This window comes from Cryptosporangium japonicum (assembly GCF_039524755.1).
Lineage (GTDB): Bacteria > Actinomycetota > Actinomycetes > Mycobacteriales > Cryptosporangiaceae > Cryptosporangium > Cryptosporangium japonicum.
This window is the reverse complement of sequence record NZ_BAAAGX010000023.1, coordinates 316,536-373,841: the sequence shown is the minus strand read 5'-3', so window position 1 is coordinate 373,841 and position 57,306 is coordinate 316,536. Positions and strand designations below refer to the sequence as shown.

49 protein-coding genes, 1 tRNA gene and 1 riboswitch (1 of these 51 cut by a window edge) are annotated in these 57,306 nt (G+C 70.6%); of the genes, 28 read left to right on the top strand and 22 right to left on the bottom strand.

What is annotated here, in order from left to right:
• On the bottom strand, nt 1-1,260 hold the 5' portion of the coding sequence (locus ABD437_RS29615; protein WP_425558278.1) for a GuaB1 family IMP dehydrogenase-related protein. The gene continues 120 nt to the left of window position 1, outside the view; only the first 1,260 of its 1,380 coding nucleotides appear in the window; it begins with the start codon at nt 1,258-1,260; the stop codon falls past the left edge of the window.
• A gap of 177 nt (nt 1,261-1,437) precedes the next feature.
• Here ABD437_RS29615 and ABD437_RS29610 point away from each other — a divergent pair, with 177 nt between their 5' ends.
• The 4 genes from ABD437_RS29610 to ABD437_RS29595 are packed head-to-tail and all read left to right on the top strand — an operon-like array spanning nt 1,438 to nt 5,358.
• Nucleotides 1,438-2,460 (top strand): GNAT family N-acetyltransferase, encoded by a 1,023-nt coding sequence (locus ABD437_RS29610; protein WP_344652214.1) that lies wholly within the window; start codon nt 1,438-1,440, stop codon nt 2,458-2,460.
• Nucleotides 2,457-3,713 carry a serine--tRNA ligase gene (serS, locus tag ABD437_RS29605; RefSeq protein WP_344652213.1) on the top strand — a complete coding sequence of 419 codons (1,257 nt, stop codon included), beginning with the start codon at nt 2,457-2,459 and terminating at the stop codon, nt 3,711-3,713. The genes ABD437_RS29610 and serS overlap by 4 nt, the downstream gene beginning before the upstream one ends.
• The gene (locus ABD437_RS29600; RefSeq protein ID WP_344652212.1) at nt 3,710-4,522 is read left to right on the top strand and encodes an HAD family hydrolase; all 813 of its coding nucleotides are present in this window, start codon (nt 3,710-3,712) and stop codon (nt 4,520-4,522) included. The genes serS and ABD437_RS29600 overlap by 4 nt, the downstream gene beginning before the upstream one ends.
• A gap of 32 nt (nt 4,523-4,554) precedes the next feature.
• Nucleotides 4,555-5,358, top strand: coding sequence for an HAD family hydrolase (locus ABD437_RS29595; protein ID WP_344652211.1), 804 nt, complete (start codon nt 4,555-4,557; stop codon nt 5,356-5,358).
• On the opposite strand, the gene ABD437_RS29590 is transcribed toward ABD437_RS29595, so the two are convergent.
• The 3 genes from ABD437_RS29590 to ABD437_RS29580 all read right to left on the bottom strand — a co-directional run bounded on the left by ABD437_RS29590 (nt 5,338) and on the right by ABD437_RS29580 (nt 9,891).
• Nucleotides 5,338-6,273 (bottom strand): AEC family transporter, encoded by a 936-nt coding sequence (locus ABD437_RS29590; RefSeq protein WP_344652210.1) that lies wholly within the window; start codon nt 6,271-6,273, stop codon nt 5,338-5,340. The genes ABD437_RS29595 and ABD437_RS29590 overlap by 21 nt on opposite strands.
• Nucleotides 6,274-6,275: 2 nt before the next feature.
• Entirely contained in the window at nt 6,276-9,311 is a 3,036-nt protein-coding gene (locus ABD437_RS29585; protein ID WP_344652209.1) for a protein kinase domain-containing protein, read from the bottom strand.
• A gap of 100 nt (nt 9,312-9,411) precedes the next feature.
• A complete protein-coding gene (locus tag ABD437_RS29580) occupies nt 9,412-9,891 on the bottom strand; it encodes a PPOX class F420-dependent oxidoreductase (RefSeq protein WP_344652208.1) in 480 nt (159 codons plus the stop codon).
• A gap of 71 nt (nt 9,892-9,962) precedes the next feature.
• Here ABD437_RS29580 and ABD437_RS29575 point away from each other — a divergent pair, with 71 nt between their 5' ends.
• Entirely contained in the window at nt 9,963-10,781 is an 819-nt protein-coding gene (locus tag ABD437_RS29575) for an HAD family hydrolase (RefSeq protein ID WP_344652207.1), read from the top strand.
• A 1-nt stretch (nt 10,782) separates the two neighbouring features.
• Here the strand turns inward: ABD437_RS29575 and ABD437_RS29570 are convergent, their stop codons facing one another.
• Complete coding sequence (locus ABD437_RS29570; RefSeq protein ID WP_344652206.1) at nt 10,783-11,346, bottom strand: bacterial proteasome activator family protein; 564 nt, start codon at nt 11,344-11,346, stop codon at nt 10,783-10,785.
• 59 nt (nt 11,347-11,405) lie between these two features.
• On the opposite strand from ABD437_RS29570, the gene ABD437_RS29565 reads away from it, so the two are divergent.
• Nucleotides 11,406-12,323 carry a GNAT family N-acetyltransferase gene (locus ABD437_RS29565; protein ID WP_344652205.1) on the top strand — a complete coding sequence of 306 codons (918 nt, stop codon included), beginning with the start codon at nt 11,406-11,408 and terminating at the stop codon, nt 12,321-12,323.
• Here the strand turns inward: ABD437_RS29565 and ABD437_RS29560 are convergent.
• Entirely contained in the window at nt 12,320-13,288 is a 969-nt protein-coding gene (locus ABD437_RS29560; RefSeq protein ID WP_344652204.1) for an NAD(P)H-quinone oxidoreductase, read from the bottom strand. The two genes, ABD437_RS29565 and ABD437_RS29560, sit on opposite strands and share 4 nt — an antisense overlap.
• A gap of 722 nt (nt 13,289-14,010) precedes the next feature.
• On the opposite strand from ABD437_RS29560, the gene ABD437_RS29555 reads away from it, so the two are divergent.
• Nucleotides 14,011-15,645, top strand: coding sequence for a DEAD/DEAH box helicase (locus ABD437_RS29555; RefSeq protein WP_344652203.1), 1,635 nt, complete (start codon nt 14,011-14,013; stop codon nt 15,643-15,645).
• Nucleotides 15,646-15,716: 71 nt separating this feature from the next.
• Nucleotides 15,717-16,835 (top strand): hypothetical protein, encoded by a 1,119-nt coding sequence (locus tag ABD437_RS29550; protein ID WP_344652202.1) that lies wholly within the window; start codon nt 15,717-15,719, stop codon nt 16,833-16,835.
• A 1-nt stretch (nt 16,836) separates the two neighbouring features.
• On the opposite strand, the gene ABD437_RS29545 is transcribed toward ABD437_RS29550, so the two are convergent.
• Together ABD437_RS29545 and ABD437_RS29540 are read right to left on the bottom strand one after the other, a co-directional pair.
• Nucleotides 16,837-17,628, bottom strand: coding sequence for a TIGR03943 family putative permease subunit (locus ABD437_RS29545; RefSeq protein WP_344652201.1), 792 nt, complete (start codon nt 17,626-17,628; stop codon nt 16,837-16,839).
• Nucleotides 17,628-18,644: a permease gene (locus ABD437_RS29540; protein ID WP_344652200.1), complete on the bottom strand. Its 1,017-nt coding sequence runs from the start codon at nt 18,642-18,644 to the stop codon at nt 17,628-17,630. The genes ABD437_RS29545 and ABD437_RS29540 overlap by 1 nt, the downstream gene beginning before the upstream one ends.
• Nucleotides 18,645-18,719: 75 nt before the next feature.
• Here ABD437_RS29540 and ABD437_RS29535 point away from each other — a divergent pair, with 75 nt between their 5' ends.
• Nucleotides 18,720-19,244 (top strand): VOC family protein, encoded by a 525-nt coding sequence (locus ABD437_RS29535; RefSeq protein WP_344652199.1) that lies wholly within the window; start codon nt 18,720-18,722, stop codon nt 19,242-19,244.
• On the opposite strand, the gene ABD437_RS29530 is transcribed toward ABD437_RS29535, so the two are convergent.
• Together ABD437_RS29530 and ABD437_RS29525 are read right to left on the bottom strand one after the other, a co-directional pair.
• Entirely contained in the window at nt 19,241-19,570 is a 330-nt protein-coding gene (locus ABD437_RS29530) for a hypothetical protein (protein ID WP_344652198.1), read from the bottom strand. The genes ABD437_RS29535 and ABD437_RS29530 overlap by 4 nt on opposite strands.
• A gap of 550 nt (nt 19,571-20,120) precedes the next feature.
• On the bottom strand, nt 20,121-21,284 hold the full coding sequence (locus ABD437_RS29525) for a TIR domain-containing protein (protein WP_344652197.1): 1,164 nt from the start codon (nt 21,282-21,284) through the stop codon (nt 20,121-20,123).
• 214 nt (nt 21,285-21,498) lie between these two features.
• Here ABD437_RS29525 and ABD437_RS29520 point away from each other — a divergent pair, with 214 nt between their 5' ends.
• Nucleotides 21,499-22,002, top strand: a complete 504-nt coding sequence (locus ABD437_RS29520; protein WP_344652196.1) for an HIT family protein — start codon at nt 21,499-21,501, stop codon at nt 22,000-22,002.
• Nucleotides 22,003-22,357: 355 nt separating this feature from the next.
• Here the strand turns inward: ABD437_RS29520 and ABD437_RS29515 are convergent.
• A tRNA-Ser gene (locus ABD437_RS29515) sits at nt 22,358-22,446 on the bottom strand.
• 509 nt (nt 22,447-22,955) lie between these two features.
• Here ABD437_RS29515 and ABD437_RS29510 point away from each other — a divergent pair.
• Nucleotides 22,956-23,960 (top strand): alpha/beta fold hydrolase, encoded by a 1,005-nt coding sequence (locus tag ABD437_RS29510; protein ID WP_344652195.1) that lies wholly within the window; start codon nt 22,956-22,958, stop codon nt 23,958-23,960.
• Here the strand turns inward: ABD437_RS29510 and ABD437_RS29505 are convergent.
• Nucleotides 23,957-26,104, bottom strand: a complete 2,148-nt coding sequence (locus tag ABD437_RS29505) for a serine/threonine-protein kinase (RefSeq protein WP_344652194.1) — start codon at nt 26,102-26,104, stop codon at nt 23,957-23,959. The two genes, ABD437_RS29510 and ABD437_RS29505, sit on opposite strands and share 4 nt — an antisense overlap.
• 132 nt (nt 26,105-26,236) lie before the next feature.
• Nucleotides 26,237-27,892, bottom strand: coding sequence for a serine/threonine-protein kinase (locus ABD437_RS29500; protein WP_344652193.1), 1,656 nt, complete (start codon nt 27,890-27,892; stop codon nt 26,237-26,239).
• Nucleotides 27,893-28,047: 155 nt separating this feature from the next.
• Between ABD437_RS29500 and ABD437_RS29495 the strand changes: the two genes are divergently transcribed.
• Nucleotides 28,048-28,893, top strand: a complete 846-nt coding sequence (locus tag ABD437_RS29495) for an SGNH/GDSL hydrolase family protein (RefSeq protein WP_344652192.1) — start codon at nt 28,048-28,050, stop codon at nt 28,891-28,893.
• Here ABD437_RS29495 and ABD437_RS29490 read toward each other — a convergent pair.
• On the bottom strand, nt 28,815-29,366 hold the full coding sequence (locus tag ABD437_RS29490) for a hypothetical protein (RefSeq protein WP_344652191.1): 552 nt from the start codon (nt 29,364-29,366) through the stop codon (nt 28,815-28,817). The genes ABD437_RS29495 and ABD437_RS29490 overlap by 79 nt on opposite strands.
• 549 nt (nt 29,367-29,915) lie before the next feature.
• On the opposite strand from ABD437_RS29490, the gene ABD437_RS29485 reads away from it, so the two are divergent.
• The 7 genes from ABD437_RS29485 to ABD437_RS29455 all read left to right on the top strand — a co-directional run bounded on the left by ABD437_RS29485 (nt 29,916) and on the right by ABD437_RS29455 (nt 36,928).
• Nucleotides 29,916-30,239: a hypothetical protein gene (locus tag ABD437_RS29485; protein ID WP_344652190.1), complete on the top strand. Its 324-nt coding sequence runs from the start codon at nt 29,916-29,918 to the stop codon at nt 30,237-30,239.
• Nucleotide 30,240: 1 nt separating this feature from the next.
• Nucleotides 30,241-30,873, top strand: a complete 633-nt coding sequence (locus ABD437_RS29480; RefSeq protein WP_344652189.1) for a hypothetical protein — start codon at nt 30,241-30,243, stop codon at nt 30,871-30,873.
• A 108-nt stretch (nt 30,874-30,981) separates the two neighbouring features.
• Nucleotides 30,982-31,614, top strand: coding sequence for an MBL fold metallo-hydrolase (locus ABD437_RS29475; protein WP_344652188.1), 633 nt, complete (start codon nt 30,982-30,984; stop codon nt 31,612-31,614).
• Nucleotides 31,614-32,654: a Gfo/Idh/MocA family protein gene (locus ABD437_RS29470; protein WP_344652187.1), complete on the top strand. Its 1,041-nt coding sequence runs from the start codon at nt 31,614-31,616 to the stop codon at nt 32,652-32,654. The genes ABD437_RS29475 and ABD437_RS29470 overlap by 1 nt, the downstream gene beginning before the upstream one ends.
• A gap of 235 nt (nt 32,655-32,889) precedes the next feature.
• On the top strand, nt 32,890-34,056 hold the full coding sequence (locus ABD437_RS29465; protein ID WP_344652186.1) for an acyl-CoA dehydrogenase family protein: 1,167 nt from the start codon (nt 32,890-32,892) through the stop codon (nt 34,054-34,056).
• A 138-nt stretch (nt 34,057-34,194) separates the two neighbouring features.
• Nucleotides 34,195-36,048 carry a putative bifunctional diguanylate cyclase/phosphodiesterase gene (locus ABD437_RS29460; protein ID WP_344652185.1) on the top strand — a complete coding sequence of 618 codons (1,854 nt, stop codon included), beginning with the start codon at nt 34,195-34,197 and terminating at the stop codon, nt 36,046-36,048.
• Between the two features lie 91 nt (nt 36,049-36,139).
• Entirely contained in the window at nt 36,140-36,928 is a 789-nt protein-coding gene (locus ABD437_RS29455) for a MerR family transcriptional regulator (RefSeq protein ID WP_344652184.1), read from the top strand.
• A 174-nt stretch (nt 36,929-37,102) separates the two neighbouring features.
• Here the strand turns inward: ABD437_RS29455 and ABD437_RS29450 are convergent, their stop codons facing one another.
• Together ABD437_RS29450 and ABD437_RS29445 are read right to left on the bottom strand one after the other, a co-directional pair.
• Nucleotides 37,103-37,288: a hypothetical protein gene (locus ABD437_RS29450; protein ID WP_344652183.1), complete on the bottom strand. Its 186-nt coding sequence runs from the start codon at nt 37,286-37,288 to the stop codon at nt 37,103-37,105.
• 23 nt (nt 37,289-37,311) lie between these two features.
• Nucleotides 37,312-38,196 (bottom strand): LysR family transcriptional regulator, encoded by an 885-nt coding sequence (locus ABD437_RS29445; RefSeq protein ID WP_344652182.1) that lies wholly within the window; start codon nt 38,194-38,196, stop codon nt 37,312-37,314.
• Between the two features lie 62 nt (nt 38,197-38,258).
• On the opposite strand from ABD437_RS29445, the gene ABD437_RS29440 reads away from it, so the two are divergent.
• The gene (locus tag ABD437_RS29440; RefSeq protein ID WP_344652181.1) at nt 38,259-39,107 is read left to right on the top strand and encodes an LLM class F420-dependent oxidoreductase; all 849 of its coding nucleotides are present in this window, start codon (nt 38,259-38,261) and stop codon (nt 39,105-39,107) included.
• On the opposite strand, the gene ABD437_RS29435 is transcribed toward ABD437_RS29440, so the two are convergent.
• Both ABD437_RS29435 and ABD437_RS29430 read right to left on the bottom strand, forming a co-directional pair.
• Nucleotides 39,090-40,349, bottom strand: a complete 1,260-nt coding sequence (locus ABD437_RS29435) for a sensor histidine kinase (RefSeq protein WP_344652180.1) — start codon at nt 40,347-40,349, stop codon at nt 39,090-39,092. The two genes, ABD437_RS29440 and ABD437_RS29435, sit on opposite strands and share 18 nt — an antisense overlap.
• Nucleotides 40,350-40,416: 67 nt before the next feature.
• On the bottom strand, nt 40,417-40,986 hold the full coding sequence (locus ABD437_RS29430) for a hypothetical protein (RefSeq protein WP_344652179.1): 570 nt from the start codon (nt 40,984-40,986) through the stop codon (nt 40,417-40,419).
• 109 nt (nt 40,987-41,095) lie between these two features.
• On the opposite strand from ABD437_RS29430, the gene ABD437_RS29425 reads away from it, so the two are divergent.
• From ABD437_RS29425 to ABD437_RS29415, 3 genes are all read left to right on the top strand, one after another.
• Nucleotides 41,096-41,632 carry a YbhB/YbcL family Raf kinase inhibitor-like protein gene (locus ABD437_RS29425; protein ID WP_344652178.1) on the top strand — a complete coding sequence of 179 codons (537 nt, stop codon included), beginning with the start codon at nt 41,096-41,098 and terminating at the stop codon, nt 41,630-41,632.
• Nucleotides 41,633-41,879: 247 nt separating this feature from the next.
• Complete coding sequence (locus ABD437_RS29420; RefSeq protein WP_344652177.1) at nt 41,880-42,662, top strand: DeoR/GlpR family DNA-binding transcription regulator; 783 nt, start codon at nt 41,880-41,882, stop codon at nt 42,660-42,662.
• A gap of 45 nt (nt 42,663-42,707) precedes the next feature.
• On the top strand, nt 42,708-45,566 hold the full coding sequence (locus ABD437_RS29415) for a S8 family serine peptidase (RefSeq protein ID WP_344652176.1): 2,859 nt from the start codon (nt 42,708-42,710) through the stop codon (nt 45,564-45,566).
• On the opposite strand, the gene ABD437_RS29410 is transcribed toward ABD437_RS29415, so the two are convergent.
• Both ABD437_RS29410 and ABD437_RS29405 read right to left on the bottom strand, forming a co-directional pair.
• Nucleotides 45,541-47,184 (bottom strand): GTPase, encoded by a 1,644-nt coding sequence (locus ABD437_RS29410; protein WP_344652175.1) that lies wholly within the window; start codon nt 47,182-47,184, stop codon nt 45,541-45,543. The genes ABD437_RS29415 and ABD437_RS29410 overlap by 26 nt on opposite strands.
• Entirely contained in the window at nt 47,181-48,887 is a 1,707-nt protein-coding gene (locus ABD437_RS29405; RefSeq protein ID WP_344652174.1) for an ABC transporter, read from the bottom strand. The genes ABD437_RS29410 and ABD437_RS29405 overlap by 4 nt, the downstream gene beginning before the upstream one ends.
• Nucleotides 48,888-48,954: 67 nt before the next feature.
• Nucleotides 48,955-49,068: riboswitch (TPP riboswitch) on the top strand.
• A 47-nt stretch (nt 49,069-49,115) separates the two neighbouring features.
• Here ABD437_RS29405 and ABD437_RS29400 point away from each other — a divergent pair.
• From ABD437_RS29400 to ABD437_RS29385, 4 genes are read left to right on the top strand one after another with little or no spacing between them, the layout of a single operon-like run.
• The gene (locus ABD437_RS29400; RefSeq protein WP_344652173.1) at nt 49,116-50,171 is read left to right on the top strand and encodes a thiamine ABC transporter substrate-binding protein; all 1,056 of its coding nucleotides are present in this window, start codon (nt 49,116-49,118) and stop codon (nt 50,169-50,171) included.
• Nucleotides 50,147-51,766 carry an ABC transporter permease gene (locus ABD437_RS29395; protein WP_344652172.1) on the top strand — a complete coding sequence of 540 codons (1,620 nt, stop codon included), beginning with the start codon at nt 50,147-50,149 and terminating at the stop codon, nt 51,764-51,766. Before ABD437_RS29400 ends, ABD437_RS29395 begins: the two co-directional genes overlap by 25 nt.
• Nucleotides 51,763-52,767: an ABC transporter ATP-binding protein gene (locus tag ABD437_RS29390; RefSeq protein WP_344652171.1), complete on the top strand. Its 1,005-nt coding sequence runs from the start codon at nt 51,763-51,765 to the stop codon at nt 52,765-52,767. The genes ABD437_RS29395 and ABD437_RS29390 overlap by 4 nt, the downstream gene beginning before the upstream one ends.
• Before the next feature lie 56 nt (nt 52,768-52,823).
• A complete protein-coding gene (locus ABD437_RS29385) occupies nt 52,824-53,186 on the top strand; it encodes a hypothetical protein (protein WP_344652170.1) in 363 nt (120 codons plus the stop codon).
• Between the two features lie 109 nt (nt 53,187-53,295).
• On the opposite strand, the gene ABD437_RS29380 is transcribed toward ABD437_RS29385, so the two are convergent.
• Together ABD437_RS29380 and ABD437_RS29375 are read right to left on the bottom strand one after the other, a co-directional pair.
• A complete protein-coding gene (locus ABD437_RS29380) occupies nt 53,296-54,897 on the bottom strand; it encodes an enoyl-CoA hydratase-related protein (RefSeq protein WP_344652169.1) in 1,602 nt (533 codons plus the stop codon).
• Nucleotides 54,898-55,146: 249 nt separating this feature from the next.
• Nucleotides 55,147-55,404 (bottom strand): UBP-type zinc finger domain-containing protein, encoded by a 258-nt coding sequence (locus ABD437_RS29375; protein ID WP_344652168.1) that lies wholly within the window; start codon nt 55,402-55,404, stop codon nt 55,147-55,149.
• 55 nt (nt 55,405-55,459) lie between these two features.
• Between ABD437_RS29375 and ABD437_RS29370 the strand changes: the two genes are divergently transcribed.
• Nucleotides 55,460-57,295 (top strand): Na+/H+ antiporter, encoded by a 1,836-nt coding sequence (locus ABD437_RS29370; protein ID WP_344652167.1) that lies wholly within the window; start codon nt 55,460-55,462, stop codon nt 57,293-57,295.
• Nucleotides 57,296-57,306 lie beyond the last annotated feature (11 nt).

Here is a 57,306-nt window from a genome sequence, read left to right as displayed (position 1 = left end):
CAGCCCGGCGACGATCTGGTCGATCACGTCCTCCACGCCCGGGCGTTCGCGGTCGATGTACATCTTCCCGGAGCTGATGCCCTCCTCGAACAGGGCTTTGCGGGCCCGGTCGAACGCGGACTCGGAGCGGGTGCGGTGCCGGACCGCCCGCGAGGACGCCATGCCGAACGACACCTTGTAGAGCCGTCCGTCGCCGTCCTGCTGCAGGTCGGCTGCGCTCTCGTAGGTGCCGGCGAGCCACGAGCCGACCATGACGTTGGCGGCGCCGGCGGCCAGCGCGAGCGCGATGTCACGCGGGTGGCGGACCCCGCCGTCGGCCCAGACGTGCTTGCCGAGCGCGCGGGCCTCGGCCGAGCACTCCAGCACCGCGCTGAACTGGGGCCGCCCGACGCCGGTCATCATCCGGGTGGTGCACATCGCGCCCGGGCCGACGCCGACCTTGATGATGTCGGCCCCGGCGTCGACGAGGTCACGGACGCCTTCGCGGGTGACGACGTTTCCGGCCACCACCGGCACGTGCGGATCGACCGAGCGCACGGCGCGGATCGCGGCGATCATCCGCTCCTGGTGGCCGTGGGCGGTGTCGACGACCAGGACGTCGGTGCCGGCCTCGAGGAGGGCCCGCGCCTTGCCGGCGACGTCGCCGTTGATGCCGATCGCGGTGCCGATGCGCAGCTTGCCGTTGGCGTCGAGCGCCGGGGTGTAGAGCGTGCTGCGCAGCGAGCCGGTGCGGGTCAGGACACCGAGCAGCGCACCGTCGGCGTCCACGACGGGCGCGATCCGGCGCCGCGAGTCGTGCAGCGTCCCGTAGGCCTTGTCCATCGGGGTGCCCTCGGTGATCGTCAGCAGTTCGCTGCTCATCACCTCTTCGACCTGGGTGAACCGGTCGACGCCCGAGCAGTCGGCCGGGGTGACCACACCGACCGGCCGGTTCCCGTCGAGCACGACCGCGGCCTCGTGCGCACGCTTGTGGATCAGCGCCAACGCGTCCCCGACCGTGTCGTGCCGGGTGAGCGTCACCGGGGTCTCGTACACGACGTGACGCTGCTTGACCCACTCGATCACGCTCGCGACGACGTCGAGCGGGATGTCCTGCGGGATGATCGTCAGCCCGCCGCGCCGCGCCGTCGTCTCGGCCATCCGGCGTCCGGCGATCGCGGTCATGTTGGCCACGACCAGCGGAATCGTCGTCCCGGCACCGTCGACGGTAGCGAGGTCCACGTCGAGGCGGGATTTGACGTCGGAGCGCGCAGGCACCATGAAGACGTCGTTGTAGGTCAGGTCAGCTGTCGGCGTGGTGGGCCCGCCGGAGGCCTGAAGAAACTGCACGTTATTTCATGGTACGCGGGTCGCTCCCGCAGGACCTGTGATCCAACGCACGGGCCCGGGTCACCCCTCTGGAACGATCCCGAAATGCTCGGCACGCACGATTGGCCCATGACGCTCTGGCAGATCCGCACCGTTGTCGACGACGAGCCCGGCCGGCTCGCCGCGCTCGCCGGCAGCCTCGGCGAGCTGTCGGTGAACATCCTCTCCGTCCAGGTACACCCGGTGGTCGCGGGTGCGGTCGACGACTTCGTGGCCGACGCTCCGGCCTCCCTCACCGCGGAGGACCTGACCGCGGCGGTGGCGGCCGGCGGCGGTCGACGGGCCGTGGTCCGCCCGGCCGACGTGCACGGTCTGGCCGACCCACCGACCAGGGCGCTGCAGTTGGCGGCCCGGCTCGTGCGTGACCCGGAGAGCCTGCCGCTGGCGCTGTCCGACCTGCTGGACGGCGGCGCGGTCGAATGGTCACCGGCCGGCGTGCCGGTCCCCGACGACGGTGAGCTGCGGCTGCGCGACCCCCGCGGTGGCTCGCTCCGCGTCGTCCGGATGGATTCCCGGCTGACGCCCTCCGAGGCCGCACGGGCGCACGCGCTCGCCGACCTGGCGACGCTGCTGGCCGGCGCCCCGGAAGGGGTCGTCACCTGGCGGCGGGCGTCGGTGACGGACGTCGACGCGATCGCGGCGATGCACGACCGCTGCTCGGACGAGACGCGCTTCCGCCGCTACCACTCCGGCCTGACGCGGGTCCCGCGCAAGCAACTGGCCCGGCTGGTGAACCCGCGGCTCGGCGTCGCGCTGGTCGGCGAGGTCGACGGCACGATCGTCGCGTTGGGCAACCTCATGTGGTGCGGCGCCGACGACGCCACCCCCGCCGAACTGGGCCTGCTCGTCGAGGACGCCTGGCAGTCGCGCGGGCTCGGTACCGCGGTGACCCGCCGCCTGCTCGCCGCCGCGGTGGACGCGGAGTGCGATCGGATCCACGCGCTGGTCCGTCCGGACAACGTCCCGATGCTGCGGTTGCTGGCCGGCCTCGGCCTCCCGACCCACCGGCACTGGGAAGACGGCACCCTCACCGTGACCGTCGATCTGGCGGCAGAAATCGAGGAGGGCGTCGCTAGTAGTCTGGGGCAGTGATCGATCTTCGCTTCCTCAGGGACAATCCGGACGCCGTTCGCGCCAGCCAGCGTGCTCGCGGGGAGTCCGAGTCCCTGGTGGACGAGTTGCTCGCCGCCGACGAACGGCGTCGGGCCGCGGTGGCCAAGGCCGACGCGCTGCGCGGCGAACAGAAGACGGTCTCGAACAAGGTCAAGGCAGCGTCGAAGGACGAGCGCCCGGCCCTGGTCACGGCGGCCCGCGAGCTCGCGGCCACGGTCAAGGCGGCCGAGGCCGAGCAGACCGAGGCCGACGCCGCGCTGCGTGAGGCGCACCTCGCGGTGCCGAACATCGTCGAGGAGGGCGCGCCGGCCGGCGGCGAGGACGACTACGTCGTGATCCGCGAGGTCGGCACGATCCCGCAGCTGGAGAACCCGCTGGACCACCTCGCGATCGGCGAGAAGCTCGGCGCCATCGACATGGAGCGGGGCAGCAAGGTCGGCGGCTCGCGTTTCTTCTTCCTCACCGGTGTCGGCGCGCTGCTCGAGCTCGCGCTGCTCAACATGGCGGTCGCGCAGGCCGTCGAGTACGGCTTCACGCCGATGATCACCCCGACGCTCGTCAAGCCCGAGATCATGGGCGGCACCGGCTTCCTCGGTGCGCACGCCGACGAGATCTACCGGCTGGAGGCCGACGACCTGTACCTGGTCGGCACCAGCGAGGTGGCACTGGCCGGGTACCACTCCGACGAGATCATCGACCTGTCGAACGGGGCGAAGCGCTACGCGGGCTGGTCGACCTGTTACCGCCGGGAAGCCGGTTCGTACGGGAAGGACACCCGGGGGATCATCCGCGTCCACCAGTTCGACAAGGTCGAGATGTTCTCGTACACCACGCTCGACCAGGCGCACGAGGAACACCTGCGCCTGCTCGCGTGGGAGGAGGAGATGTTGGCCAAGGTGGAGATCCCCTATCGCGTGATCGACGTCGCCGCCGGTGACCTCGGCTCGTCGGCCGCGCGGAAGTTCGACTGCGAGGCGTGGCTGCCCAGCCAGAACCGGTACCTCGAGCTCACGTCGACGTCGAACTGCACCGACTTCCAGTCGCGTCGGCTCAACATCCGCCACCGCGGCGCGAACGGGAAGCCCGAGCCGGTGGCGACGCTCAACGGCACGCTGGCCACCACCCGTTGGATCGTCTCGATCCTGGAGAACCACCAGCAGGCCGACGGGTCGGTGACGGTGCCGGATGCGCTGCGTCCCTTCCTGGGTGGGCGGGACGTGCTCGCGCCGTGAAACAACCAGATCCCGGTTGGCGTCCCAAGCTCGTCGCGCTCGATCTGGACGGCACGGTCGTGAACTACGGCCCGGCCCGCACCCAGCCGAGCCTCGCGGTGGCCGCCGCGGTCGGTCGGGTCATCGACGCCGGGGTTCCGGTTGTCGTCGCGACCGGCCGGGCGGTGCTCGATGCCCTCGATACGGCGGTGGCGCTCGGCATCCACGGCGTCGAGCTCGTCTGCACGAACGGCGCGGTGGTCTACGACGCCGAAACCGGCGAGACCACCCACCGCGTGACCGTCGACGCGTCAGCGGCCGCTTCCGCGCTGGCCGAACGCATCCCGGGCGCCGTGTTCGCGGCCGAGCGCGACGCCAGGGGTTTCCTCACCACCGACGGCTTCCACCGGGAGTTCACGGTCGGCACCCAGGAGGTCGTCGACCTGGCCACGCTGGTCGCCGAGCCGGTGGTCCGCCTGGTCTGCGTACGGCCCGGCTGGGACGTCACGCAGATGGCGGCCGTCGCGCGGGAGGTGCTCGACCCGGCGCAGTACAGCTGGGACCTGGGCTTCAGCGCGTGGCTCGACGTCCAGGCGGCCGGGGTCTCGAAAGCGACCGGCACCGCGATGGTCTGCGCCGACCTCGGCGTCGACGCGGCCGACGTCCTGGCCATCGGTGACGGCACCAACGACATCGAGCTGTTCAAGTGGGCCGGCTGGGCGGTGGCCATGGGCCAGGCGATGGACGTCGTCAAGGACGTGGCCGACGAGATCACCGACCCGGTGGACCTGGACGGGTGCGCCACCGCACTCAGCCGGTGGTTTCCCTAAGCGTTGAGGTTCGTGCGGCCGATGGGGCATCAGTGCTTCCCGCTCTGGTAGCGACCGACCTGGACGGCACGCTGATCCGCTCCGACGGAACGGTGTCCGAGTACACCCACGGCGTGCTGCGCCGCGTGCGTGACGCCGGCGTCGAGGTCGTCGGCGTGACCGGCCGTGGTCCGCGGCTGCGGACGCTGTCCGCCGCCGCCGTCGACGTGTCCCGCTACCTGGTGTGCGCGCAGGGCGGGTTCGTGCTCGACCTGGAGACCGGCGGCGTGCTGAAGGCGACACGGATCGCCGGCGCGGTGGCGGCGCAGGCGGTCGCGATGATCGAGGAGCGCGTCGGCCCGGTGCTGGTCACGGTGGAGGCCGGTGAGGCCGACCACGCGCCGCTGCACGGCGACCCGACGTTCGAGTGGCCGTTCCCCGACCCGTGGGAGCCCGCGGAGCGCGCGGCCATGTTCGCCGGTGAGCTGCTCAAGGTGTTCGTCGCCAAACCCGGGCTCGACGTCGAGGAGTTCTTCGCGGTGGCGCGGGCCGTGGTGCCCGCGGCGGTCGGCGAGGTGACGTACGCCGGGCTGGGGTTCCTGGAGATCTGCCCGACCGGCGTCACCAAGGCGGCCGGTCTCGCGGTGGTCTGCGACACGCTCGGGGTGGCCGCGTCGGATGTGCTGGCGTTCGGTGACATGCCCAACGACGTCCCGATGCTCGGCTGGGCCGGCCGGGGCGTGGCGGTGGCGAACGCGCACCCGGAGCTCAAGGCGGTGGCCGAAGAGGTGACCCGCTCGAACGACGAGGACGGCGTGGCGCACTACCTCGAGGACCTACTTCCCCGCGACGGCTAGCCAGATCGGGGTCGTGAGCACCGAGAGCGTGGTCGAGACGACGATCGCCGACGCCACCGGACCCTGCATCGTGCCGAACTTCTCCGCCATCAGGTACACGTTCGCGCCGGTCGCGATCGACGCCATCAGCACCACGGCCAGCGTCTCGATCGTCGACAGGCCGAGCGCGAGCGCGAGCAGCCACACGGCCAGCGGATGCAGGACGAGTTTGACCACGGTGATGCCGAGGCTGATCTTCCAGCCGTGACGCAGCCCGTACCGCTGCAGCCCGATCCCGAGCACGACGAGCGCCAGCGGGGTCGCCGCGTGCCCGAGCGACTCGATCGGCTCGGCCAGCAGCCGCGGAACCCGCAGCCCGATCAGCCGCACGCAGGTACCGACGATGATAGCCAGCACGAGTGGCGTCACCGTGACCGACACGGCGGTCCGGAGCAGGGCCCGCGCGGTCAGCTCACCCCCGCGGGCCTGCTCGATCGACGCCGTGGCGAGCGTCCACAGCACGGCGGCGTTGAAGATCAACACCATCGCGACGACGGGGAGCGCGGCCGGCCCCAGGAACGCCTGGGCGAGCGGGATACCGAGCAACACGTTGTTCGAGAAGATGCCGCCGATCGCGAACAGCGAGCCGTCGATCCCGTCGAGGTTCGTGGCGAACCGGGCGACCAGGCGCGCGACCGCGAAAATCACGAAACAGCCGCCGAAGTACGCCCCGACGACTTTCCAGCTCGGCGTCGAGCGCGACGGCGTGCTGGTGATCGAGAACAGCAGGGCCGGCAGTGAGACGTTGAAGACGAACGTGCTCAGCGCGCCGCCGGCCTCGCGCGCCCAGGGAGCGAACGCGGCGAGGGCGTAGCCCAGAACGATCAGCAGGAAGATCGGCAGCGACTGCGCGATCTGGGTTCCGAGCGACGACACCTCTAGAAGTTAGACATCACGTCGCCCAGAACCGACTCGATGCGACGAGGGTCATTCGACTCGTAGTAGCGGCCGCCGGTGGTCTTGGCGATCTCGTTGAGCACACGCTTGCCGTCCGGGGTGAGCTCGTCGCCGAACGCCACCGGGTACACCCGGACGGTGGGCTTCGCCTTCGTCTTCAGCCCCGCCAGCAGCGCCTGCGGGCTGATGCTGCCCGGATCCTGGTTGTCGCCGTCGGTGAGCAGCACGACCGCGTTGATGCCGTCGGCGTCGCTCTGGGAACGCACCAGCTCCACGGCGTCACGCGCGGTGTCGTACAGGCCGGTGTCGTTCTTCGGGGTCAGGCTCTGCAGTGCGCGTGTGAGCGCGCCCTCGTTCTTCGAGCTGATCGGAACGAGCTGCCGATGGTCGACCGAGCCGGCGAGGCGGGTCGAGAACTCCCAGAGACCGACGCGGTCGTTCGTGCCGAAGTAGTCGAGCGAGGCCTCGGCGGCCTGCGTGGCGAGCTGCAGGCGCGTCGACTTCGTGCCCGCCACCGGCTCCTTCATCGAGCCCGACGTGTCCAGCACGATCAGGACGTTGGCCGGCCGGTTCAGGTTGCGCCAGGCGTCCAGCAGGGCCGCGACCGCCGCCGGCTGCGGCGAGGGGAACATCGTGGCGGGGCGCTCGGCGATGAAGCCGTCGGACTTCGCGACGACCTCCGGGTCGAGCTCGTCGTCGCTGTCCCGGAACCCGGCCGCGCGGAACGCGGCCTGCTGCTCGTCCTCCAGCAGGAACGTCAGGAAGTCGTCGGCGGCGGCCCGCTTGGCCGGCGTCACCCACGGTGCGTCGATCACCGAGTCGACGGTGACGTAGGGGTGGTCGGAGACCAGCGTGCCGTCGCTCGGCTGCATCGCGACGAGCTTCTCCGCGGGGGCAGGCAGGTGGCTGCTGCCCGCGCTCATCGGTTCGCCCTGGTTGTAGGCCCAGACCGTCTGCTCCTCCACGGCGAGCGCCGACACCGACGACGTGCCGGACTGCTCGGCCTGCTGCCGGAGCGTGTCCAGGAACGTCAGCGTCGTGTCGCCGTAGCGGTCGGTCGAGCGTTCCAGCGTGCGCAGGAACAGCCGGACGCTGTCACGCTCGAGGTCCTCCTCGACGTCACCGGTGCGGCCGGGTGCGGCGAGGTAGGCGGCGAGCGTCGCGTGCAGGCCGGACGTGGAGACGAGCGGGTTCGTGCGGGCGAACAGGAACGGGCTCGTGGACTTGCTGACCCGCTTCCACTCGGCGTCGTTACCGGCGTAGCCGGCGATCTCGCGCCAGCTGGGGGTCTTGGCCGGCCAGCCCATCGCCTTCGCGGTGGCCTCGGGCGCCGCGATCACCAGCGGGGACCGGGCCAGGCTCGGTGCCTTCGCCGTCGCGCCGATCGCGCCGGCCTTCTGGCCCAGCAGGCCGACCCACACGCTGGAGGCCGGCGTCCAGACGTCCGGACGGTCGCCGTAGTCGGCGGTGGGCCAGCCCTTGGCCAGTGCCTCCACGGCCTCACCGGACTTGGCGATGACGATGCGCACGCGGACGCAGGTGCCGTCGACGTCGTCGGGGTCGCTGTTGTAGCGCTCGGCGAGCGCGGTGACGACGGTGGCCTTCTCCGGCGACGAGGCCACGACGAGCGGCAGTTCGCCGCTGCAGCCGGCGACGGCGTGGAACAGGCTGCGGCCGGCGACTGCGCCGCCCGCGAGTAGGACGAGGACCACTCCGGCGGCGACCGGAAGCACCCAGCGGCGGCGCTTGCGTGGCTCCTCCGGAGGGCTGGACGGCACCGGCGGGTTCACCGGCGGCACGCCGGCCCAGGGTGCGCCGGTCGCGGCGGCGGACCGGCGGGAGCCGCTGTACGGGCCCGGGATCGGGACGGGGCTGCCGGGCGCCGACGGTACGCGCGCGGTCGGCCCGGTCCGCTGGCCCGAGGTGGGCGGCGACGGCGGCGGCCCGGCCGACCGCCAGCCGCCCCCGGGCGGCCCGGAGACCGGCGGTCCGGATACCGGCGGTCCTGATACCGGCGGTCCTGATACGGGCGGGCCGGAAACGGGCGGGCCGGAGACCGGTGGGCTGCTTACGGGGGGCCAGGCGGCCGGGGCGTCGGTGGTGGGGTCGAAGGACGGTGGGCCGGAGATGGGCGTGATGGTGGTGGGCGGAGCTGAACCGCTGTTCGCCGCGGTGGCGACCGCGTCGGAGAGGACGCGGGCCAGCTCGGCCGCGGTGGGGCGGTGCGGCGGATCCGGGTCGAGGCACCGGTCGACCGTGGCCGACAGAGCGTGCGGGAGCGACGGCAGATCGTACGCGAGCGACCGGTACCGCCCGGACTGGATCGCGGTGATCAGCGCGCCGAGCGTCTCCTGCTCGAACGGGCGGTGCCCGGCCAGGCTCTCGTAGAGCATCACGCCGAACGACCACACGTCCGCGGCCGGACCGGCGGCCTGCCCCTCCAGGCACTCCGGCGCGGTGTACGCGAGCGTGCCGACGATGTCCCCGGGGCGGGTCAGGCCGGTCGACTCCGTCGACTTGGCGATGCCGAAGTCGGCGAGCTTCGCCTCGCCCTCGGCGGTGAGCAGCACGTTCGCCGGTTTGATGTCCCGATGGGTGACGCCGACCGCGTGCGCGGCCGCGAGTGCCCTGGCCACTCCGGCCAGCGCGCCCGCCACCTTCTCCGGCCGGGGCAGCGGCCCGCCGAGCGCGTCCTTCCAGCTCCCACCGGTGAGCAGCTCCATCACCAGGAACGGGGTCCCGGGCGCGACGTCGATCGAGTCGCGCTTGCTGATGCGACCGACGTCGTACACCGCCACGATGTTCGCGTGGTTCAGCCGAGCGGTGGTGCGTGCTTCGCGCTGGAAGCGCTCCGGGGTCGTGAGCGTGTCGCCGGCGTCGATCAGAACCTTGACCGCGACCGGCCGATCGAGGTGGATGTCGTGGGCTGCCCACACCGCACCGGTCGCACCGCGCCCTAATACCTCACGGAGGACATATCGGTCCCCGAGGCGAGGTCCGGCGTCCTGCGATGTCACCCGACCCCTCCTCCCGCTTCTTGGCGACAGGATAGGACCCCGAGGGGAGCCCCCTGCGGACGTGTGAGCGGGGGCTCTGTCGGACTTCGGTCAAATGCCGCTAACTGGCTCCACCGAACTGCTCGGCGAGACGGGGCGGGAACCCACCGGTGGCGATCGGACCCCAGCGCTCGATCGTGATGCGCAGCAGGCTCTTGCCCTGCCGCTCCATCGCGGCGCGGTAGCCGTCCCAGTCGGGGTGTTCCCCGGAAATGCACCGGTAGTAGTCCACCAGCGGCTCGAGCGCCTCGGGCAGGTCGAGCACCTCGATCGAGCCGTCCACCTGGACGTACGGCCCGTCCCAGTCGGACGACATCACGCAGATGCTCGCGCGGGTGTCCCGACGTGCGTTGAACGCCTTCGCCCGATCGGGGTACGTGGAGATGACGATCCGGCCCTCGGCGTCCACCCCACACGTCACGGGCGAGAGCTGGGGCCGGCCGTCCTTGCGGGTGGTAGCGAGCAGCCCGTGGTGACGTGGTCTCAGGAACTCCAGCAACGCGTCCCGGTCAACCGCGTCAGCGGTCGCGTAGTTAGGCACGCGGTCAGCCTAACCATCAATTCGTCGGGCAAACGCGATCGTGAGTGCGGATCTCGTGTAACGCTTGGTGCGTGTTCGTGCCCAAGCTGGTCGCTACCGATCTCGACGGAACCCTGCTGCGATCGGACCTGACCGTCTCGGAACGCACGCTCGCGACGTTCAGCCGGCTGGAGCGATCCGGCATCACGCTGGTGTTCGTCACCGGCCGTCCGTGGCGCTGGATGGACCCGGTGCTCGCGCAGACCGGCCGCCGGGGCCGGGTCGTCTGCGCCAACGGTGCGGTGGTGCTCGACGGGGCGTCCGGCGAGGTGCTGCGTAACTGGACCATCCCCACCGAGACGCTCCGCGCGGTGACGACCTCGGTGCGCGAGACGTTCCCGGACGCGATCTTCGCGGTGGAACGCGGCCCCCGGATGCTGCACGAGGCCGACTACCCGGTGCGTCACGACCTGCGGCGCACCGACGAGGACCAGGTCAGCTACGTGGACCTGATCGCGGAGCCGGTCGAGAAGCTGCTGATCCGCGCACCGAGCGTGGAGGCGGCCGAACTCTGGACGCGGTGCACGCGCGTGTTCGACGGCACGGTCACCGCGACCCACTCCGGGTTCCGCGGCCTGATCGAGGTGTCCGCGTCGGGCGTGACGAAGGCCACCGGGCTGGCCTGGGTGGCCCGGCACTACGGCGTCGACCCGGACGGGGTGCTGGCGTTCGGTGACATGCCCAACGACATCCCGATGCTCAGCTGGGCCGGGCGGGGCGTCGTCGTCGCCGGTGCGCACCCGGAGGCGGCCGCGGTGGCCCACACGGTCACCACCGGCAACGACGCGGACGGGGTAGCCACCTACATCGACGCCCTGCTGGACGAGGCCGAGGCGACTACCCCGCGATAGGTCAGAGGTACTGGCCGGTGCCGTGAGCGCCGGGCGTGCCGTCGCCGGGCACGATGCCGCCGAGGCCGGGGGGCAGCGCCGGGCGTCCACGCATCTGCTCCAGCTGCATGCGCGCGGCCATCTGCTGGGCGACGAGCGCGGCCTGGATACCGTGGAACAGGCCCTCGAGCCACCCCACCAGCTGCGCCTGGGCGATCCGCAGCTCCGGCTCGGAGGGCACCGCCTCGTCGGTGAACGGCAGCGAGAGCCGCTCCAGCTCGTCGCGCAGCTCCGGGGCGATGCCGTCTTCCAGCTCGGTGATGGACCGGGCGTGGATCTCCTTGAGCCTGGCCCGGCTGGCCTCGTCGAGCGGCGCCGCCCGCACCTCCTCGAGCAGCTGCTTGATCATGCTGCCGATGCGCATGACCTTGCCGGGCTGCTCGATCAGGCGCGAGGGATCGTTGTCGCCGTCTTCCTTACCGACTTCGATCGGCATCGCACCGACCGGCGAACCGTCCGGACCCATCACCATGACGGTTTGACCGGGTGTGTCGGGAAGCTCGTTAGGGGACTGGTTGTCGGTCATACGACCATCCTCCCGCAATCTGGTTGTGCCCGCCGATGCGGTGGCAGAGGGTGCAGGGTATGCCCGTTGAACACACATCCGAACTCACGGTTCGGGCCGCGACCCTCGCCGATGCTCCCGCCGTCCGTTCGCTGATCAACGAGGTGGACCTCGTCGACACCGGGGACGCCGGCTACTCCGTCGAGGAGGTCGAGGGCGATCTGCGGCGGGCGGCCGACCTCGCCCGCGACTCGTGGCTGGCGTACGACGGCGACCGGTTGGTGGCCTACGCGGTGCTGTGGCCGGCGTCGACGGGAGTCCGCTTCGACGTCGACCACTACGTGCTGCGTGACGCGCTGCCGGCCGGCATCCACCTGCTCGACCTGCTCACCGAACGCGCCGCCGAGATCACCGCCGGAGCCGACCTGCACCTGGCGCTGACGCCGGACTCCGTGCTGGCCGTGCACGCGCTGCCCGCCCGCGGCTGGCGGAACGTCCGCAGGCACCACGTGCTCACCCGGACGTTGTCGGTGGAGCCGCCGCCAGCGCTCCCGGAGGGCGTCGGCATCCGGGCCGTGACGTCACCGGCGGACGAGGAGATCGCGTACCGGCTCGTGCAGGAGACGTTCGCCGGTCACTTCGGCTTCGAACCGACCCCGTACGACGAGTGGCGCAAGCGCATGGACGCCGACCACCGGGACTGGTCGCTGACCTGGATCGCGTCCAGGGACGGCGTCGACGTCGGCGTGCTGGTCGGCCACAACGACCGGGAAGCGACGGGCTGGGTGCAGAACCTGGGCACCGTGGCCGCGGCGCGCGGCTCGGGTATCGCCACGCTGCTGCTGCGCACCGCGTTCACCGCGTTCTCGCTGCGTGGACGCCGAGCGATCGGGCTCGGCGTCGACACCGAGAACGTGCACAACGCGCTGCGCTTCTACACCGGCCTCGGCTTCGAGCTGCAGTTCGCGGCCGACACCTGGCGTCTCGTGGTCGCCTAACGGACCAGCAGCACCTTGCCGGTCGCCTCGCCGGCCTCGAGGATGCGGTGCGCCTCGGCGGCGTCCTGGAGCGCGATCGCGCGGTCGACGATCGGCCGGATCTTGCCGAAGCCGAGCAGCGGCCAGACGTGCGTCTTCACGTCCTCGACGATCTCGGCCTTCTCGCTGACCGGACGGGCACGCAGCGACGTGGCCGTGACCGAGGCCCGCTTCTGCAGCAGCGCACCGAGGTTGAGCTCGCCCTTCGCCCCGCCCTGCATCCCGATCACGACGAGGCGGCCGCCGGTGGCCAGCGCGTCGACGTTTCGGGGCAGGTACTTGGCGCCCATGTTGTCGAGAATCACATCGACCCCGCCGACGGCCTCCTTCACCACCTCGACGAAGTCCTCGGTGCGGTAGTCGATCGCCCGCTCGGCGCCGAGGGCCAGGCAGATGGTGTGCTTCGCGGCGCTGGCGGTGGTGAAGACCCGGGCGCCGTAGGCCGCCGCGAGCTGGATCGCGGCCGTGCCGATGCCGCCGGCGCCGCCGTGCACCAGGAACGAGTCGCCGGGGGCGAGGCGGCCGACCGCGAAGACGTTCGACCAGACCGTGCAGTAGACCTCGGGCAGGCTCGCGGCCTCGGCCAGCGTCACGCCGTCGGGCACCGGGAGCACCTGGCCGGCCGGCACCACGACCTGCTCGGCGTACCCGCCGCCGGCCAGCAGCGCGCAGACCTCGTCGCCGACGTTCCAGCCCTCCACGCCGGGGCCGACCGCGGCGATCCGGCCCGAGCACTCCAGCCCCGGATACTCCGACGCGCCCTTCGGCGGCGGGTACATTCCCTGGCGTTGCAGCAGGTCAGCGCGGTTCACTGCGGATGCGGCCACGTCGATCAGGACCTCGCCGTCGCCCGGTTCGAGGTCGGGCACCTCGGCCCAGCGCAGTACTTCGGGTCCACCCGGCTCCGTGATCGTGATCGCGTGCATGGCGTCACTCTAGAGACACGGGCCGGGGCCCCGCGCGGTTGCGCGAGGCCCCGGTTGTCGTAGGGGAAAAACTGGCACTAGCGATTAATGCTGACGGATCACCCTCCGAAAAAGGTTCCAGCCCGCCATCCGGACAGTTGCTACCGGACGGCCGCGGTGGAGCATCTGGTTGTGCGTGTTGGCCAGCGCCTGCACCTCGCGACGGTTGGTTCGCGTGACGCCGGGCCGTGCGCACTCTGGGCAGTGCAGCCGGTACATCGCGGTTCCTCTCATGCGACGGCCCGCCGTGGCGAGCTGGCTGTCCCCCGGTGCTGTGCCGGGACCACCTGTTCCCATGACTCAAGACGGTAAGCACCTCGCACCACTCAGACCAGCCGACCCGCTGTGAGAAACATGTGGCCTATCGGTGGTTGTGGTGAGCCGCTGAGGCTCTGTCGTGATCCGGTCGTGAACTCGGGAACAGCGGGACCAGGTATTCTGGTTATGTCCAAGCCTCCTCGGAGCCCCACGAGCAGCTGATGGGTCCCGAGAACTTGGTAGATGTCCTATCGAGGTTTCGTCGTAAACCCGTGTCCCGGCGGTTCCAGCGTCCGGTGGTCAGTGGGTTCGACGTACCGATGAGTCCATCGGAGACCCCCGTTACCCCGACCGGGGTGGATGACCCTGGCTGCTGTGTCGTCTGCCCGGAAAGCCGTTCTGTGCCTTCGCTTGCTGTATCTGAAATGCCCGACTTCGCGTCCGAAGACGCGATCCTTGAAAAGCTCGAAGCCGACGTCGCCGAGACGCCTGCTGCTGTTCCTTTCGCCGAGCTCGGCCTGCCCTCCGCGGTGGTGACCGCGCTCGAGCGGCAGGGCATGACCGACGCGTTCCCGATCCAGTCCGCCACGATCCCCGAGGTCCTGGCCGGCCGGGACGTTCTCGGCCGCGGTTCCACCGGCTCCGGCAAGACGCTGGCGTTCGGTCTGCCGCTGATCGCCAAGCTCGCCGGTGCCCGGGTCCGTCCCGGTCGTCCGCTCGGCCTGGTGCTGGTCCCCACCCGGGAGCTCGCGCTCCAGGTGACCGACGCGCTGGCTCCGCTCGGTCGCACGGTCGGCGTGCGGGTTCGCCCGATCGTCGGTGGTGCGGCGATGTCGCGCCAGCTCGAAGACCTGCGCCGTGGCGTGCACGTCGTGGTGGCCACCCCCGGCCGCCTCGAGGACCACATCCGGCGCGGCAGCGCGGTGCTCGACGACGTCGAGATCACCGCGATCGACGAAGCCGACCAGATGGCCGACATGGGCTTCCTTCCCGTCGTCCGTGGCCTGCTGGACCAGGTCCGGCCGGACGGGCAGCGCCTGCTGTTCTCGGCGACGCTGGACAACGACGTCGACACGATCGTCCGGGAGTACCTGAAGGACCCGGTGACGCACTCGCTGGCGCCGTCCACGGCGTCGGTCGACACGATGGAGCACCACATGCTCCACGTCATCCACGCCGACAAGGTGCGGGTGGCCACCGAGCTGGTGAAGTCCACCGGCAAGACGATCATGTTCGTGAAGACCCAGGCCGGCGCCGACCGGCTCGCCGAGCAGCTCACCGAGCGCGGCATCTTCGCCGAGCCGCTGCACGGCGGCCGGACGCAGGGGCAGCGCAACCGGGTGCTGGCGAACTTCAAGAACGGGCGCTCGCCGGTTCTGGTCGCCACCGACGTCGCGGCGCGCGGTGTGCACGTCGACGGCGTGGGCCTGGTCGTGCACTACGACCCGCCGACCGACCCGAAGTCGTACCTGCACCGGGCCGGACGTACGGCCCGCGCCGGTGCCTCCGGTGTGGTGGCGACGCTCGTCGCGCCGTACAGCCGGCGGTCCGCGCACCGGCTGGCCAAGCTCGCCGGCATCAACCCGATCCGGTCGACGATCGCGCCGGAGGCGCCGCTGCCGAGCGTCCTGACCGACGCTCTGCCGCCGGCTCCGCCGCCGCCGACCGCCGAGGAGCTCGCGGCCGCCGAGACCCGTCGTCGACGGGACCGGGAGTTCGACGCCGACCGTGACCGCGGTCGCGGAGGCTTCCGGCGTGGCCCGCGCAGCGGTTCGGGTGAGCGTGGCTACCGGGGCGGCCCGCGCCGCTCGGACGGTCCGCGCTGGTCCGACCGCACCGACCGCGGTGAGCGGGGTGACCGGCCGCAGCGCAGCGACCGCTTCGGCTCCGACCGGGGCGACCGGTTCAGCTCCGACCGGGGTGACCGCGGTGGTTACGACCGTGGTGACCGGCCGCAGCGCTCCGACCGCGGTGCGTCGGAGAACTACCGGGCCGGCCGCCCGCGTTGGACGCCCGAGCAGCGCTCGGCTCGCCACCGCGAGGACCGCAACCCGCGCTGACGCGCACTGAACGACCACACCGGCCGGATGCCCTCGGGTATCCGGCCGGTGCCGTCACGTAACAATGCGGCATGGCTTCTCAGCGCCGACTGCTGCGCACAGATCGAATGCTCGACCGGGTCGTCGCCGGTCTGCTCGCGCTCGGAACAGCCGGTGGCCTGTTCGCCGCCTACCACTTCCTCGCCGAGGCCGTGCAGCACCACGAGGCGCTGCGGATCGGCCGCAGCTCGGTCGAGAACCTCGACCCCGGCAGCGCGCTGCCGACCGTCTACGTGCTCGGCGGGTTCGTGCTGGGCTTCGCGGTGCTGTTCGGCGTCGTCGCGGTGCTGATCCTGCGCGCCTCGCCGCTCGGTTTCCCGGCGTTGCGCGGCGGTGTGACCGTGCTGCTGCCCGCGGTGTTGCTGGCGTTCCTGGCGACGTACACCCGCTACCAGGAGTGGCGTGAAGCCATGCCGCCCGGCACCCAGGACGGCCGCTACCGGGTCGTGATTGTCGGGGAGGTCATCGGGGGAGCGATCGGCGTCTTCGGCGTCGTACTGGCCGTTCTGGTGCCGTTGGGCGCGGTCGTGGTGCGGTGGTTCCGCCCCGGGGCGGCGAACGGGCCGAGTTCGGCGCCCGGATCGTCGGCCGGCACGCTCAACGTGGCGCGGATCCTGGCCCTTTCGGGCACGGCCGTCGCGCTCCTCGTCCCCGTGGCCTGGGTCCGGCCGCTCAGCCGCGAGGCTGAACTGCCGACCGAGTGGTCGGTGATCGCGACGCTCAGCGGTTTCCTGGCCGTGCTCGCGCTCGTCGCCGCCGGGCTGTTGCTGCTGGCCCGGCCGGGACGCCTGATCTTCCGCTGGCTGGCGCTCGGTGCGACGGCGCTGGTGGCCGCGACCGAATGGGCGGCGATCGTCTGGCAGTCGTTCTACGCCGAGGTCGCGTACGGCGCCGAGCGGGTCGAGGGCGTCGCGGTCGCCTGGACGGCGGCGATCGTCTCCGGCGTGGTCAGCAGCAGCCTGCTGACCGCCGCGGTGATCGCTCTGGTGATCCCGCGACCCCCGGCGGAGATCGAGCCGACGGAGGGGGTGACCGTCACGCGGCGCGGCGACGGCCCGCCCCCGGAGCGCATCGGTGAGGCGACCCCGGAGCCGGCCTGGCAGGCGTTTCCCGCAGCACCCAAGCGCAAGAAGAAAAAGAAGCGGCGCTAGGTCACTCGTAGGGCTGGGCCGGCGTCGGGATGCCGTTGACGGTCGTCGCTTTGAGCAGTGCGACCTTCTCGAACGGGTCCTTGGCCGTGCTCGGCACCCACGTGCCGGTCACCTTCACCCACTCGTCGCGCACCGCGGGCACCGGCGAGTCGACGATCTCCACCTGGTAGGGCCGGGCGTCCGCCGCGCAGCAGTTGACCTTCATCCGGGTCAGGTACCAGTTGCCGCCGCTGTGCGGGGTCATGAACCCGCTGAGCTCGACGGTGCGGCCGGTCAGCGTGCGGCCGTCGTCCCAGACCGCTCGCTGGGCGTAGTCGTGCACCTCGAGCGGCACCGGGTTCGCGCCGTTCAGCGCGGTGAACTTCACGGACTTCGGCGGCTTCGGCACGGTCGCCGCGCCCCGTTCGGCCGCGAACGACCCGAGCGCGGGCGGCGGCACCAGCACGAGGACGAAGATCGGCAGGATCCACAGCCAGCCCACCCCGTGGCCGTCCCCGACGTGGTCGTGACCGTTTTCCTCGGCCTCCGGCACGTCGTCGTCAGCGTGGGCTCCGGGGCCGTGGGTCCGGACGCGCGCGTCGGCCGCACGTTCGCGGGAGCGGTCCAGCGCGGCGCGGCCGCGCCAGTCGCGGAGGAACCCCAGCACGCCGAACGCGATCAGCACCACGCCGGTGGCGATCAGCGGGAACTTCAGCAGTTTCTGGACGTAGTTGAGGTACTCGCCGGAGATGACGAGCTTGAGCAGCACCGCCCCGAGCAGGACGAAGACGACCGCCTGGATCTCGCGCCTCATCAGGCCACTCCGATCAACAAGCCGGTGACCACCGCGGCGCCCACCGCGACGACGAACGTGAGCGGGGCGAAGCGGGTCGCGAACGCCCGGCCGAACGTGCCGGTCTGCAGCGCGATCAGCTTGAGGTCGACGACCGGCCCGACGACCATGAACGCCAGCTGCGCGGAGACCGGGAAACCGGTGAGGCTGGCCGCGACGAACGCGTCGGCCTCCGAACAGATCGAGAGCACGACGGCGAGGGCCGCCAGGACCAGGATCGACAGCACCGGGATGCCGGCGACCGTGCTGATCCAGTCGGGCGGGATGACGACGTTCATCGTCGCCGCCGCGGCCGCGCCGATCACCAGGAAACCGCCGGCCTCGAAGAAGTCGTGCGCGACCGCCAGGCGGAACCGCTCGAACGCCGGCGTGGTGTCGTCGGCCGCGGGCAGCAGCCGGCGGGCGGCGAAGCGGGTCAGCCACTCCGGCCGCCCGAAACGCGCCCAGATCCAGCCGACGAGCACCGCGGTGGCCAGCGACGCGACGAAGCGGCCGACCACCATCCCCGGCTGGCCGGGGAACGCGACCGCGGTGGACACCAGCACGATCGGGTTGATCGCCGGAGCCGAGAGCAGGAACGCGAGCGCGGCCGCCGGCACCACACCGCGTTCCATCAGACGACCGGCCACCGGCACCGAGGCGCACTCGCACCCCGGCAGCAGCGCGCCGGCCGCGCCGGCCACCGGCACCGCGAGAGCGGCCCGGCGCGGCAGGATCGCGGAGAAGAACCGAGCCGGGACGAACGCGGTGATCGCGCCGGAGAGCACGACACCGAGCATCAGGAACGGCAGAGCCTGAACCACGATCGCGCAGAAAACCGTGGTCCAGGTGGCGACGCCACCCCGGCCGCCGATCAGCAACGCCAGCACCTGCCGGCCGATCAGTACCGCCACGATCGCCGCGATGAGCAGGCCGATCGTGCCGCTGTGCGAATCCGTGGCGTCGGCCCTGGTTCGGGTCGGGGTGGACGACGACATGAGCCGAAATTATCCGAGCGGAGCCAGGAGCGACAGTTCGTTGAACGCTAAACAAAACGAGCGTATCGTCGGTGCATGCCGATTCAGCGTCTGAACCACGCGGTGCTCTACGTGCGCGACGTCGCCCGCAGCGTGGCTTTCTACCGCGAGGCCCTCGGCTTCGAGGTCATCGAAGGCGGGGACGCGTTCCCCGGGGCGGCGTTCCTGCGCGCCGGTGGCTCGACGAACGACCACGACCTGGGGCTGTTCCAGATCGGCGCCGAAGCGGGCCCGTCGCAGGCCGGCCGGGCCACGGTGGGGCTGTACCACCTGGCGTGGGAGGTCGACACGCTGGCCGAGCTGCAGCGCGTGGAGGCCAAGCTGACGGAACTGGGCGCGCTGGTGGGGGCCAGCGACCACTCGACGACGAAGGCGCTGTACGCCAAGGACCCGGACGGGATCGAGTTCGAGGTGTCCTGGTTGGTGCCGGCGGCGCTGCTCACCGACGAGATCCGCGGCCGACGCAACGAGATCCGCCGCTTGGATCTGGCCGCGGAGGTGGAACGCTTCGGCGCGGACACGCACGGTGGCGTAGGGGTGTCGGTCCCGGCCCGGAGCTAGTCGGAGCGGTAGCGGCGCGCGAGGGCGCGATGGTGGTCGGCCGCGCGGCGGAGGTCGGCGGGGTCGAGGACCTGGTGTGCCGCGGCTTCCACGAGTTGCTCGGCGGTGCGGAGGTGCTTGGCGGCGGCGTAGTCGCGGCACGGTAGGCACGTGACGTGCTCGGGCTGCTGGGCGGTCATGGCGAACGCCACTCGCCGGCCGCATCCGGCTTTGACGATTCCCGGCCGGTCGGCGACGAGCCCGAAGGTCGAGGACAAAAAGTTGCGGGTCGCGGTCTCGGTGCCGAGCTCGGCCGTCACATGGATGTGCGGATCACTCGCGTCCATATCCACATTCTTCCGCGCGGCTTCAGCCCCGTAGCAGTTTTCGAGGCTCCTTGGCCGGAGATCGGGTCGCGGCGGCCACCAGACCGCCGATCTCCTGGGTCGCTTCATAGGCTCCCCTTCGGGCCGGCACGTGCTCGACCGACAGCGCGGCGAGCGCCCGGCAAGTCAGCGGCGAGAAGCCACCGGGAGGAGCGGATGGCGTGGACTCCGAACCCACGATGAGGCTTCCGCCCCATAGCCGTTTTCAAGGCTCCCCCTCCGCTCGGTGGTCAACACGCTCCGCCGCTGGTCAAAGCCCAGATCAGCCGCCGCATACCGGTGCCTGTTGACCGCGTGCCCGATACGTGCCCGATCGTCGGCGAAGGCTGCGCGGGCTTGTAAAGGTCGCTATCCTCGCTATCAAGCGTCTCGGCGCGACACCGAGGCGCGACCTCAAGTGGGCTCGCCGTCGGCATTTCCACAATTGGCTATGTGAATATAAGCGAGAAATACTCTCAGCTAATGCGAGCGGGAGCGGTCACAACCATTGACTATTTTTACAAAATTCGCATCAAATGACAAAGCTTTCATTAACTCGATCGTCTATGAGTATAATCGGGTCACCACCAAAGACGCCCTCCCACCAGCGTGCCACGATTTGGTCTGCGGTTCTTGCATTTCTCCAGCCCTGCCTCATGAATTCTGACGACTGGCCGAGCGTTCGACTCAGATGGGAGATTTCCCACAGGTGGTCAAGAATTGGGTGCGCAGACGTATTCGGTTCATTTATATGAACCAAGTTCTCCTGCACCCTTTGAATGGACTCGACGGCCTCGTAAACGGCGTCTCTCACTGATCCCAGTAATTCCATACTTTGGGGGTGGGCCTTAATCTGGCGTCCGATCGTGGCCATATGGGGATCGATTTCTGTGCTCCGAGTGAGATACTTCTGAGTTTGAGAAAGGTAGCGCTTGCTCAAAGGAAGAATCTCCGTGCCCAGCCGCATATGGGTTGCAAGCGTCGCACTCGACGCGGCATGCGACCGCCTCAGGCGCTGCAACCTCTTCACGTAGTCGTTTAGAGTTGCCGTTATCTGCACAATCGTCACCTTGTCAGCTAGGACCGCCTCCAACCAATCTTTTAATAAGGGGTCAATCTTTTCCAAAACCTCAGCTATTCCCTCGTCGCCAATTGGAGGCCATCTACCTTCTCGATCCACCTGCTCTTCTGCGACTTCAGCCCCGATTTCCTGAAGCCTCATAGCGAGTCCACTGATTGCCCGTCGGTATGGTGCGGCGTCAGCATCCGCTAAGCGCAGTTCTCGCCAATCCACATACTGAAATCGCGCCACCATTGCGATGGCCTCATCAGGATTCTCGCTCGAGAAATTCGGAACACCTACGTACAATATTGGCATGATTAAGCGGCCCAAGCTCAGGCTCTTAGCTTGTCCGGCAAATTCAAAGAGTTCCCGCCGGCACTCGTCTCTACTGAAGTAGCGACGAGTCACGACCGGAATGAAGAAAGTCGTATCCCTGAGCGCACCATCTATTCGACGGCGCCACTCGTCACCCCAAGAAATCGAATCTCTGTCAAAAAATAGATTTAGGGGTCCACCGGATATCAATTCGTACTGATCCCTTAGGAGGTGCGAGAGGCGGACAATTCCCCCATTATCCAGCTTGTCGTCATCGTGCGCGTAGCTAAAGAATGCCGCAGCTCCCGTGACCGCCATGCCGCAAAGTATAGCCAATGCGTTAGGCCATACATCCATCTTGAAACCGACGTGGATCTCGAACTGGGCCGAGTAGTATTTGCCGAGTTGCGCCTTAAGAGATCAAGCGGCCCGCCTGCGGCGGCTCGATCGCGCGCCGACGCGGACGTCTGGTGACGCCGTCGGCGAGCTGGCCACCGAACCGGCGCGCATCGGTTATCGAGAAACTGCCCGGATGACCGAGCCGCCCCGAGTCCCGTTCAACCGCGATGCCTACCAGCAGCTCATCCGTCGGGCCTGCTTCATCTGTGAACTTCTCGCCGACAACCCCGACTACCGCCACCACGTCATCCACCGCGACGATCACGCCATCGCGTTCTTGAACAAGACCCCCTCCCACTGGGGGCACGTCCTGGTCGCACCGGTCACCCACCGCGAACACGCCGTCGACGACTTCGCCCTGGACGACTACCTCGCCCTCCAGCGGGTCATCCATGCCGCTGGCCAAGCCCTCACCGCCACCGTGACCATCGAACGCCTCTACGTCCTCAGCCTCGGAAGCCAGCAGGGCAACCGACACGTCCACTGGCACCTCGCACCACTACCGCGCGGTGTTCCCTACGACGATCAGCAGCTCACAGCTCTCTCCTTCGACCGCGGTTACCTCGACGTCCCAGACCACGACATGGCCGCCCTCGCGGACGCACTCCGCCGCCGCGTCGCGCAGATCCTCGGTTGACGACAGCCTCCGGCGGGAGCGCTCAGGCCCCGGGGATGGGGCATCCCGCCCGCCTACCGTCGCCCCAGGACGAGTCGAGCAGGCCACCGCCGGGGTCGCCAGCCTCCAGACGTCAAGCATCCGATGTCGAAGCATGTGGCGACCCTGACGCCGCCCCGCTCCCCGGAGGGTGGGTCGACGGCAGACGGGATGAGGGCACGAACGGGCACGCGACACCGGTTGACGGCAACGGCCATCGACGACACCCCACACGACCACGGCAAACACCCGAGATCCTGACGGCAACGCGTGCCCGTTGCGTGCCGGCCGACAATCCGAGTCAGTGCAGCTCAGCGCACCAACGCCGCTGCTAGAGCGGAGGGCGTGGGATTCGAACCCACGATGAGGCTTCCGCCCCATAGCAGTTTTCAAGACTGCCGCCATCGGCCACTAGGCGAGCCCTCCTCGGCCACCGCGTGCGGTGGTCCGCAGCAAGTCTGTCATGCGCCGGCGCGGGGCCGACGGCAGCTCCACCAACTCGCCTGCTGCTCCACACTGGACTCTGAACCGATACGGTGGCCCGAACGTGAGATGAGATGAAGATTCGTGTTTGAAGTTCGTCCGTAAACGGTGATTGATCTAGCACCGGCGCAGTTACCGGCGGAGATCGTTACCGTACTGGGAGCGAGGTGTTCGACGATGGCCCCTTCGAATCTCACCGTTTACTACTCCGATGGGTCGGATGCTTCCTTCGATGACGTGACCTATCGCGTCGCCGACGACTACCTCTACGTCGAGCCATCCAGCGGTGACGCCCCTCCGCCGATCGAGCTCTTCTCGGTCTACAGCTGGGTCGCGCGCACCCAGGCCGCCTGAGCCAATCCCTGGGGCAACGGTCCCCACCGGCGTCACGTCGGTGGGGACCGTTGCTGTTTGGGTCACCCGCAAACCTACTGGCAAGTAGGATCCGCGCCATGCGAGCCAAGCGAACGGCGATTCTCATCGGTGCGGCGGCGGCCGCGGGTGCCGCGTTTTATCTCCGACGTCAGTCGAGCGCGCTCGCCGACCCACGGCTCGGTGCCATGGCCCCGGTGGAGCCGCGCGTCGACCGCACCGTGCGCTCGGCCGACGGCACGGGCATCCACGTCACCGAGTACGGGCCGGCCGACGCCCCCACGGTCGTGCTCGCCCACGGCTGGACCTGCGCGATCGGCTTCTACACGAACCAGATCCGGGCGCTCTCCCGTGATCTGCACGTCGTCGCCTACAACCTGCGTGGCCACGGCGGCAGCCAGGTGCCGGGCAAGGGCCAGTTCACCACCGACGCGCTGGCCGACGACCTCGCGGCGGTGTTGAACGCCACCGTGCCGGACGGTCGGCGAGCGGTCGTCGTCGGGCACAGCATGGGCGCGATGAGTCTGGTCGCGTTAGCCGGCAAGCACCGGGCGCTGCTGCACCGGAAAGTCGCGGCGGCGATGCTGGCGAACACCGGCGTCACCGACCTGGTCACCAGCTCGCTGCTGCTGCCCGGTCCGGACGGTCTGCGTCGGTTCACCGCACCGATCAGCCGGGCCCTGCTCGGGGCGTCGCTGCCGCTCGGCACCCGGCCGACCGCCGCGACGATGCCGCTGATCCGCTACATCGCGCTGGCACCGCGAGCGCCGAAGGACCAGGTCGCGTTCTGCGCGTACATCATCCTGGAGACGCCGCGTACGGTGCGGGGCGGCTTCGGCGCGACGCTCGGCAACCTCGACCTGCGCACCGCGGTACCGCACCTCGACGTTCCGGCGACGGTCGTCACCGGCGAATTCGATCTTCTGACGCCGCCCAAGCTGGGCCGCCGGCTCGCCGAGGACCTGCCGCAGGCCCGGCTGGTGGAGATCGACGGCGTCGGTCACATGTCGCCGGTCGAGGCGCCGGAAATCCTCGAACGCGAGATCCGATCCCTCGTCGACACCTACCTGACTACAACCGCCTAGCGGGTGAACGCGTTCGGTGTCGCCGTGTTCGTGCCGCCGGGGTCGGCCTGGGCGCACTTGATCTCGATGGTCTCCGGGCCGGCACTCACCGCGTTCGGGGCCTTTATCGACAGCGAGTAGGAGTGCGCTCCGGCCGCCGGCTTCGCCATCGTGTCCAGCGGTGACACCGAGAAGCCGGTGTCCTTCTCGCCGACGGTCCGGGTCTGGGAGGCGACCGTCGTGCCGCCCCGGCTCACCGCCCACTCGACGGCGAGCGCCCCGGTGGTCTTGACGTTGACCGTGATGGCGATGGCCAGCGGGTTCGCGCAGTCGACCGGGTTCGTGGGCTGCTGCACGGACAGGGAAGCGCTGAGCACCTTCGGCTCCGGCGGCTCCTCCGACGTGATGCCCGGGCCGGGACTCGACGTGGTCGGAGTCGGCTGGGGACGCGTTCCGGTCGGCACCGGTTTCGCGCCCGGATCGTCGGACATCTCGGCGCCGGGCGACGGCGGGGTGGTCGGCGTGGTGTCGTTGCCGGTCGTCGGTACTTCTTCGATGTTGGTGCCGGCGCGGTTGGCCCGGGAGGAGCGATCCTGGGTGGTGGCGATGAGGTTCGCGATGATCCCGGCGCCCAGGCCCAGGACGATGATCGTGACCACGGCCAGGAGACGCTTCCAGCGCTGCCCGGCCGGCGGCGAGGTGGGCACGGCCGACGGCCGGAACGTCGGCGGCCCCCCATGTCCGGAGTTCCCGTGCCCGGAGTTCCCGTGTCCGGAGTTCCCGTGCCCCGAGTTCCCGTGCCCGGAGTTCCCGTGCCCGGAGTCGTGCCCCGAACTCGGCCCACCACCAGGGCCCCAGCCCAGCTCACGAGCCCCGGTAACCGGCACCCCCGAGGTCGGCACCCCGGCCCACGGCGCCCCCGACGACGGCGCTCCCGACGACGGCGCCCCGGAGATCGGCGCCCCGGACACCGGCGCTCCGGAAATCGGCCGCCCGTAAACCACACCTCCGGACACCGGCGCGCCCGAGATCGGCCGCCCGTAGACCGCCCCGCCCGACGACGGCGCCCCGGACACCGGCGCCCCCGAAATCGGCCGCCCGTAAACCACACCCCCGGACACCGGAGCCCCCGACGAAGGAGCCCCCGACGAAGGCGCGTTCGACGACTGCCGGGACAGCGGCCGTGACTGCTCCCGCACCGCGAACACCGCGGTGCTGTTGTCGGACGGCAGATCACCCTGCGGTAATCCCGGCACCGCGGCCGCGCCACGCCCCACCCGATCGTCGGTGTCGACCCGCCCGGGCGGCGGCGGAACGAACTCACCGGACCGCGTTTCCGACTCCTCCGGCGTCTCCGCGATCGAGAGCAGCAGCGCGCGGGCCTCGGGCCGGTCCAGCCGCTCCTCGGGCTTCTTCTCCAGCAGCCCGTCGATGACCCGCGTCAGGCGCGGCCCGGCGAACTTCGGCCGCGGATGCGGTTGCGTCGCGCTCGCGAACAACCCGACGATCGTCTCTTTCGCGACGAACGGCCCGATCCCCTCGACGGCGAAGAACAGCGTCGCGCCGAGCGCGAACAAGTCACCGCCCGGCGTCGTCGCGCCGGTCATCAGCCGCTCCGGCGCGATGTACCCGGGCGATCCCAGTAAGGCGCCGGTCTTCGTCAGCGTCTCGGTGCCGAACACCGACGCGATCGAGAAGTCGGTGAGCTGCGCGGTGCCATCGGTCTGGATCAGCACGTTGTGGGGCTTCACGTCACGGTGAATGACGTCGGCCGCGTGTGCCGCTCCGAGCGCGTCGAGCAGTTGGACGCCGATCCGGGCGACCACCCGGTCCGGCAGGGGCCCGTCGGCCGACACCGTCTGGTCGAGCGACCGGCCCTCGACGAACCGCATGATGATGAACGGCTGCTCGCCCTCGAGGATGACGTCGTGCACCGGAACGATGTTCGGGTGGTCGAGCCGCCCGGCGCTCTGGGCTTCGAGCATGGCGCGTTTCGTCAGAGCATCGCGTTCGTCGTCCGACATCGCCGACGGGAAGCGGACTTCCTTGACCGCGACGACGCGGCCGAGACGCAGATCGAAGGCACGCCAAACCACGCCCATGCCGCCGGACCCGACAGCCTTGTCCAGGCGGTATCGGCCGTCGACTGTCCTCTGCTCAGACATTCCTCCGCCATCTGTCGTCCGGCACGACGGTAGCCCCACTGTGCACATCGAACCGACGCTCGGATCGGATACCGGACACGCCGCACGCAGACCCTAGTTCACGGACCTGAAGAACCGCTGACTACCGGTTGGTCATCCCACGCAAAGAACGCTGATTTGAGCGGGCACCGGCGCGAACCGAGTGGGCAACTCCACTGCCACCTGCACCGCGTACGTGCGGCTGCCCTGGGAGAAGTCGAGCGCCACCTGGTCGCTGAACTCGGCCGGGACGTCCGGGTCGGGGACCGAGCCCGCACCACCGGCGATCTCACTATCGCCCGGCGCCTGCGAAATCGTGTAGCGAATATCGGTCGGCCCGTCGTTGACCGTGACCGTGAGATTGACGGTGAAATTGACCGGATTTGCGCACGACCCGAAGTAGTTCTTCGGCGAAACCGACATTTCTGCCGCAGTCACCTGGCCGACCGGGTCGGGCGACTCGCTCTGCGTCGGCGGTGCCGCTTTCGACGTGCTCGGGCTCGCGGACGCGGAGGGCGAAGCGGACGCCGATGCGGAAGTGGACGCCGACGCGGAGGCCGACGGCGAAGCCGAGGCCAGCTCTCCCGGTGGCGGGGCCACCAGCGACTCGCTCGCCCGCACCGTGCCGTCCTCGGTCTTGTCGCCGCCGCCGGTCAGCACCACGGCCGTCACCACGACAGCCGCACACACCGCCGCCGCGACCGCTCCGATCAGCACCTTGAGCCGGCGCCCGCTGCGCGGCGCCGCGTGCATCGGCTTCCCGGGGCGCGGCCCGTCCCCGTTCACACTCTCGGCCGACGTCGGGCGAGCGGCCGTCGAATCGTCGCCGGCCGTGTCACCGACGACCATCGTCGGGGCCTCGTCACTCGGCGGCGGAACCGCGGCCAGTTCCGCCGTCGGCGCCTCCTCGCCCCGCGCGACCGCGCTCAGCGCTTCACGCACCTGAGCCAACCCGGGACGCGCCGAGGGGTCCTTGGCCAGCAACGCGTCGAGCAGGGGTGCGAGCGCACCGGCACGCTTCGGCGTCGGATGAGGTGTCGTGGCCGTGGCCAGCAGCGCGGCCAGCGGATCGTGCCGATCGAACGGCCCGAAGCCCTCCACCGCGCAGAACAGCGTGGCGCCGAGACCGAACAGGTCGGCTTCGCGGCCGGTGGGCTGACCGTTCAACCGCTCGGGCGCGATGTAACCGGGCGAGCCGAGCGCTCCGCTGCCGGCCGACATCGTCCCGCGCATCGCGTCGGTGGCGATCGAGAAGTCGGTGAGAAGCACTTCGCCGTCGTCGGTGAGCAGCACGTTCGACGGTTTGACGTCCCGGTGGACGACGCCACCGCGGTGCGCGGCAGCCAACGCGTCGACGAGCGCGATGCCGATCTGCGCGGTGCGTACCGGGCTCACCGGTCCGGTCGAACGCACGGTCTCGCCCAACGACCGGCCCTCGACGAGCCGCATCACCAGACACGGCAGGCCCCGCTCGGCGACGACGTCGTGCACCGCGACGATGTTGGGGTGCGACACCTTGGCGGCGTGCCGGGCTTCGGCCATCGCGCGCCGGGTCATCAGCGTCCGCTGGTCGTCGGTCGCGGTGTTCGGGAGGTTGACTTCCTTCACCGCCACCGGCCGGTGTAAGCGGGTGTCGTAGCCGCGCCAGACCGTGCCCATCGCACCGGTTCCGACGACGTCCTCGACCCGGTAGCGGCCACCGATCATCCGCACCGGGCGGTCGTCGCGATCATCACCCGGTGCTCGCGTCGGCTCGGTCACCTCAGGCACCACCCGTCACCGTAGCGGTGATACCGGACGTAGCCCAACGGAGTCGACCAATTAGGGCCTGCGGCGCTGATCACCCTGACGGATACCCGGCTGACACCTCGTTGCGGGCGGTGGCATAGTCGACCGCGATTGTCGGCTATCGCGGAGGTTGTGTCGTGCCCGGGCCTTGGTCGAGCTACGTGGCGATCGGTGACAGCTTCACCGAAGGTATGGACGACCCGTACGCCGACGGCACGTACCGCGGCTGGGCCGATCTCGTCGCCGGATGCCTGGCCGCAGTGCACGAGACCGACGACTTCCGGTACGCCAACCTGGCGGTACGGGGACGGCTGCTCCACGCGGTCGCCGACGCGCAGGTCCCGCTGGCCGCGGCGATGAAGCCGTGCCTGGTCACGTTCTCCGCCGGCGCCAACGACACGCTCCGCCGACGGTTCGACCCGCAGCGGATGGCCGAGGTGTTCGAGAGCGCGGTCGACCGCCTCACCACCAGCGGCACCGATGTGGTGCTGTTCACACCGCCTGACGTGACGGTCAACTACCCGTCGGCCACCCGGTACCTGGGCCCGCGACTCGAGTTCAGCACCGAGCTCGTCCGGCGGGTGGCCAAGGAGTACGACACGTACCTGGCCGACCTCAACGCCGACGAGGGGTTCCGCGACCGGCGGATGTGGAGCATCGACCGGCTGCACCTCAACCCGGCCGGTCACCGCCGGGTCGCCCACCACGTGCTCAGCGCACTGGGCGTGGAGTGCGACGCCGAATGGATGGCGTCCCTTCCCGTGGCGACGCCGGATCGCTGGCTCACCGCGCGCCGCGCCGACCTGCGGTGGGCTCGCGCCCACCTGGCGCCGTGGATCGGGCGCCGCCTGACCGGCCGCTCCTCCGGGGACACGATTACGGCGAAGCGGCCGGACCTGGCTAGTTACTCGTCTTCCTCGCCCATGCCGAGGTCGCACTCGCCGGGCTCGTGTTCCGGCCGGGTCGGCGGCTCCAAGCCGTAACGGTCGAGCAGCTCGTTCACCCGATCGATCGCCGAGTCCGGATCGGGCAGCTCGAGCAGCAGCGAAGCGAACGGCTCGTCGGAGTCGGCCCGCACGAGGTGCAGGATCAGCTCCGGCTCGATGCCCACGTCGGGGCAGTGCAGCGGCTCGTACCCGACCGCGACCCGCGAATCCAGGTCGACGACCAGGCTGGCCGGCACGTCGGTGCCGTGGATCCGCGACAGCGCCGACCGCAGGTCGTCCCAGAGGTCCACCGCGATCGCCCACCGCTCGTCGTCCGACGGTGTGTACCGCTGCACTCCGGCGTCGGACGCAAAAGCGGCCTTCACCAGGTCTTCGCGCTCTTCCCATGCTTCACCGTCGAGCGCGGGCCGCACCGCGGCCTCGAAGCACACGAACCGGTCGGAACCGGCGAGCCGTAGTTGGTCGACCAGTTGATCAATGCTCTCGACGACGGCATCCTGCCAGTCCAAGGCAGCTCGCTCGGCCGCAGCCCTGGCGGCCGTACGGCGAGCCCGCGCCTTTTCCAGCACGTCCATCCCCGCCTCCACTGACGTTGAGGTACCAGCCGGTCGGGAGCTCGCCGGGGACGACGACGACCGGCCTTACCTTGATCCTCTCACTTTCGCCCTCCCCGTCACTCGGACGACTCGGCAGAGGGCATTTATCACTACCTCACGCTGCCCATGGGGGCCATGTGGACTCCACGAACGCGCAGGCTCTGGCTTGGTCTTCCGACTCCGCCGGGGTGCTTCTGGCGATAGCGTCTGCTTCGGCGCTTAAGTCCGTTATTCGCCGTCCATCTAAGCGAGCTGGTCCCCGCCGACGGGTCGATAGGCTGGGCAGGTGTCATCTTCGGCGCTCCAGAGTTGGCGAGCGGACCGGTCCCACCGACTCGATGCGCTCGTCTCGGCCCACACTGCGCTCGGCGGCGGGGGGCCAGGCCGTCGATGGAACACTGAACAAGTCAACTGGGCGTAGGTCTTTCGTCGACCCTGCGCGTCCTGTTGACGAAAAACAGGATGCTCGACAAAGGGAATGCTAATCGGCGCAACATAGATTCGGATTTCAGTCGCCTCGGGTTCGACGTCGGTGCGGCGGTGGTCGCAGCGAATCCCAATAAGGGAGTGCGTTGGATCGGCGATCTCGAAATTCTCAATCAGGCGCGCAACGGAATAGCGCATGCTGATGAGTCGAAGTTGTTGAAACTGCGGTCGGACGGCCATCCGGTCAACCTGACGACAGTTCGACGACTCCGAAGGTCGCTGGACGGGCTGGCGGCGGCGATGGATGAGATCGTGAGTGACTCGCTTGCGCTTTTACTGCAATCGAAGCGGCCTTGGTGAAATGGCGGTCAAGATGTCCGAAGCGAGCGGCGAGCTCGGCCCCGGTGTGCGCGTGGCTGTTCGTGCGGGGTTGGAAACCCTCGTCGGAACGGTGATCTCGCGATACGAGAATCCTTCGGGTGCGCGCCTTGTCATCGAGTTGGACGACAGGGGCGACGGTGGTGACTCGACCATCTCGGTGCCCGCCGAGGATGCTTCCCCTGTAACGAATGAGTCCGAGGTTCCTCCGCCGGGGAGTTGGGTCGGTGAAGCAGCTCTCGTCCGCGCGCTCACGGATTCAATCGATCAGTCCGATTCCTCGTGGGTGGAAGAGATAATTCCCAGCGCCATGGTGGGCTCCACGAGATACGACCTCTTGGTATCCGGACCGAACGGTGCAACGGTGGTCGTCGAGGTGAAGCTTGCGCAGCACCCTGTTTCTGTCGACCTTGCGGATCGCATCTGGCATCAATTGATGACTTATCGAACGCACGACCCGAGTGCCAAATGGCTGGCGGTCAGCAACCAGCACTTCAGCCCGGCCGCGATGAAGTTCCTCAATGGCCACGGGGTGACCACTTGGACGTGGCGGAACAACAGAGATAATGAGGGATTCGTCCGAGCTCTGAAGAAAATGTTGACCGAGACGGCCTGATGCCCTCGGTACCGACCTCGGCTGCGCGGGGCGCTACCAGCCTTCGTGGCCGCGGAACGCCGGACTGGTCCGACCAACCGCGCGCTCGGATGGGGTACCACTAGACCCATGCGCTTCCAGAAATTCGGTCATGCCTGCGTACTGGTCGAGGACGCGGACGCTCGGGTGCTCATCGACCCGGGTGCCTTTGCGGCGGGGTGGGAGGGGCTTCGGGACCTGACCGCGGTGCTCGTCACTCACCAGCACTTCGATCACCTCGACGCGGAGCGGCTTCCGGGCCTGCTGGCCGCCAACCCGGACGCCGTCGTGTACACCGACCAGGCCAGTGCCGGCATTCTCGCGGAGCAGGGGATCCCGGCGGAGGGCGTCGCGGCCGGGGCGTCGTTCGCGCTCAACGGGTTGAGTGTCGAGGCGATCGGCGTCGAGCACGCGATCATCCACCCCGACATCCCGATCATCCCCAACGTCGGCTTCCTGCTCGGTGGTCGGTTCTTCCACCCCGGCGATGCGCTCACCGTTCCGAAGAAGCCGGTCGAGATCCTCGGCGCCCCGACGGCCGCGCCCTGGTTGAAGCTCTGGGAAGCGATCGACTACGTGCGTGCGGTCGCTCCGCGGATCGCGATCCCGATCCACGAGAAGGCGGCGGCGTTCCCCCAGATGTACTACCAGAACATGTCGAAGCTCTCGGCCGAGAGCACGGCCGTCGAGATCATCGACGACGGTGAGGTCCGGGAGTATTGATGGCCGACCCGCTGCGGGTTGCACTGCTCGGTTACGGCACCGCCGGGGCCTCGTTCCACGCCCCGCTGATCGCGGCCGTCGACGGGCTCACGTTGAGCGCCGTGGTCACGTCCCGTCGTGAGCAGGTGCTGCGTGATCATCCGGACGCGCGGGTGCTGGCCGATCCGGGCGAGGTGTGGGCCGCCCGGTCGTCGTACGACCTGGTGGTCGTCGCCACCCCGAACCACACCCACGTGCCGCTCGCGCGGGCGGCCGTCGACGCGCGGCTGCCGGTCGTCGTCGACAAGCCGTTGGCGGGAAGCGCGGGCGACGCGCGGGAACTGGTCAAGCGGGCCGAGAAGGCCCGGGTGCCGTTGACGGTCTATCAGAACCGCCGCTGGGACGGTGACTTCCGCACGATGCGCCGGCTGCTGACGTCGGGGGCGGTCGGGCATCCGCTGCGCCTGGAGAGCCGGTTCGACCGGTGGCGGCCGACCGTGGCCACCGACGCCTGGAAAGAGAACGCGGACAACGACGGTGGCATCCTGCTCGACCTCGGCTCGCACCTGGTCGACCAGGCGCTCACGCTGTTCGGCCCGGTCCGGTCGGTCTACGCCGAGATCGACGCCCACCGGTCCGGGGCCGCGGTGGAGGACGACGTGTTCCTCGCGCTGACGCACGCGTCGGGGGTGCACAGCCACCTCTGGGCGTCGGCGCTGGCCGGGCAGCTCGCGCCGCGGTTCCGCCTGCTCGGGGACGCTGGCGCCTACGTCACCTGGGGCATGGACCCCCAGGAGGCGGCGCTGCGTGCCGGTCGGAAACCGGGCTCGCCGAACTTCGGCGAACGGCCGGCCAGCGAGTGGGGAAAGGTCGGGGCGGGCGACGCCCTCCGCCCGTACCGGACGCTCACCGGCGAGTGGACCCGCTTCTACGAGGGTGTGGTGACCGCGGTGACCACCGGGGCGCCGATGCCGGTGGATCCGCACGACGCGGTGCGTGTGCTCACCGTGCTGGACGCCGCCCGACGCAGCGCGTCCGCGCGCACGGTTGTGGACATCTGAGTTATCCACACAATCCAGAGCCTGTGGATAATTCTGTCCCCATCTGTGGACAAGCCCTGTGCACAGCTGTGGATGGAGGCGCCGTCACGGGGGCCTCAGCGGCTGGCCGTGGGCTGGATGACCCCCGGACACCGACCCGCGATGCTGTGGACACCACTCGTTAACCGACTTCAAGTCGGCGCGGTAATCCCCACACTCCGCACCCGTCCGTGCACAGCTGGGGTAGGGATGAGGGATGACGTTCGACCCGGCTGACCCGATCGGTATCGACGACCTGCTGACCGACGACGAGAAGGCGATCCGGGACGCGGTGCGCACCCGCTGCGACGCCGTGATCGCGCCGAACATCGCCGACTGGTTCGAATCCGGTCGGCTCCCGGTGCGCGAGATCGCCAAGGAGTTCGGCGAGCTGGGGGTGTTCGGCATGCACCTGACCGGCTACGGCTGCGCCGGCCTGTCCGCGGTCGACTACGGGCTGGCCTGCCTGGAGCTCGAGGCGGCCGACTCCGGTCTGCGGTCGCTGGTGTCGGTGCAGGGCTCGCTGGCGATGTACGCGATCTGGCGGTACGGCCGCGAGGAGCACAAGGAACGCTGGCTGCCGTCGATGGCGTCCGGTGACGCGATCGGCTGTTTCGGCCTCACCGAGCCCGACCACGGCTCCGACCCGGCCGGGATGCGTACGCGGGCGCGCCGCGACGGCTCCGACTGGGTACTCGACGGCCGCAAGATGTGGATCACGAACGGATCGGTGGCCGACGTCGCGGTGGTCTGGGCCGGCACCGAGGACGGCATCCGCGGGTTCGTCGTCCCCACCGACACGCCGGGGTTCGAGGCGCCGGAGATCACCCGCAAGCTCTCCCTGCGTGCATCCGTCACCAGCGAGCTGGTGCTGAACGGGGTGCGGTTGCCGTCCGACGCCCTGCTCGACGTCCACGGCCTGAAGGGGCCGCTCAGCTGCCTGAACGAGGCCCGCTACGGCATCGTGTGGGGCTCGATGGGCGCCGGGCGCTCGGCGTTCGAGGCCGCCCTCGAGTACGCCAAGACCCGGGAGCAGTTCGGTAAGCCGATCGGGGCTTTCCAGCTGACCCAGCAGAAGCTCGCCGACATGGCCGTGGAGCTGGCCAAGGGGCAGCTGCTCGCGCTGCACCTCGGTCGCCGCAAGGACGCCGGTTCGCTGCGACCGGAGCAGGTGAGCGTCGGCAAGCTCAACAACGTCCGGGAGGCGCTGGAGATCTGCCGGACGGCACGCACGATCCTCGGCGCGAACGGCATCTCGTTGGAATATCCGGTCATCCGGCACGCGGTGAACCTGGAGTCGGTGCTCACCTACGAGGGCACGGTGGAGATGCATACGCTCGTGCTCGGGCAGGCCCTCACCGGCCACGCCGCCTTCCGTGGCTAGTACGAACGGCTAACGGCTCACACCCTGGAATCGTTCGCCGATGTCAGGGATGTGTTGACGTGGTTCGACCGAAGCTTCCTGCGGGAGCTCCCACGGGGTCGACCACCCGGTGATCCGAGTTGGTCGTCACGGCACCGGGTGATCGTCCTGGTGCTGCTCGCCCACGTCGTCGTACTGCCGTTCTACGGGTACTACCGGGGGATCGACTTCACCCGCTGCCTGCTGATGGTGGCGCCACTGGCGGTGCTCGTGGCCGTGGCCGGCGCGGACCAGCTCGGGAGGCGGGTGCGGGCGTGTGCCGCGACGCTGGGCATCGTCGCCTCGTCGGCGGTCACCGTGTCGTTCTCCGGTGGTGAGATCGAGGCGCACTTCCACTTCTTCGTGATGCTGTTCTTCATCACGCTCTACCAGGACTGGCTGACGTTCCTCCTGGCCATCGGCTTCGTCGCGTTCGAGCACGCGATCGTCGGCGTGCTCGCGCCCGGCGACGTCTACGGACACTCCCCGGCGGTGCACGCGCCGGTGAAGTACGCGCTCATCCACGCCGGTTACGTCACGGCCGCCGCGATCGGCGCCATCCTCAACTGGCGGCTGACCGATCATGCCGACGCGGCCACCCGCGAGGTGACCGAGCAACTGGAGTACGACAACAGCCACGACTCGCTGACCGGCGCGCTGAACCGGAGGGAGTTCGAGATCCGGATCAGCGAGGTGCTCACCCGGATCGAGGAGGCGGACGCGACCGTCGTCTGCGTGCTCGACCTGGACCGCTTCAAGATCGTCAACGACACGTGCGGACACCCGGCCGGCGACCGGCTGCTGATCGAGGTCTGCTGGGTGCTGAGCGAGGTGCTCGCGCCGGAGGACACGCTGGCCCGCCTCGGCGGCGACGAGTTCGGCATCCTGATCCGGCGCCGGAGCGTCGAGGAGGCGGTCGGCATGGCCGAGGCCGCCTGTGCCGCGCTGGCCCGTCACCGCTTCAAGGCCGACGACCGGACGTTCGCGGCCAGCGCCAGCATCGGCGTCCTCCCGCTGTTCGGGCAGGTGCGTTACGTCGAAGAAGCGATGCAGATGGCCGACGCCGCGCTCTACACCGCGAAGGAGGCCGGCCGCGGTCGGGTGCACGTCCACCACCAGGGCGACGCCGAGCTCAACCGACGGCAGAGCGACTCGATCTGGGCCGGTGCGCTGCTCGACGCGCTGCACGAGGACCGCCTCGAGCTCGTCTACCAGCCGATCGTCCCCACGGTTCCGAACGACGCCGAGACCGGCCGGATCGGTGAGATCCTCGTCCGGCTCTGCGAGGCCGACGGGTCGCTTATCTCGCCCGGACTGTTCTTCCCGGCCGCGGAACGCTACGACCTGCTGCCCGCGCTCGACCGGTCGGTCGTCGCGAAGGCGATGAAGACGCTCGCCGCGCACTACCCGGTGGGGTCACCGACGAACGGCGACCTCTACACGATCAACCTCGCCGGACCCTCGATCGGCGACGAGACGTTCCGGACGTTCGTGCAGGCGCAACTGGCCGAGCACAAGCTCTCGCCCAGCCTGATCTGTTTCGAGATCACCGAGACGGTGGCGATTACGAACCTCGCGATGGCGCGTCGGTTCATCACCGAGATGCGCGCGTCCGGGATCCGGTTCGCGCTCGACGACTTCGGCAGCGGCCTCTCGTCGTTCGCCTACCTGAAGAACCTGCCGGTGGACTTCCTGAAGATCGACGGCAACTTCGTCAAGACGATCACCCACGACGTGATCGACCGCACGATGGTCGCCGCGGTCAACCAGATCGGGCACGAGATGGGGCTGCGTACCGTCGCCGAGTTCGTCGAGGACGACGCCACGCTCGCGGTGTTGCGTGAGATCGGCGTCGACTACGGGCAGGGCTACGGCCTGGGTCGCCCGGGTCCGCTGACGAGCTGGCTGGCCGACCGGCGTCCGGCCGGGAGCGGCGCCGCGCAGTCGACCGGAGCGCCCGCCGTAGTGGCGTGAGCACCTCGGAATCGTTACAACAACTGAGGGTGGAATACTCCTGTGCACGCGAGATTGCACACGGGCGCAGGACGAAAGGGGTGTTCCGGGCATGGCCAGCCGAACGGAGAACGACCAGGCAGGCGAGTACCGGATCAACGACCTCGCTCGCGAGTCCGGTATCCCGGTTCGTAATATCCGGTTGTACCAGGAACGCCGGATTCTTCCGCCGCCGGTACGGCGTGGCCGGGTCGGTTGGTACAGCGAGGCGCACCTGGCCCGGCTCCGGCTGATCGCCCGCCTGCTCGACCGCGGGTACTCGCTGGCGCACATCGGTGAGCTGATCTCCGCCTGGGAACGCGGGCGCGACCTGGCCGACGTGCTCGGCCTGGAGGCGGCGCTCACCAGCCCCTGGAGCGAAGAGCCCCAGACCGTCATCTCGGCCGGTGACCTGCAGCGCATGTTCGGCAAGCAGGAGGAGCGCGGGACGCTCGACCGGGCGATCTCGTCGGGCATGCTGCGGCCGGACGGCACGCGCTTCCGCGTCGCCAGCCCGCAGTTGCTCGACATCGCCGTGCAGCTGGTGCAGGCCGGGTATCCGCTGTCGGTGGTGCTGAAGCTCGCCGAGGACAGCATGCACGACATCGAGCGGGTGGCCGAGCGGTACGTGTCGCTGGTGAAGGCCACGATCACGCCGAGCCTCTCGCCCGGTGATTCACACGGCACGGACGAACCGGCCGAGATCGACGACCCGGCGGCCGCGGCGGCGCTGGTGCAGAGCCTGCGTCCGCTCGCACGCAAGAGCGTCGACGCCATGCTCGCGATGGCGATGGAGAACGCGGTCAACCAGGTGCTCGGCGACGCGGTGAGCGCGCTCGCCAAGGAGACCCGGGAGAGCTGAGCTCCTCCGCCGGCTCCGCCGCTCGGGTTCGAGCGACGGAGCCGACCACCTTGGGAAGAGGGCGCGATTCTGCCTACCGGGTAGCGACAGAATCGCGCCACCACGAGCGTGTCTCACCGAAGGCTCGGGACCGATACTTCGAGGGCTAAGGCCGACTCGATTCGGAATCGAAGGTCAGCGTGGGGTGCGCAGGCCGCGGATCCACTCGTCGACCTCACGGCGCGCGTAACCGCGGAGAGACTGGTTGAACTTGGGTGGCTCGACCGTGCGGGCCTGGTCGGGGTGGTGCTCGGCCCATTCGACCCAGCGATTGACTTCGGCGATGTCGTAGCCGCGGAGCGCGATCATGAACGTGGGCATCCGGCGACCGTAGCGGCCGGGCGCTAGCGGTCGGAGGCGGTTCCGCAGAGGCAGCACGCCTCGACGAACACCCGCACCGCGTGCCGGGTGTCGTCCAGCCGCCACACCGCGGCGAGCTCGCTGCGGGGCAGTCCGGTGACCGGGCGGCAGACGACGTCGTCCCGCTGGTAGATCGCCGCGTTCCCGGCCGACAGGAGGACCACGCCCCGGCCGGCGGCGACGGCTTCGAGCGACTCGTCGGGTGTGCGGGCGACGGCGCCGACCCGGGCCGGTGCCGGGCGGTGTTCCGCGGCCAGCCAGTGGTCCCGGAGCGCGCCCGCCTCCGGGGGAAGCGCGACGAACGGCTCGTCGAGCAGCGCGGAGAACGGAACCTCCGCGTGGTCGGCGAGCCGGTGCCCGAGCGGCAGCGCCACCCAACGGTCCTCGGCGATCACGACCTTCGAGGCGTAGCCGTCCGGCGCGGGCAGCCAGGCGATCGCGACGTCGACGGCCCGGCTGGCCAGCCCGGTCGTCGGGTCGTCCCACGGGATCTGCCGGAACTGCAGCTGCCGTCCAGGCAGCAGGCGTTCCATCGTCGCGGTGACCGCGGGGATGAGCCCGCGGCCGATGCGGGTCTGGAAACCGACGGTGAGGGTCGCGCCGTCAGCCTCCTCGACCGCGCGGCGGGCGTCGTCCCACTGCCGGAGCAGTGCCCGGGCGTGCGGCAGGAGCGCGGAGCCCGCCGCGGTGAGCGCGACCACGCGTTTGTCCCGCTCGAACAACGTGGTCCGGAGCGTGCGTTCGAGCTGACGGATCTGTTTGCTCAGCGCCGGCTGCGAGACGAACAGCCGCTCGGCCGCCGCGCGGGTGAAGCTCAACTCCTCGGCCACCGCGACGAAGTACCGCAGGTCCTGGATCCGGACGCTCATAACCGGAGGTTATTGGAATCGGTCTTGGACGCGGGAGACCCGGCCGTCCGACGATCGTCGGCATGGAACTCGGGGTCACCGGACTGAACGCCAAAGCCACGCTGGGGCCGGACGCGACCATGCGGCTCGCGCGACGGGCCGAGGAGCTCGGCTATCGATCGTGGTGGGCCGGCGAGCACGTGGTGCTGCCGAGCCCCCGGACCGCGCAGACGCCGATGGAACCGAGCGACCCCGTGCTCGATCCGCTGGTTCACCTCGGATTCGTCGCCGCGGTGACCGAGCGGATGGAGCTCGGCACCGCGATCGTGATCCTGCCGCAGCGCAACCCGCTCGTGCTGGCCAAGCAGGTGGCGAGCCTGGACGTGCTGACCGGCGGGCGGCTGCGTCTGGGGATCGGCGCCGGATACCTCGAACCGGAGCTGGCCGCCCTCGGCGTGCCGATGGCCGAACGCGGCTCGCGCACCGACGAGTACCTGGACGCGATGCGCGCTCTGTGGACCCAGGAACACCCGTCCTACCGGGGACGGCACGTGTCGTTCGCGAACATCGACGCGTATCCGCGCCCGCTCCGGCCCGACGGCCCGCACGTCGTGGTGGGCGGGCACAGCGCCGGTGCGTTCCGCCGGGCGGTGAGCCGGGCGCACGGCTGGCTCGGCGTCGGCGACACCCCGGACGACCTGGTGAAGCACCTCGCCGGGCTGGAGAAGGCCGCCGCCGAGGTCGAACGGCCGTCGTGGCTCGGGCGGCTGGAGATCAGCTTCCAGCCGCTGGGTCCGGTGAGCGCCGCGGACGCCGGCCGGTACGCGGAGCTGGGCGTCGACCGGCTGGTGGTGTACCCGCTGCCGTTGGAGGACGTCGACGACGTCGAGGCTTTCCTCGAGCGGCACGCCGCCCTAGCGGACGCGGGCTGAGCGGGGCGGGTGCGCCGACGCGAACGGGCTGCCCTCGGTGGGGTCGGGAAGCGTGAACCAGGCGACCGTGCCGCCGGACGGGCTGGCGTCGAGGCCGATCTGGCCGCCGTGCGCGGTGATGATCCGGCGTGCGGTGGCCAGGCCGATGCCGGCACCCTCGGCGCTGGAGTCGTGCGGATCGTGCACCCGGGTCAGCGGGCTGAACGCCTCCTCACGGCGGTCCCTGGGCACGCCGATGCCGTTGTCGACGACCTCGATCCGCCAGGCGTGGTCCTGCCGGGCGCTGTGCACCGCGATCAGCGGCGGCCGCTCCGGGTGCCGGTACTTGGCCGCGTTCGAGATCAGGTTCTGCAGGACGGCCCGGATCTGCGTCGGGTCCACCCGCACGGTCGGCAGCGGCCCGACGTCGAGCCGGGCACCGACCGCGGACAGCGCCGGCGCCAGATCGTGCCGGACCTCCTCCACCAGGTGACGCACCGCGACCGGCTCCCGACGCAGCTCCCCGCCGAGCTTCGCGAAGCCGAGCAGGTCGGTGATCAGATCGCTCATCCGGTGCGTCGACGAGAGCGCCCTGGCCACGTACTCCGACGAGGGGGTGTCGTGCGGGACGTTGTACTGCAGCTCCTCCAGGAAGCCGTTGATCGCGGTGAGCGGGTTGCGAAGATCGTGGCTGACCTGGCCGGCGAACGCGTGCAGCGCCTCGTTCGAGCGGGTCAGCTCGGCGCGGACCTCGGCGAGCTCGGCGACGGCGTCCACCAGCTTCGTCGTCCGGCGGCGCAGTTCCAGTGCATCGTCCACCTGGCGGGCGAGCAGGCCGAGGCCACGGATGCGCCGGTCGTCGAGGCTGCGTGCTTCGTCGTCGAAGACGCAGAGCGTCCCGAGGACGATCCCCTGCGGGTTACGCAGATGGGTGGCGGCGTAGAAGCGGAAGTTCGCCCGCTCGCCGGTGACGAACGGGCTGTCGGCGAAGCGCGGGTCGGCGCGGGTGTCGTTGACGATGATCTGGCCGGGCTCGTCGAGGATCAGGTTGCACATCGAGTCGGCGCGGTCGCACACGCCGGGGGCACGTCCGTATCCGGCCACCGAGTGCTGAATGGTCTCGCCCATGAGGTTGACCAGCGCGGTCGGCGTGCCGGAGATGTCGGCGGCCAGTTCCGCCAGGGCGGTCAGGTCGGGCGCAGGGGGGTGGCCGACGACGTCGTACGGCGCGATGAGCGCATCGCGGTCGATCCGTCCCGCCAACCTGCCGCCCCCCGATACAGAAATGCCCCCTAACCGCCATTATAGGTGGTTAGGGGGCATTTCGGGGCTAGTGGGGCGTTGCTCCGTTGACCCGCTGGAGCTTCGCCAGCCGGTTCTCGAGGTTCAGGATGACGGCCGGCCGGGCGGCGTGCGCCCGCTCGTACGCCAGCAGCGTCAGGATGTCCTGGTCGGAGAGCGACCGCGTGCGCTGGCGGATCGCCGCGATCGTGAGGCCGTCCCAGTTCTTCACCGGCAGGCTCTCCGGAGCGGTGGCTGCCTTCGCCGCGTCCGGGGTGACCTCGGACAGCAGCGCGGCCGCTTCGGCGTGCGCGGCGGCTGGAGTCGGGGCACCGGCCGGTGACGGCACGGTGGCCACGTGGGTGGGCCTCGGCGGGGTGACCGGCGTCGGCGTGGCCGGTTGCTCCACCGGGCGGCGGCCGGGCAGGAACGACCACAGCGTCTCGGCGGCGGCCGGACTGATCTTGGCCAAGGTCTGGACGGCGGGGCGGCCGGCGTGGCCGACCAGTCGGAAGACCGGCCCAGCGGTGCGCCCGACCACCCATCCGGCGAGCCGGAACGACTGGGTCAGCAGCTTCTCCGCCGGGTCCGCCACGCGACGGGCGACGTCGGTCAGCACGAGATCTCCTCACGAAAATGTCGGCGCAATGCGTTTCTGCAGTACCCGCGCGGGGTTGGGACAAACTCCGTGGCAGGGTTTCGCCAGACCACAGAACGAGGAGGAGATCATGGCGCTCGAGCGTCCCCAGGCACCTGATCCGTACGCGTTGCTGCCCGAAGTTCCGTCGTTCACCGTAACGAGTGCCGACGTCACGGCCGGCACCCAGCTCGACCTGGCCCAGGTGGCCGGAGACGCGGGCGGCCAGGACGTCTCGCCGCAGCTGTCCTGGTCGGGTTTCCCGGACGGGACGAAGAGCTTCGTCGTGACGGCGTTCGACCCGGACGCCCCGACGCCGTCGGGGTTCTGGCACTGGCTCGCGGTGAACCTGCCGGGAACCACCACCGAGCTGCCGACCGGTGCGGGCGCCGGTGACGACAGCCTGCCCGGCGGGGCGTTCCACGTCCGCAACGACTACGGCAACCGCAACTACGGCGGGGCCGCTCCGCCGCCCGGCGACCAGGTGCACCGCTACTACTTCGTCGTGCACGCGGTCGACGTCGACGCCCTCGACGTGACGCCGGACGCCACCCCGGCCGTGGTGTCGTTCAACCTGGCGTTCCACACCCTGGCGCGGGCGCTGATCGTTCCCACCTACCAGCACTGAAATTTCGTCGGGGGCCGGGCGCATCGCGTCCGGCCCCCTCGTGTGTTTGCGTACGGGTGGGCTTAGGATCGTCCAGAGAGGACTGTTGTGACACGACAGGCCTCCGCGCCGATCGCGGTGCGACTCCTGGGTGCAGCCGGAGCCCCGGGCCATACCATGATCGGCTCCTGGGTGTGACGCGTGTGCAATATTGAGGTTCCCTGCGTCCACTCTGGTTGTTTCCCGACGTCTTCCCCGACGAGGAGCGATGGTCCCTGAACAGCGCCGCCAGCAGATAGTGACCGCACTGGGAACGCGGGGCATGGTGCGGGCGGACGACCTGGCCAGTCAACTCGGCGTTTCGTTAGAAACCATCCGGCGCGATTTGAACGAGTTGGAACGCCGGGGTGAACTCACCCGGGTCTACGGTGGCGCCACCCGGGCGCCCAAGCAGTCGGAGAGCTGGGACCGGCGGTCCACCTCTCACGTCGCGGCCAAGCGAGCGATCGCCCGCTACGCCGTACGGCTGCTCCAGCCCAACCGCAACGTCTTCTTCGACGTGGGCACGACGGTCTACGAGGCCGCCAAGGCGCTTCCCGGCGACTGGGTGGGCACGATCCTGACCACGAACGGCCACGTGGCGCAGCACCTCTCCGACCACCCGGGCGTGCGTGTGCAGCTGGCTCCCGGGAGCGTCCGGGACGAGGAGCTGTCGGTCTCCGGCCCCGAGGCCGAGCGGATGTTCGAGAAGGGGTACGTGGACGTCGCGTTCGTCGGCGCTGACGGGATCCACCCCCAGGCCGGGTTGACCGGCTGCCACGAGGGCGAGGCCGTGGTCCGGCGCCTCGTGATCGCGCGGAGCTTCGAGAAGTACGTGCTCGCCGATTCCTCGAAGCTCGGGCGCGTCTCCGAGTTCCGGGTGAGCGAGTTGGCGTCGATCACCGCGGTCATCACGGACTCCGAGGTCACCAAGGACGTGCTCGACGCCCTGGTCGCGCGCGGACTGCGGGTGCACGTGGCACCGCCGGTGGCGGTGGATCAACCAGTCTGAAGCTTATTGCCCCATTTGGGTATGCTCGTTCATATCTGAGTGGGGGTGACGTTGACGGGCCGGCATCGATCCGCGAAAACCGCGACTCGGGCCGGAGCGCGGCGCCCGATCGGGTTCACCTCGGCCGGTCTGGCGCTCGGTCTGGCGATACCCGCCGGCGCGCTCGCGGCCCCGTCGGCCACGCCGGACGAGCCCGCGGTCATGCACCTCGTCCAACTCGTCGACGCACCGATCGCCGCCTATCCGGGCGGCCGGTCGGTGCGGAACGGCGCTCTGGACGGCACCCGTCCGCGGCGCGGGCAGCGCCTCGGCGTCGACTCCGTCGCTGTTCGCCGTTACCGCGCCTACCTGGACCAACAGCTGCGTTCGGTGCTGCAGCAGCTGCCCGGTGTGCCTGCGGTCTACGCGTACCGGTGGACGTTCAACGGCTTCGCGGCCGCCCTCACACCCGACCAGGTGGCGGCCGCGCGGCGGCTGCCGGGGGTGCGGTCGGTCACCCGCGACAGCGTCCACACGCTGGACGGCCTGGAGCCCGCCGGGACCACCGAGTTCCTCGGGCTGCCCGGGCCGACCGGGGCGTGGGAGCGGCTCGGCGGGCCCGCGCGTGCCGGCGCGGGCACGGTGATCGGCTTCGTGGACTCCGGCATCTGGGCCGCGCACCCGAGTTTCGCGAACCCGCGGCCGGCCGCTCCGCGCTACCGGGGCACGTGCGACGCCGGGCGCGTCGTCAAGGACTTCCGGTGCCGGGGCGCGCTCGTCGGGGCGCGGTGGTACCTGAGTGGGCTGACGCCGGACGCCGGCGAACCCCGGTCACCGGCCGACCACGACGGTCACGGCACGCACGCCGCCGCCGTGGCCGCCGGCGCGGCCGACGTCGAGTCGGATCTCGGTGTCGTCTCCGGTGTCGCTCCGGCGGCGCGGATCGCGGCCTACAAGGCCTGCTGGCGCGTCGATGGCGTGGCGACGTGCGCCGAGTCCGACACGGTCGCGGCGATCGACCAGGCCGTCGCGGACGGCGTCGACGTGCTGAACGTGGCGATCGACGGTGCTTCCGGAGGTTCGCCGGCCGACGACCCGCTCGCCTCGTCGCTCTACCGGGCCGCCCAGGCGGGCGTGTTCGTCGCCGCCTCGGCCGGCAACGACGGACCCGGCGCCCGCACCGCGCACGGCAAACCCTGGCTGACGAGCGTCGCGGCGGGCACCCACGACCGGGCGCCGGCCGCGGTGGTGCGGCTGGGGGACGGCACGCGGCTGACCGGAGCCGGCCTCGGCGCCGGGGTTCCGGCTCGACCGGTGGTGGACGGCGGGCAGTGCGGTGCGGGCTCGCTCGACCCCGGGAAGATCCGCGGCCGGATCGTGGTCTGCCTCCGCGACGCCAACGGGCGGGCGGATCAGAGCGCGGAGGTCGAACGGGCCGGCGGCGTCGGAATGGTGCTCACCAACGCCGACGCCGACACGCTCACCGCCGATCGGCACGCGGTGCCGACCGTGCACCTCGACGCACCCGCCACCGGGAAGCTGCGTAACTACCTGCGCGACGAGAGCCCCAGCGCCGCACTCGAACCGGCCCGGATGCGTGCGACCGGCGGCTCCCGCCCCGAGGTGGCGGAGTTCTCCGCGCGCGGCCCGGACGGCGACGCGCTCGCGCCCGACCTGATGGCGCCCGGCGTCGACGTCGTCGCGGCGGTGTCGCCGGCCCGGGACGGAGCGATGTTCGGGCTGCGCTCCGGCACGTCGGTGGCCACCGCGCAGGTCTCGGGCGCGGCCGCGTTGCTGCGTGCAGCGCACCCGCGCTGGTCGCCGGCGGCGGTGAAGTCGGCGTTGCTGACCAGCGCCACCGGCGGCGACAACCGGATCAGCACGTCCGGCGGCGAGAGCGCGGGTCCGGCCGAGTACGGCGCCGGTGCGCTCGCGATCAACCGGGCCCTCGACCCGGGCCTGTTCTTCGACTCCTCGGCCGCGGCGACCGCACCGTACAGCGCGCAGAACACCGCGTCGGTCGTGCTCGGCTCGCTGGCCGGGGTCCGTTCCGTCCGGCGGACCGTGACGAACGCCGGCTCCACCACCGCCAGGTACGTCGCGCGGGTGGACGAGCCGCCCGGGGTGGACGTCGCCGTCTCCCCGGCCGAGCTGACGCTGGAGCCCGGTGCGACCGCCTCGTTCACGGTGACCGTCCACCGCGTCTCCGCCCCGTACGACCAGCTCGCCGCGGGCTCGATCACGTGGTCCGACGGAACGCACCGGGTGCGGCTTCCGGTCGCGGTCACCCCGGTCGTCGTGGCCGCTCCGGCGAGCGTCGAACTCGGTGACCCGCTGACCGTCGTGCCGGGCTTCACCGGACGGCTGAGCGCACGCGTCTCAGGCCCCGTCCCCGCCGTCGGGCACACCGGCAGGCTGCGCGTGACGGGCGAGCGCGCCCGGTTCTCCTCGGCCGCGCCGAAGGCCTCCGACCGCGTCGCGCGGTTCACCGTCACGGTGCCGCCGGACACCGCGCTGGCCCGGTTCGCGACCGACGCGTTCGACTACCCGGTCGGCACCGACGTGGACGTCTTCGTCTACCGCGACGGCAAGCGCGTCGGCCGCAGCGGCGGGCCGGCCGCGGACGAACGCGTCGACCTGGCCGAACCGGAGGCCGGGCGGTACGAGGTCTACGTCCAGCTCGTGGACGCGCCGGGCTCCGGCCCGCTGCCGGTCCGCCTGGACTCCTACGTGGTCGACGACGGCGAGCCGGCCGCCGAACGGTCGGTGAGCGCGGGGACGCCGCTGCGCCTGTCCGGTGTGCCGGCCGAGGGCCGCGGGCGTTGGCTCGGCCGGATCCGCTGGTCCGACGGCGGAACCGGGGAGGCGACGACGCTCGTCAGCGCCGTCGACCGGCTCTTCACCGACGACCGCGCAGCTGACTGATCGCCGCACACAGCTCGGTGCGCGCGCTCAGCTCCGCGCTCACCGGCTCGAGCACCGCGTCCGCGGCCACCTGCTCCACCCGGGCACGGATCCGGCGGCGCGCCCGGTTCGCCTGACGCCGCGCGCCGAGCGCACCCAGCCGCGCGCTCAGGAAACCGAGGACCAGGCCGACCAGCACACCGCCGAGCAGCATCCCGGTCGGCACGGGGATCCGCCACTCCCAGACGTCGACGTCCGGCAACGGCGGTTCGGGCAGCCGGAACCAGTCGAGCAGGAAGAGCCCGAGCAGCCACACCGCTCCGACGACCGCGACCAGCGCCAGCACGTTCTGCAGCAGCCGCACCACACCCCACCAGCGCGGACGCCGTCCGAGGCCGAGGTCGGCACCGGCCACGGCCCGGTCGAGCAGGTCGGGTAGCTGCTCCCGACGGCCGGTGGCGGCACGGGTGAGCACGCTCGGCCACGGCTGGGGCAGGCCGGCCGTGGTGCGGTCGACGAGGTTGCGCAGCGCGGTGTCCACCCGGGCCTGCTGCACCGCGGACGGACCCGGGAGCGCGGTGCGGACCAGTTCGTCCTCGGCCTCGCCGGGGGAGAGCCGCGCACCGGGCAGGCCCAGCCGCGTCGCCGCGCTCGGCCGTACGCGGGCCAGCCAGCGGGTCATCGGCCAGCCGGTCGCGGCCCTGGTGCGGCTGCGGTGCGTGCGTGCCACCGCCAGCGCGACCGCGTCGGCGCCCGAGGCCTCGGTCAGCGCACCGACCACGGCCGCCCGGTCGGCTCGCTCCACCGCGGGTGTCGCCGACGGGCCGCACGTCGGGCCCAACTCGTCCGCGAGCGCACGCAGGTCCGCGTTCAACCGCCGCACCGACGCCTCGTGCGCGGTCACCGCGTCGGCCAGCCGGGTGCGCAGCGCCGGGAGCCCGTCGGAGGTCCGCGCCGAGACCGGCAGCACCGGCACACCGCCCAGGCCTTCGCGCTCGAGCAGGCCGCGCAGGTCGGTCAGCACCTCCTCGCGCCGCGCCGACGGCACCCGGTCGATCTGGTTGAACGCGACGACGGTGATGTCGGCGTGCGTCCGCAGCGGCTGCAGGTACCGGTCGTGCAGGGCCGAGTCCGCGTACTTCTGCGGGTCGACGACCCAGACGAGCAGGTCGACGAGCTTCACCAGCCGGTCCACCTCGAGCCGGTGGTCCACCTTCACGGAGTCGACGTCCGGCAGGTCGAGCAGCACCAGGCCGGACAACTCGTCGGCGCCCTCGTCACCGAGGTGGTGCCGACGTTTCACGCCCAGCCAGTCCAGCAGCGGCGCGGCGCCGTCCGGGTTCCACACCGCGGCCTGGGCCGTCGACGTGACCGGCCGGCGCAGCCCGGTGGTGGCGACGTCGACCCCGACGAGCGCGTTGAACAGCGACGACTTGCCGCTGCCGGTGGTTCCCGCGAGCGCGACGACGGTGTGCTCGGCGCCCAGCCGCAGCCGCTCGGCGGCCTTCCCCGAGAGTGCGCCCGCGGTGGCCAGCGCCGCCGGATCGAGCCGGTCGGCGCCGAGCTCCACCACCCGGTCGAGCGCGGTCAGCCGCTTGCTCAGCCCCGATTCGTCGGTGGCCCGTGCCAGCAGAGTCATCGCACCAGCCCCGGCTGCCGCAGGTACGAACCCAGCGCCGACTCGAACTCGGCCAGCGCGGTACGCAGCGCCGTCACCCGCTCGGCGGTGGGCGCGACGGCGTCCACCAGCACGTCGAACCGCTGCCGTTCGTCGACGAGCAGCCCTTCGACGGTCTCCAGCAGGTCGTCGCGGGCCCGGGCCGCGAGCGTCCGCACGGCCGCGTCCCCGAAGATCGCCTCCAGCACCTTCTGGCTGACCGCCGACGTTCCGCCCGCGACCACCACCTCGAGCCCGGACAGGCCGGCGGTCTGCGCGAACACCGCGAGCATCAGCACCAGGCCGGCGCCGTTCACCCCGAACGACGTCAGCCGGGCGACGCTGCGCCGGTGGCCACCCTCCTCGCGGACCAGGTCGAGCACACGTTCCTGCCAGGCGCGGATCTGAAGTTCCAGCCGGGGACCGAACTCGGCCGACGAGCGGTGCAGATCGTCGGTGACCAGGGCACGGCCGGCCGGGCGGGACCGCCACAGCTCCGTGGTCTGCTCGGCGGCCTGGTCCGACGCGGCCCGCACCAGTGCGTGCAGGTTGCTCTCCACCGCGTGCCCGACCGCCTCGGCCGCGGGCGCCCGGCCGGTGAAGAACGACGTGATGCGGTCACGCAGCTGCCCGATCCGGGCCTCCAGGTTCCGCGTGAACTGGCCGGTGCCGACGAACTCCTGCCAGCGTGCCAGCACCTCGCCGCGCAGCACGGTGCCGCTGCGGACGCCGTCGTCCACACCGGTGAGCGCCGTGCGGTACCGCTCGAGCGCGGTGCCGCGCAGCTCGGCGGCGGTGCGGACCTGGTCGTCGAGGTGGTCGGCCAGGCCGGTGACCCGGTCGTGCAGGCTGGAGAGCGCACCGGTGAGCGTCGTGCGGATCACCGCGTCGCGGGCCCCGGCGTCCGCGGCCAGCCCGTCGAGCCAGGTGCGCAGCGGTGCGATCGCCGCGTCCGGGATGCGCTCCGCGGTCAGCTCGACCTCCGGCACCGCGAACAGCGCCGCGTCGCCGAGGCGTTCCTCGGCCAGCATCGAGCGGAGGTGGTCGCTGATCTCGCCGACGCCCTCCGGCGGGACGCGGTTGAGCACGACCGCGAGCGCGGTGCTGCGCTGGGCCGCGGTGTGCAGCAGGTCCCAGGGGACGGCGTCGGCGTAGCGCGCCGCGGTGGTGACGAAGATCCACAGGTCGGCGGCGGCGAGGAGCTGCCCGGCCAGGTCCCGGTTCTCGGCCACGACCGAGTCGATGTCGGGCGGATCGAGCAGTGCGAGCCCCGGTGGCACCGACGGATGGGGCACCAGCCGGAGTGAGTTCACGGCTTCGGGGCCGGTGGTCCGGGACAGCCCCGGGAGGATCCGGTCGGTTTCGAACCAGCCGACGTCGTCGGGGTGGCACACCAGCACCGGGGCGCGCGTGGTGGGCCGCAGCCAGCCCGCCTTCGTCACCTCCGCGCCGACCAGCGTGTTGACGAGCGTCGACTTGCCGGCGCCGGTGGACCCGCCGACGGCCACCAACATCGGGGCGTCCAGCTGCCGCAACCTCGGCAGCAGGTAGTCGTCGACCTGGCCGACGAGTTCCGACCGCGACCGCCGCGCGGCCTCCGCGTCGGACACCGCCAGATCGAGTCGGACCGAAGCCACCGACGCACGCAGCGCCTCGAGCGCATCAGCCAGCCGCGGACCGTCCATGCCCGAGGTAGTGACCGCTCTGGGGTCGCCTCAACCACAGCGGGCTACGCTTGTCGACGCGGACGCCAGTCGTCCGTCGGGGAGCTCGGGCAGCCGGGCTGAGAGGGTGGCCACCGCGTCGCCGACCCGTCGAACCTGCTCTGGGTAATGCCAGCGGAGGGAGAACCGGCGGATCGCCGGACCGCGCCCGAAGGCTCATTCCCGGTGCCCGACTCCGGAGGTAACCGGATGCGTGCCCCTCGTTTACTGGCTGCGGTCTTGTTGACCGCCGCCGTCGCGGCCTGCTCGTCGTCGCCCGACAAAGCGGCTAACGACTCCAAAACGGTCACTCTCGTCACCCACGAGTCGTTCGCGGTCAGCGACGGCGTCCTGGCCGCCTTCCAGAAGCAGAGCGGCCTCACGGTCAAGATCCTGCGTAGCGGCGACGCCGGCGCGGTTGTCAACAAAGCGGTGCTCAGCAAGGGCAACCCGCAGGGCGACGTGCTGTTCGGCGTCGACAACACGTTCCTGTCGCGTGCCGTCGACGCGGGCATCTTCACGGCCTACCAGCCGGTCAACATCGGCAACGTCCCCACCGCGCTCCAGCAGGGCACCGACGGCAAAGCGACCGCCGTCGACTACGGCGACGTCTGCGTGAACTACGACAAGGCGTGGTTCGCCGGCAAGAAGATCGCCCCGCCGACCAGCTACGCCGACCTGATCAAACCGGAGTACAAGGACCTGCTGGTCGTGGAGAACCCGGCCACGTCGTCGCCCGGGCTGGCGTTCGTGCTCGGCAGCATCGCGGTGCAGGGCGAGGGTGGCTGGACGGCCTACTGGGAGAAGCTCAAGGCCAACGGCGCCCTGGTCGTCGATGGCTGGGAGGAGGCCTACCAGCAGCGCTTCACGGTCGGCTCGCAGGGCAAGGGCAACCGGCCGCTCGTCGTCTCGTACGCGTCCAGCCCGCCGGCCGAGGTCGTCTACGCGGAGAAGAAGCCCACGGACGCGCCGTCCGGTGTGGTCACCGACACCTGCTTCCGTCAGGTCGAGTACGCGGGTCTGCTCGACGGTGCGGCGAACCCGACCGGCGGGAAGAAGCTGCTCGACTTCCTGCTCTCCCCGCCGTTCCAGAAGGACGTGCCGCTGCAGATGTTCGTCTGGCCGTCGGTCACCGACACCGCGCTGCCGGCCGAGTTCACCAAGTACGCGGCGCTGCCGACCAAGCCGCTGACGCTCCCCGCCGACCAGATCACGAAGAACCGTGAGGCGTGGATCGACGAGTGGACCCAGACGGTGCTCCGCTGAGAACACGCCTCCTCGCCCTCGTCCCACTGGCGTTCCTCGGGGTCTTCTTCGTCTACCCGGTCGGAACGCTGGTGGCGATCGGCCTGGGGTTCGGCGAGCCGATCCCCGGGGTGCCGGGCGGCAGCCTCGGTGACGTCGGCGGGGTGCTGTGGTTCACGGTCTGGCAGGCCGTGGCCTCCACCGTGCTGACGCTGGTCGTGGCGTTGCCGGGCGCGGCCGTGCTGGCCCGGTTCCGGCTGCCGTTCTCCGGCCTGGTCCGCGCGCTGGTCACGGTGCCGTTCGTGCTGCCGACCGTGGTGGTCGGGGCGGCGTTCCTGGCGCTGATCGGGCCCGACGGCCTGCTCGGCGTCGAGCTGGACCGCACGGTGTGGGCGATCCTGGCCGCACACGTGTTCTTCAACTACGCGGTCGTGGTGCGGATCGTCGGCAGCGTCTGGGCGCAGCTCGACCGGCGTTCGGTGGAGGCGGCCCGGGTGCTCGGCGCGTCGCGTCCGCGGGCGTTCCTGCGGGTGACGCTGCCGGCGCTGCGTCCCGCGATCGCCGCGGCGTCGTCGGTGGTGTTCCTGTTCACGTTCACGTCGTTCGGCATCGTGCAGATCCTCGGCGGCCCGTCGTACGCGACGCTCGAAGTCGAGATCTACCGCCGCACGGTCTATCTGCTGGACCTGTCCGGTGCCGCCGTGCTGTCGATGGTGCAGTTCGCCGCCGTGGCCGTGCTGCTGGCCGTGGACGCCGCGCTCACCGGGCGGCAGCGCGCGGCCCGGTTGGTGCCGGCGTCACCGCGGTCTCCGCGGGGCTTCGGCGAGTGGGCGTTCGTCGGCGTCAACCTCGTCGTGTTGGTGGGGTTGCTGCTGACGCCGTTGGCGGTGCTGGTCGAGCGGTCGTTCGCGACGTCCGACGGGTACGGGCTGACGTACTGGCGGGCGTTGACCTCGGCGGACGCGTCGAGCGTGCTGCCGGCGCCGGCTCTGGAGACGGTCGGCACGTCGCTGCGGTACGCGGTGACGGCGACCTTGCTGGCCCTGGTGGTCGGGATCTGCGCCGCGGTGGTGCTGACCCGGCCGGGCCGGCTGCGCGGCGCGTTCGGCCTGCTGCTGATGTTGCCGCTGGGCACGTCGGCCGTGACCGTCGGTTTCGGCTTCCTGGTCGCGCTCGACGAGCCGCCGCTCGACCTGCGTGACTCGGCCCTGCTCGTGCCGTTCGCGCAGGCCCTGGTGGCGGTGCCGTTCGTCGTCCGCGCCGTGCTGCCGGTGCTCCGGGCGATCGACAACCGGCTCCGGGAGGCGGCCGCGGTGCTCGGCACGCCACCGGGGCGGGTGTGGTGGCGGGTGGACCTGCCGCTGGTGTGGCGGTCGCTGGCCGCGGCGGCCGGGTTCGCGTTCGCGATCTCGCTCGGGGAGTTCGGTGCGACAGTGTTCATCGCCCGCGCCGACAACCCGACGATCCCGGTCGCGATCGCGCAACTGCTGGGGCGGCCGGGTGAGGTCAACAGTGGGCAGGCCATGGCGCTGGCGACGATTCTGATGGTGCTGTGCGCGGCCAGTCTGATCGCGCTCGACCGGCTGCGGCCGACCGGTGCGGGGGGAGAGCTGTGAGTCTGTCGGTGTCCGGAGTTTCCGTCCGGTTCGGGTCGTTCGCGGCCCTGGCCGACGTCGAGCTGGAGGTCGCCGAGCACGAGGTGGTCGCCGTGCTCGGGCCCAGCGGGAGCGGGAAGTCGACGCTGCTGCGGGTGGTCGCGGGCCTGCAGGAGCCGTCGGCCGGGCGGGTGGTGCTCGACGGCGTCGACGTGACCAAGGTGCCGCCGCACCGGCGCGGAGTGGGGCTGATGTTCCAGGACCACGCGTTGTTCACGCACAAGGACGTGGCCGGCAACATCCGGTTCGGGAACGCGTGGGCGGACGTCGCTTCGTTGCTCTCCCTGGTGGGGCTCCCGGACGCGGGGCCCCGTGCGGTGGTCACGCTCTCGGGCGGCGAGCAGCAGCGGGTCGCGCTGGCCCGCGCGCTCGCTCCGTCGCCGAAACTGCTGATGCTCGACGAGCCGCTGGGGCAGCTCGACCGCGAACTGCGCGAGCGCCTGGTGGTGGAACTCCGGCGGCTGTTCGTGCGCCTCGGCACCACAGTGCTGGCCGTGACGCACGACCAGCGTGAGGCGTTCGCGTTGGCGGACCGCGTCGTCGTGATGGCCGGCGGACGCATCGCCCAAGTCGGCACGCCCCGCGACGTGTGGGAGCAGCCGGCGTCGGAGTTCGTCGCGCGGTTCCTCGGGTTCACGAACGTGGCCACAGCGTCGGTCGAGGCCGGTACGGCGGCCACGCCGTGGGGAAGGGTTGCTGTTCCGGCGGCTCCCGGGCCGCACCCGGTTCTGGTCCGCCCCGCCGGGGTGCTGCTGTCCGTGGACGACCCGGGAGACGTCACCGGCGTGGTCGAGGTGGCCACGTTCGCCGGGGAGCGGGTCGAGGTGCTGGTTCGAATCGACGGCGCGCCGCTGCTGGAAGCACACTGTCCGGTGGTTTCCGCGCCCACTGTCGGCGAGACCGTGGCAGTCCGGCTCGACCCGGCTCAGATCGTCGTTCTTCCCCGCAATTCGTCCGAGTGACGGGTGCGCGTCAGTTCCGGCGACATAACCCGGCATCGTTTGTACCGTCCGTGGTCATGGGACCATTCGCTGAACAGCACGTGAACGACGCCGAGGATGAGTTGCCATCCGATCACGCGAGCGGGCCGAGCACCGCTGAACTGCTGGAGACCGGTGAGCCGGCGGACGCGACGATCGTGGCGAGCGGCTCGCTCGGCATGCGCAGCCCGTACGGGGCCAGCTTGTACGAGTTCGTACTCAACGTGATCCGTGCCGACGCCGAGGCGTACGAGGTACGGATCGGCAACCCGGTGCCGCCCGCCGCGGTGCCGCTGACGTTCCCCGGGGCGCAGGTGGCCGTCCGGGTACTGCCGGCGAACCCCGGCGCGGTAGCGATCGACTGGGAAGCCACCCTGGCCGCGGTCCAGCGACCCGCATGAGCTGTTTCTCTTAGGTCCCATCTGTTCGACTGCGGATAGCCCGGCGCTGAGTGCGCCGGGCCCCTTTTGCGTGCGTGGGCAGAAGGGGCCCGGCCACGCGGGCCGTCCGTCAGCCGCGGACGAAGCCGGGGGCTCGGTGCAGCGCCAGGCGGGTCGGGGTGCGTTCGGGGGCGTGCTTCTGGACGAAGGCTCGGCGGGCGGCGTCGAAACCCTGCCGGTCGTCGAACATGTCCTGGGCCATCTCGCCCAGCTCGCGGGCCTCGTAGGCGTCCAGCGGCTTCGCGCTGAGGTCCCGCTCGAGGGTGTCGACCTTGCGTCGCAGCGTGCGCTCGCGCAGTGCCCGGTCGCGGTACCGGCCGGCGACGTCGTGCAGCCAGCCGCCGAACTCGGCGAGATCACGCGGCCCGATCTCGTCGACGAGGCCGAGCTTCTTCGCCTGGACCGCGCCGACCGGCAGTTTCTCGCTGAGCAGCCGCATCGCCGCGTCCGGCCCCACCCGCCGGGGCAGCGTGTAGGTGTGCAGCTCCGACCCGGTGAGCCCCATCTCGTAGAACGGGTTCAGCACGATCCCCTCGCGCGCGACGACCAGATCCGCGCCGAGCGGCAACATCACCCCGCCGGCGCCGGCGTTGCCGCTGAACGCGGCGATCGTCACCTGGCCGCGGCAGTTCACCAGCTCGCGACAGACGTCGTTGATCGCGGTGATGTTGGCCCAGGCCTCCGCGGCCGGATTCGCGGCGGCCTCGATGCGATTGAGATGGATCCCGTTGCAGAACGGGCCGCTGCCCCCACGCAGCACGATCGCGGTGGTGTCCTGCCGAGCGGCGTGACGCAACGCGTGCAGCGCCTGATTGCACGACTCGGTGGAGAGCGCGCCGTTGTAGCAGTCCAGGACGACGTAGCCGACGTCGTCGCGGCGCACGTAGTGCACCCGTCCGGGGCCGGGGTCGTTCGGCGACTTCGACGTGCTCGCGACGTGCCCGTCGAGGACGACGGTGGCGGGCAACTTCACCGCGCGCCCGGCGTCGCCCATGGCTTTCAAATGCCCCAGCCAGACGCTGCCCGTGCCGGCCGCGACGAGGACCGCGCCGTCGCGGGACGCGACGACCGTGCCGGGCGGCTCCGACCGGGACGGACCGACGTACGCGTCGAACGCCCAGACTTTGACGCCGGCGACCTCGGTGCGGACACCCGGCGAGCCGTCGGCGGCGCGGATCTTCCGGACGATGGCCTCGGCGGAGTCGTTCCACGAGAACGCGCGGTCGGTCTGGCGCATCGTCGGGCGGACCTCGGTGCGGGCCAGCTGCTCCGGGGGCGTGGGGCGGAAATCGGGGGTGGCGAGCTTGGTGAGGAGTTCGTCGACGCACTCCATCGCCGCGTCGGCGACGGGGCCGTTGTAGAGCGCGGACTTCGTGGGCGGATCCTCCGGGAGAGGAAACGTCCGGGTGGCCCAGACCGGGCCGGCGTCCATCTCCTCGACGGCCTGGAGCGCGGTTACGCCCCACTCGGCTTTGCCCTCGGTGATGGCCCAGTCGAGGCTGGACGGACCTCGATCACCCACGGGCCCCGGGTGGATGATCACCGTCGTCCATTTTTGCCAGACCTCGGTGGGCACGCGTTCTTTGAGGAACGGGCAGAGGATCAGGTGCGGGTCGGCGCGTCGAGCCGCGTCGGCGATCGACTCCGCGTCGCGGGCGAACTCGACGGCCACGGTGTGTCCGCGGTCCCGGAGCTCGCACCAGACGCGCTGCGTCAGCCCGTTGAACGACGAGACGAGCAGCAGGATCCGTAACGACTGGTTGGGTTGTTCTTCTGGCCGTGGCGGGCGACTGTTGCTTCTTCTACGGAAAGTAAGCAGAAGACTACGCATGCGGGCCAGTGTGCACTGTTGTCCGATGCCGTGGGGGGCGCTGCCCTGACCTGCGACAACGCCCCCTTTCCGCAAATTAATGCCGGTAGCTCAGGGAGCTAGCACCTCGTCGACGAAGCACCATTTCCAACTCTCGCCCGGCTCGGCCGACTGAACCACGGGGTGCTTCTCGTCGTGGAAGTGGCCGCTCGCGTGCTTGCCCGGCGACGAGTCGCAACAGCCGACATGTCCGCATTCTTGGCAAGTGCGCAGATGAACCCAGCGCCCGCCGGTCTTGAGACACTCTTCGCAGCCGTTCGCCCGCGGTGCGGTCTCTTTCGATTCGGCGATATGTGTGCAGATTGCCAATGTGCCTCCTTGATCGCGTCTCCATTGTTCCCGGTCGGAGTGCACGATGGTGTGCGTGCATTTCGAGACCACAGACCTGATGGCAGTGTTCGGGTTGATCATCGGTGCTGCCACCGTCGCCGGGGCGGCGCGCAAGCTCCGGATCTCACCCCCGATTCTGCTCGTGCTGGTGGGCCTGGCGGTGTCCTACCTGCCGGGTATCCCCGACTACACGCTGAACCCCGAGATCGTCCTCGCGCTGTTCCTGCCGCCGCTGCTGTACTCGGCCGCGTGGCGGAGTTCGTCGCGTGGCTTCCGGCTCAACAAGCGACCGATCCTCCTGATGTCGGTCGGCTACACGCTGTTCAGCACCGTGCTGGTCGCGCTCGTCGCGTACTGGCTCATCCCGTCGATGCCGCTCGCCGCCGCGTTCGCGCTCGGGGCGATCATCGCGCCGCCGGACGCCGTCGCGGCCACCGCGGTCGGTCGCGAGCTCGGCATGCAGCGGCGGTACCTGCAGGTGCTGCAGGGCGAGAGCCTGGTGAACGACGCCACCGCCCTGACCGCGTACCGGGCCGCCGTGGCCGCTGCGGCCGGCGGCATCACGCTGCTCGAAGGCGGCGGCATCTTCGTGGCCGCGGCCGGCGGTGGGGTGGTGCTCGGAGGGCTGTTCGGGTTCCTGCTGCGTGAACTGCGGCGGCGGGTCTCGTCGGCGGTGCTGGAGAACACGCTGAACCTGGTCGTACCGTTCGCGGTCTACCTGGCGGCCGAGAGCGTCCACGCCTCCGGTGTGCTCGCCGTCGTCATCACGGGCCTGTACCTCGGCAACACCGCGACCGACACGTCCCCGCAGGCCCGGCTGCAGGCCGAGTCGAGCTGGGAGGTCATCGACTTCGTCCTGGAGTCGATCGTGTTCGCGTTGATCGGTCTGCAGCTGCCCGCGGTCATCGCGGAACTCGAGGGGCAGAACGTCGCGTCGGTGGCCTGGTGGTCGGTGGCCGTGCTCGTCGTGACGATCGCCGGACGGTTCATCTGGGTGTTCTCGACGTCGTACGCGATCCGTTTCGCTTCTCCCGCGGTGCGGGCCAGGACTCCGTCGCCGTACTGGCCCACGCCCACGGTGTCGTCGTGGGCGGGGATGCGCGGTGTCGTCTCGTTGGCGGCGGCGTTCGCGCTGGCGCACGACTTCCCGGCCCGTGGGCTGATCCTGTGGCTGACGTTCGTGGTGGTGTTCGGGACGCTGGTGATCCAAGGGCTGACGCTGCCCGGGCTGATCCGGCGGCTCGGGGTCGGCGGCACCGACGACATGAGCGACCGGCTCGCCGAAGCCAACGCGCAGCACCAGGCCGCGCGGGCGGCGACCGACCGGCTGGACACGCTGGTCTCGTCCGCACCGCACCCGCCGTCGTCGCAGGTGGTGGGGCTGTTGAAGCACTACTCGGAGTACCGGGCCAACAGCGCGTGGGAGCGGTTGGGCGGTGGGCTCTCGCACGGGGGCAAGGAGACGCCGGGGGCGGCGTTCCGGCGGCTGCGTCAGGAGATGCTGCAGGCGCAGCGAGAGACGTTCATGCGGCTGCGGAACGTCGGGGAGTTGGACGACGAAGTGATGCGCGAGATGGTGCGGGAGCTCGATCTCGAGGAGACGATGCTGGGTCGGCACGGGGAGGATCCGCAGCCGAAGTGGGTCGGGTCTTCCGGGTCTCCCGCGGGGTCCTCGGGCGCGGGGGCGCCGTCCGGCGCCGGGGGATCTTCTGGGGCTGGGGCGTCTTCTGGGGCTGGGGCGTCTTCTGGGGCTTCGGCCGAAGGTGCGGGGTCTGGGCGTGGCGAGGCGGCTGCTGACGGGGCTTCCGCGGTGGCTGATCCGACGGCCTCGCCGGCCGTGGCGGACGGGACCGCTCCGGACACCAAGTAGGGGTGGCGGGG

Excerpts from the sequence above, each read along its gene's own strand:
- ABD437_RS29425 (WP_344652178.1), top strand. The coding sequence starts at position 41,096 with ATGGCGCTCGAGCGTCCCCAGGCACCTGATCCGTACGCGTTGCTGCCC.
- ABD437_RS29400 (WP_344652173.1), top strand. The coding sequence starts at position 49,116 with ATGCGTGCCCCTCGTTTACTGGCTGCGGTCTTGTTGACCGCCGCCGTC.
- ABD437_RS29570 (WP_344652206.1), bottom strand. The coding sequence starts at position 11,346 with ATGACCGACAACCAGTCCCCTAACGAGCTTCCCGACACACCCGGTCAA.
- ABD437_RS29470 (WP_344652187.1), top strand. The coding sequence starts at position 31,614 with ATGGCCGACCCGCTGCGGGTTGCACTGCTCGGTTACGGCACCGCCGGG.
- ABD437_RS29555 (WP_344652203.1), top strand. The coding sequence starts at position 14,011 with ATGCCCGACTTCGCGTCCGAAGACGCGATCCTTGAAAAGCTCGAAGCC.
- ABD437_RS29560 (WP_344652204.1), bottom strand. The coding sequence starts at position 13,288 with ATGCACGCGATCACGATCACGGAGCCGGGTGGACCCGAAGTACTGCGC.
- ABD437_RS29480 (WP_344652189.1), top strand. The coding sequence starts at position 30,241 with ATGGCGGTCAAGATGTCCGAAGCGAGCGGCGAGCTCGGCCCCGGTGTG.
- ABD437_RS29385 (WP_344652170.1), top strand. The coding sequence starts at position 52,824 with ATGGGACCATTCGCTGAACAGCACGTGAACGACGCCGAGGATGAGTTG.
- ABD437_RS29475 (WP_344652188.1), top strand. The coding sequence starts at position 30,982 with ATGCGCTTCCAGAAATTCGGTCATGCCTGCGTACTGGTCGAGGACGCG.
- ABD437_RS29420 (WP_344652177.1), top strand. The coding sequence starts at position 41,880 with ATGGTCCCTGAACAGCGCCGCCAGCAGATAGTGACCGCACTGGGAACG.
- ABD437_RS29565 (WP_344652205.1), top strand. The coding sequence starts at position 11,406 with ATGCCCGTTGAACACACATCCGAACTCACGGTTCGGGCCGCGACCCTC.
- ABD437_RS29520 (WP_344652196.1), top strand. The coding sequence starts at position 21,499 with ATGACCGAGCCGCCCCGAGTCCCGTTCAACCGCGATGCCTACCAGCAG.
- ABD437_RS29485 (WP_344652190.1), top strand. The coding sequence starts at position 29,916 with ATGCTCGACAAAGGGAATGCTAATCGGCGCAACATAGATTCGGATTTC.
- ABD437_RS29610 (WP_344652214.1), top strand. The coding sequence starts at position 1,438 with ATGACGCTCTGGCAGATCCGCACCGTTGTCGACGACGAGCCCGGCCGG.
- ABD437_RS29440 (WP_344652181.1), top strand. The coding sequence starts at position 38,259 with ATGGAACTCGGGGTCACCGGACTGAACGCCAAAGCCACGCTGGGGCCG.
- ABD437_RS29505 (WP_344652194.1), bottom strand. The coding sequence starts at position 26,104 with ATGTCTGAGCAGAGGACAGTCGACGGCCGATACCGCCTGGACAAGGCT.
- ABD437_RS29405 (WP_344652174.1), bottom strand. The coding sequence starts at position 48,887 with ATGGACGGTCCGCGGCTGGCTGATGCGCTCGAGGCGCTGCGTGCGTCG.
- ABD437_RS29540 (WP_344652200.1), bottom strand. The coding sequence starts at position 18,644 with ATGTCGTCGTCCACCCCGACCCGAACCAGGGCCGACGCCACGGATTCG.
- ABD437_RS29545 (WP_344652201.1), bottom strand. The coding sequence starts at position 17,628 with ATGAGGCGCGAGATCCAGGCGGTCGTCTTCGTCCTGCTCGGGGCGGTG.
- ABD437_RS29455 (WP_344652184.1), top strand. The coding sequence starts at position 36,140 with ATGGCCAGCCGAACGGAGAACGACCAGGCAGGCGAGTACCGGATCAAC.
- ABD437_RS29535 (WP_344652199.1), top strand. The coding sequence starts at position 18,720 with ATGCCGATTCAGCGTCTGAACCACGCGGTGCTCTACGTGCGCGACGTC.
- ABD437_RS29450 (WP_344652183.1), bottom strand. The coding sequence starts at position 37,288 with ATGCCCACGTTCATGATCGCGCTCCGCGGCTACGACATCGCCGAAGTC.
- ABD437_RS29465 (WP_344652186.1), top strand. The coding sequence starts at position 32,890 with ATGACGTTCGACCCGGCTGACCCGATCGGTATCGACGACCTGCTGACC.
- ABD437_RS29510 (WP_344652195.1), top strand. The coding sequence starts at position 22,956 with ATGCGAGCCAAGCGAACGGCGATTCTCATCGGTGCGGCGGCGGCCGCG.
- ABD437_RS29410 (WP_344652175.1), bottom strand. The coding sequence starts at position 47,184 with ATGACTCTGCTGGCACGGGCCACCGACGAATCGGGGCTGAGCAAGCGG.
- ABD437_RS29550 (WP_344652202.1), top strand. The coding sequence starts at position 15,717 with ATGGCTTCTCAGCGCCGACTGCTGCGCACAGATCGAATGCTCGACCGG.
- ABD437_RS29445 (WP_344652182.1), bottom strand. The coding sequence starts at position 38,196 with ATGAGCGTCCGGATCCAGGACCTGCGGTACTTCGTCGCGGTGGCCGAG.
- ABD437_RS29525 (WP_344652197.1), bottom strand. The coding sequence starts at position 21,284 with ATGGCGGTCACGGGAGCTGCGGCATTCTTTAGCTACGCGCACGATGAC.
- ABD437_RS29530 (WP_344652198.1), bottom strand. The coding sequence starts at position 19,570 with ATGGACGCGAGTGATCCGCACATCCATGTGACGGCCGAGCTCGGCACC.